Source organism: Allorhizobium sp. Av2 (assembly GCF_021462805.2).
Classification (GTDB): Bacteria; Pseudomonadota; Alphaproteobacteria; order Rhizobiales; family Rhizobiaceae; genus Allorhizobium; species Allorhizobium vitis_G.
This window is the reverse complement of the sequence record NZ_CP192696.1, coordinates 3,198,015-3,253,671: the sequence shown is the minus strand read 5'-3', so window position 1 is coordinate 3,253,671 and position 55,657 is coordinate 3,198,015. Positions and strand designations below refer to the sequence as shown.

58 protein-coding genes and 1 pseudogene (1 of these 59 running past the window's edge) are annotated in these 55,657 nt (G+C 58.5%); 26 read left to right on the top strand and 33 right to left on the bottom strand.

Going from position 1 to position 55,657, the window contains the following annotated elements; translation table 11 throughout:
- Positions 1–189: 189 nt before the first annotated feature.
- Positions 190–1,857, bottom strand: coding sequence for an O-linked N-acetylglucosamine transferase family protein (locus FS819_RS15255; protein ID WP_197434099.1), 1,668 nt, complete (start codon positions 1,855–1,857; stop codon positions 190–192).
- 240 nt (positions 1,858–2,097) lie between these two features.
- On the opposite strand from FS819_RS15255, the gene FS819_RS15250 reads away from it, so the two are divergent.
- Entirely contained in the window at positions 2,098–3,117 is a 1,020-nt protein-coding gene (locus FS819_RS15250; RefSeq protein WP_156548054.1) for a glycosyltransferase family protein, read from the top strand.
- Here FS819_RS15250 and FS819_RS15245 read toward each other — a convergent pair.
- The 7 genes from FS819_RS15245 to rplS all read right to left on the bottom strand — a co-directional run bounded on the left by FS819_RS15245 (position 3,114) and on the right by rplS (position 8,982).
- Positions 3,114–3,938, bottom strand: a complete 825-nt coding sequence (locus FS819_RS15245; RefSeq protein ID WP_156548053.1) for an amino acid ABC transporter permease — start codon at positions 3,936–3,938, stop codon at positions 3,114–3,116. The genes FS819_RS15250 and FS819_RS15245 overlap by 4 nt on opposite strands.
- Before the next feature lie 17 nt (positions 3,939–3,955).
- Positions 3,956–4,753: a transporter substrate-binding domain-containing protein gene (locus FS819_RS15240; protein WP_156548052.1), complete on the bottom strand. Its 798-nt coding sequence runs from the start codon at positions 4,751–4,753 to the stop codon at positions 3,956–3,958.
- Positions 4,754–4,838: 85 nt separating this feature from the next.
- A complete protein-coding gene (copD, locus tag FS819_RS15235; protein ID WP_156548051.1) occupies positions 4,839–5,720 on the bottom strand; it encodes a copper homeostasis membrane protein CopD in 882 nt (293 codons plus the stop codon).
- Positions 5,717–6,088 carry a copper homeostasis periplasmic binding protein CopC gene (gene copC, locus FS819_RS15230; RefSeq protein ID WP_156531760.1) on the bottom strand — a complete coding sequence of 124 codons (372 nt, stop codon included), beginning with the start codon at positions 6,086–6,088 and terminating at the stop codon, positions 5,717–5,719. Before copC ends, copD begins: the two co-directional genes overlap by 4 nt.
- 72 nt (positions 6,089–6,160) lie before the next feature.
- Positions 6,161–7,573 (bottom strand): PepSY-associated TM helix domain-containing protein, encoded by a 1,413-nt coding sequence (locus tag FS819_RS15225; RefSeq protein WP_156548050.1) that lies wholly within the window; start codon positions 7,571–7,573, stop codon positions 6,161–6,163.
- Positions 7,574–7,810: 237 nt separating this feature from the next.
- Entirely contained in the window at positions 7,811–8,188 is a 378-nt protein-coding gene (locus tag FS819_RS15220) for a hypothetical protein (RefSeq protein ID WP_234624554.1), read from the bottom strand.
- A 251-nt stretch (positions 8,189–8,439) separates the two neighbouring features.
- A complete protein-coding gene (gene rplS, locus FS819_RS15215; RefSeq protein ID WP_156548048.1) occupies positions 8,440–8,982 on the bottom strand; it encodes a 50S ribosomal protein L19 in 543 nt (180 codons plus the stop codon).
- A gap of 272 nt (positions 8,983–9,254) precedes the next feature.
- Here rplS and FS819_RS15210 point away from each other — a divergent pair, with 272 nt between their 5' ends.
- Positions 9,255–9,998 (top strand): sulfite exporter TauE/SafE family protein, encoded by a 744-nt coding sequence (locus FS819_RS15210; RefSeq protein ID WP_156548047.1) that lies wholly within the window; start codon positions 9,255–9,257, stop codon positions 9,996–9,998.
- Here FS819_RS15210 and trmD read toward each other — a convergent pair.
- From trmD to FS819_RS15180, 6 genes are all read right to left on the bottom strand, one after another.
- The gene (gene trmD / locus FS819_RS15205; protein ID WP_156548046.1) at positions 9,980–10,714 is read right to left on the bottom strand and encodes a tRNA (guanosine(37)-N1)-methyltransferase TrmD; all 735 of its coding nucleotides are present in this window, start codon (positions 10,712–10,714) and stop codon (positions 9,980–9,982) included. The genes FS819_RS15210 and trmD overlap by 19 nt on opposite strands.
- A gap of 1 nt (position 10,715) precedes the next feature.
- A complete protein-coding gene (gene rimM, locus FS819_RS15200) occupies positions 10,716–11,288 on the bottom strand; it encodes a ribosome maturation factor RimM (protein ID WP_070152795.1) in 573 nt (190 codons plus the stop codon).
- A 124-nt stretch (positions 11,289–11,412) separates the two neighbouring features.
- Entirely contained in the window at positions 11,413–11,784 is a 372-nt protein-coding gene (gene rpsP, locus FS819_RS15195; protein WP_015917458.1) for a 30S ribosomal protein S16, read from the bottom strand.
- 64 nt (positions 11,785–11,848) lie between these two features.
- A complete protein-coding gene (locus FS819_RS15190) occupies positions 11,849–12,181 on the bottom strand; it encodes a chorismate mutase (protein ID WP_156548045.1) in 333 nt (110 codons plus the stop codon).
- 12 nt (positions 12,182–12,193) lie between these two features.
- Positions 12,194–13,777 carry a signal recognition particle protein gene (ffh, locus tag FS819_RS15185; protein WP_156548044.1) on the bottom strand — a complete coding sequence of 528 codons (1,584 nt, stop codon included), beginning with the start codon at positions 13,775–13,777 and terminating at the stop codon, positions 12,194–12,196.
- Positions 13,778–14,032: 255 nt separating this feature from the next.
- Complete coding sequence (locus tag FS819_RS15180; RefSeq protein WP_156548043.1) at positions 14,033–14,626, bottom strand: DUF6620 family protein; 594 nt, start codon at positions 14,624–14,626, stop codon at positions 14,033–14,035.
- Positions 14,627–14,718: 92 nt separating this feature from the next.
- Between FS819_RS15180 and FS819_RS15175 the strand changes: the two genes are divergently transcribed.
- The 6 genes from FS819_RS15175 (at position 14,719) to FS819_RS15150 (ending at position 20,702) form a co-directional block, all read left to right on the top strand.
- A complete protein-coding gene (locus tag FS819_RS15175) occupies positions 14,719–15,714 on the top strand; it encodes an MBL fold metallo-hydrolase (RefSeq protein WP_156548042.1) in 996 nt (331 codons plus the stop codon).
- A gap of 71 nt (positions 15,715–15,785) precedes the next feature.
- Entirely contained in the window at positions 15,786–16,697 is a 912-nt protein-coding gene (gene dapF / locus FS819_RS15170; protein ID WP_156548041.1) for a diaminopimelate epimerase, read from the top strand.
- The gene (gene mtaB, locus FS819_RS15165; RefSeq protein WP_234624553.1) at positions 16,694–17,968 is read left to right on the top strand and encodes a tRNA (N(6)-L-threonylcarbamoyladenosine(37)-C(2))-methylthiotransferase MtaB; all 1,275 of its coding nucleotides are present in this window, start codon (positions 16,694–16,696) and stop codon (positions 17,966–17,968) included. The genes dapF and mtaB overlap by 4 nt, the downstream gene beginning before the upstream one ends.
- Positions 17,969–17,990: 22 nt before the next feature.
- Complete coding sequence (gene ftsY, locus FS819_RS15160; protein WP_156548040.1) at positions 17,991–19,391, top strand: signal recognition particle-docking protein FtsY; 1,401 nt, start codon at positions 17,991–17,993, stop codon at positions 19,389–19,391.
- 73 nt (positions 19,392–19,464) lie between these two features.
- On the top strand, positions 19,465–20,115 hold the full coding sequence (locus FS819_RS15155; protein WP_156548039.1) for a septation protein A: 651 nt from the start codon (positions 19,465–19,467) through the stop codon (positions 20,113–20,115).
- The gene (locus FS819_RS15150; protein ID WP_409050048.1) at positions 20,112–20,702 is read left to right on the top strand and encodes a DUF2585 domain-containing protein; all 591 of its coding nucleotides are present in this window, start codon (positions 20,112–20,114) and stop codon (positions 20,700–20,702) included. Before FS819_RS15155 ends, FS819_RS15150 begins: the two co-directional genes overlap by 4 nt.
- Here FS819_RS15150 and FS819_RS15145 read toward each other — a convergent pair.
- The 5 genes from FS819_RS15145 to ccmA all read right to left on the bottom strand — a co-directional run bounded on the left by FS819_RS15145 (position 20,677) and on the right by ccmA (position 23,642).
- Positions 20,677–21,303 carry a DsbE family thiol:disulfide interchange protein gene (locus FS819_RS15145; protein ID WP_156548038.1) on the bottom strand — a complete coding sequence of 209 codons (627 nt, stop codon included), beginning with the start codon at positions 21,301–21,303 and terminating at the stop codon, positions 20,677–20,679. The two genes, FS819_RS15150 and FS819_RS15145, sit on opposite strands and share 26 nt — an antisense overlap.
- Positions 21,303–21,473, bottom strand: coding sequence for a heme exporter protein CcmD (ccmD, locus tag FS819_RS15140; RefSeq protein ID WP_070164284.1), 171 nt, complete (start codon positions 21,471–21,473; stop codon positions 21,303–21,305). The genes FS819_RS15145 and ccmD overlap by 1 nt, the downstream gene beginning before the upstream one ends.
- Positions 21,470–22,252, bottom strand: coding sequence for a heme ABC transporter permease (locus tag FS819_RS15135; RefSeq protein ID WP_156548037.1), 783 nt, complete (start codon positions 22,250–22,252; stop codon positions 21,470–21,472). Before FS819_RS15135 ends, ccmD begins: the two co-directional genes overlap by 4 nt.
- A gap of 68 nt (positions 22,253–22,320) precedes the next feature.
- The gene (gene ccmB, locus FS819_RS15130) at positions 22,321–22,980 is read right to left on the bottom strand and encodes a heme exporter protein CcmB (protein WP_234624552.1); all 660 of its coding nucleotides are present in this window, start codon (positions 22,978–22,980) and stop codon (positions 22,321–22,323) included.
- On the bottom strand, positions 22,977–23,642 hold the full coding sequence (gene ccmA, locus FS819_RS15125; protein WP_197434098.1) for a heme ABC exporter ATP-binding protein CcmA: 666 nt from the start codon (positions 23,640–23,642) through the stop codon (positions 22,977–22,979). The genes ccmB and ccmA overlap by 4 nt, the downstream gene beginning before the upstream one ends.
- 251 nt (positions 23,643–23,893) lie before the next feature.
- Here ccmA and acnA point away from each other — a divergent pair, with 251 nt between their 5' ends.
- The 3 genes from acnA (at position 23,894) to FS819_RS15110 (ending at position 28,531) form a co-directional block, all read left to right on the top strand.
- Positions 23,894–26,587 (top strand): aconitate hydratase AcnA, encoded by a 2,694-nt coding sequence (gene acnA / locus FS819_RS15120; protein WP_234624551.1) that lies wholly within the window; start codon positions 23,894–23,896, stop codon positions 26,585–26,587.
- A 406-nt stretch (positions 26,588–26,993) separates the two neighbouring features.
- Entirely contained in the window at positions 26,994–27,782 is a 789-nt protein-coding gene (locus tag FS819_RS15115; protein WP_409050047.1) for a DUF1223 domain-containing protein, read from the top strand.
- Between the two features lie 329 nt (positions 27,783–28,111).
- A complete protein-coding gene (locus FS819_RS15110) occupies positions 28,112–28,531 on the top strand; it encodes a DUF2794 domain-containing protein (RefSeq protein ID WP_156548034.1) in 420 nt (139 codons plus the stop codon).
- A 7-nt stretch (positions 28,532–28,538) separates the two neighbouring features.
- Here FS819_RS15110 and FS819_RS15105 read toward each other — a convergent pair whose 3' ends face one another.
- The 4 genes from FS819_RS15105 to FS819_RS15090 form a co-directional block, all read right to left on the bottom strand.
- Positions 28,539–29,096: a GNAT family N-acetyltransferase gene (locus FS819_RS15105; RefSeq protein WP_156548033.1), complete on the bottom strand. Its 558-nt coding sequence runs from the start codon at positions 29,094–29,096 to the stop codon at positions 28,539–28,541.
- A 129-nt stretch (positions 29,097–29,225) separates the two neighbouring features.
- Positions 29,226–29,996, bottom strand: coding sequence for a Bax inhibitor-1/YccA family protein (locus FS819_RS15100; RefSeq protein WP_070164290.1), 771 nt, complete (start codon positions 29,994–29,996; stop codon positions 29,226–29,228).
- 188 nt (positions 29,997–30,184) lie between these two features.
- Positions 30,185–32,731 (bottom strand): ABC transporter permease, encoded by a 2,547-nt coding sequence (locus tag FS819_RS15095; protein WP_156548032.1) that lies wholly within the window; start codon positions 32,729–32,731, stop codon positions 30,185–30,187.
- Positions 32,728–33,444, bottom strand: a complete 717-nt coding sequence (locus FS819_RS15090) for an ABC transporter ATP-binding protein (RefSeq protein ID WP_234624550.1) — start codon at positions 33,442–33,444, stop codon at positions 32,728–32,730. Before FS819_RS15090 ends, FS819_RS15095 begins: the two co-directional genes overlap by 4 nt.
- A 254-nt stretch (positions 33,445–33,698) precedes the next feature.
- Between FS819_RS15090 and FS819_RS15085 the strand changes: the two genes are divergently transcribed.
- The 7 genes from FS819_RS15085 to FS819_RS15055 all read left to right on the top strand — a co-directional run bounded on the left by FS819_RS15085 (position 33,699) and on the right by FS819_RS15055 (position 38,407).
- Positions 33,699–34,307 carry an arylesterase gene (locus FS819_RS15085; protein WP_234624577.1) on the top strand — a complete coding sequence of 203 codons (609 nt, stop codon included), beginning with the start codon at positions 33,699–33,701 and terminating at the stop codon, positions 34,305–34,307.
- A gap of 66 nt (positions 34,308–34,373) precedes the next feature.
- Positions 34,374–34,961, top strand: coding sequence for an RNA 2',3'-cyclic phosphodiesterase (gene thpR / locus FS819_RS15080; protein ID WP_156548030.1), 588 nt, complete (start codon positions 34,374–34,376; stop codon positions 34,959–34,961).
- 115 nt (positions 34,962–35,076) lie between these two features.
- The gene (locus tag FS819_RS15075; RefSeq protein WP_156548029.1) at positions 35,077–35,379 is read left to right on the top strand and encodes a 4a-hydroxytetrahydrobiopterin dehydratase; all 303 of its coding nucleotides are present in this window, start codon (positions 35,077–35,079) and stop codon (positions 35,377–35,379) included.
- 94 nt (positions 35,380–35,473) lie between these two features.
- Complete coding sequence (locus FS819_RS15070) at positions 35,474–35,899, top strand: YkvA family protein (RefSeq protein ID WP_197434108.1); 426 nt, start codon at positions 35,474–35,476, stop codon at positions 35,897–35,899.
- Positions 35,900–36,180: 281 nt separating this feature from the next.
- Positions 36,181–36,690 (top strand): invasion associated locus B family protein, encoded by a 510-nt coding sequence (locus tag FS819_RS15065; protein ID WP_015917432.1) that lies wholly within the window; start codon positions 36,181–36,183, stop codon positions 36,688–36,690.
- Positions 36,691–36,988: 298 nt separating this feature from the next.
- Positions 36,989–38,167, top strand: coding sequence for a dual-specificity RNA methyltransferase RlmN (gene rlmN / locus FS819_RS15060; protein WP_409049890.1), 1,179 nt, complete (start codon positions 36,989–36,991; stop codon positions 38,165–38,167).
- 15 nt (positions 38,168–38,182) lie between these two features.
- Positions 38,183–38,407: a hypothetical protein gene (locus FS819_RS15055; protein WP_015917430.1), complete on the top strand. Its 225-nt coding sequence runs from the start codon at positions 38,183–38,185 to the stop codon at positions 38,405–38,407.
- A gap of 160 nt (positions 38,408–38,567) precedes the next feature.
- On the opposite strand, the gene FS819_RS15050 is transcribed toward FS819_RS15055, so the two are convergent.
- The 3 genes from FS819_RS15050 to FS819_RS15040 all read right to left on the bottom strand — a co-directional run bounded on the left by FS819_RS15050 (position 38,568) and on the right by FS819_RS15040 (position 41,100).
- Entirely contained in the window at positions 38,568–39,209 is a 642-nt protein-coding gene (locus FS819_RS15050; RefSeq protein WP_156548027.1) for a LysE family translocator, read from the bottom strand.
- Between the two features lie 81 nt (positions 39,210–39,290).
- Entirely contained in the window at positions 39,291–40,106 is an 816-nt protein-coding gene (locus FS819_RS15045) for a hypothetical protein (RefSeq protein WP_156548026.1), read from the bottom strand.
- A 139-nt stretch (positions 40,107–40,245) separates the two neighbouring features.
- Entirely contained in the window at positions 40,246–41,100 is an 855-nt protein-coding gene (locus tag FS819_RS15040; RefSeq protein WP_156548025.1) for an SDR family NAD(P)-dependent oxidoreductase, read from the bottom strand.
- 336 nt (positions 41,101–41,436) lie between these two features.
- Here FS819_RS15040 and FS819_RS15035 point away from each other — a divergent pair, with 336 nt between their 5' ends.
- Positions 41,437–42,660, top strand: a complete 1,224-nt coding sequence (locus FS819_RS15035; RefSeq protein WP_070164297.1) for an argininosuccinate synthase — start codon at positions 41,437–41,439, stop codon at positions 42,658–42,660.
- A gap of 52 nt (positions 42,661–42,712) precedes the next feature.
- On the opposite strand, the gene FS819_RS15030 is transcribed toward FS819_RS15035, so the two are convergent.
- Positions 42,713–43,891 (bottom strand): multidrug effflux MFS transporter, encoded by a 1,179-nt coding sequence (locus FS819_RS15030; protein WP_156548200.1) that lies wholly within the window; start codon positions 43,889–43,891, stop codon positions 42,713–42,715.
- Positions 43,892–44,069: 178 nt separating this feature from the next.
- Between FS819_RS15030 and FS819_RS15025 the strand changes: the two are divergent.
- Positions 44,070–44,426, top strand: a pseudogene (locus tag FS819_RS15025) (transposase domain-containing protein); the annotation flags it as partial.
- 12 nt (positions 44,427–44,438) lie between these two features.
- Here FS819_RS15025 and FS819_RS15020 read toward each other — a convergent pair.
- The gene (locus tag FS819_RS15020; RefSeq protein ID WP_156548024.1) at positions 44,439–44,945 is read right to left on the bottom strand and encodes a GNAT family N-acetyltransferase; all 507 of its coding nucleotides are present in this window, start codon (positions 44,943–44,945) and stop codon (positions 44,439–44,441) included.
- A gap of 172 nt (positions 44,946–45,117) precedes the next feature.
- Between FS819_RS15020 and FS819_RS15015 the strand changes: the two genes are divergently transcribed.
- The 5 genes from FS819_RS15015 to ppa all read left to right on the top strand — a co-directional run bounded on the left by FS819_RS15015 (position 45,118) and on the right by ppa (position 52,323).
- Positions 45,118–47,202, top strand: a complete 2,085-nt coding sequence (locus FS819_RS15015; protein ID WP_156548199.1) for a M3 family metallopeptidase — start codon at positions 45,118–45,120, stop codon at positions 47,200–47,202.
- A gap of 128 nt (positions 47,203–47,330) precedes the next feature.
- Positions 47,331–48,911, top strand: a complete 1,581-nt coding sequence (locus FS819_RS15010; RefSeq protein ID WP_156548023.1) for an alkaline phosphatase D family protein — start codon at positions 47,331–47,333, stop codon at positions 48,909–48,911.
- A 159-nt stretch (positions 48,912–49,070) separates the two neighbouring features.
- On the top strand, positions 49,071–50,900 hold the full coding sequence (typA, locus tag FS819_RS15005) for a translational GTPase TypA (RefSeq protein WP_070153226.1): 1,830 nt from the start codon (positions 49,071–49,073) through the stop codon (positions 50,898–50,900).
- A gap of 247 nt (positions 50,901–51,147) precedes the next feature.
- Positions 51,148–51,654 (top strand): GNAT family N-acetyltransferase, encoded by a 507-nt coding sequence (locus tag FS819_RS15000; RefSeq protein WP_156548022.1) that lies wholly within the window; start codon positions 51,148–51,150, stop codon positions 51,652–51,654.
- 135 nt (positions 51,655–51,789) lie between these two features.
- Positions 51,790–52,323: an inorganic diphosphatase gene (gene ppa, locus FS819_RS14995; RefSeq protein ID WP_070164299.1), complete on the top strand. Its 534-nt coding sequence runs from the start codon at positions 51,790–51,792 to the stop codon at positions 52,321–52,323.
- Positions 52,324–52,329: 6 nt separating this feature from the next.
- Here the strand turns inward: ppa and FS819_RS14990 are convergent, their stop codons facing one another.
- Together FS819_RS14990 and FS819_RS14985 are read right to left on the bottom strand one after the other, a co-directional pair.
- On the bottom strand, positions 52,330–52,644 hold the full coding sequence (locus tag FS819_RS14990; protein WP_234624576.1) for a DUF167 domain-containing protein: 315 nt from the start codon (positions 52,642–52,644) through the stop codon (positions 52,330–52,332).
- Entirely contained in the window at positions 52,641–52,931 is a 291-nt protein-coding gene (locus FS819_RS14985) for a YggT family protein (RefSeq protein WP_015917418.1), read from the bottom strand. Before FS819_RS14985 ends, FS819_RS14990 begins: the two co-directional genes overlap by 4 nt.
- A 140-nt stretch (positions 52,932–53,071) precedes the next feature.
- Between FS819_RS14985 and FS819_RS14980 the strand changes: the two genes are divergently transcribed.
- A complete protein-coding gene (locus FS819_RS14980; protein WP_156548020.1) occupies positions 53,072–54,310 on the top strand; it encodes an MFS transporter in 1,239 nt (412 codons plus the stop codon).
- Between the two features lie 6 nt (positions 54,311–54,316).
- Here the strand turns inward: FS819_RS14980 and FS819_RS14975 are convergent, their stop codons facing one another.
- The 3 genes in view from FS819_RS14975 to FS819_RS14965 are tightly spaced (at most 9 nt apart) and all read right to left on the bottom strand, a layout consistent with a single transcriptional unit that may run on beyond the window.
- Positions 54,317–55,081 (bottom strand): glutamine amidotransferase, encoded by a 765-nt coding sequence (locus FS819_RS14975; RefSeq protein ID WP_156548019.1) that lies wholly within the window; start codon positions 55,079–55,081, stop codon positions 54,317–54,319.
- A complete protein-coding gene (locus FS819_RS14970) occupies positions 55,074–55,583 on the bottom strand; it encodes a tellurite resistance TerB family protein (RefSeq protein WP_156548018.1) in 510 nt (169 codons plus the stop codon). The genes FS819_RS14975 and FS819_RS14970 overlap by 8 nt, the downstream gene beginning before the upstream one ends.
- A gap of 9 nt (positions 55,584–55,592) precedes the next feature.
- Positions 55,593–55,657: the 3' end of a heme biosynthesis protein HemY gene (locus FS819_RS14965; protein ID WP_156548017.1), read on the bottom strand. The gene runs 1,522 nt beyond the window's last position; only the last 65 of its 1,587 coding nucleotides appear in the window; its start codon lies off the right edge, out of view — the gene reads right to left on this strand; its stop codon occupies positions 55,593–55,595.

Below are 55,657 nucleotides of genomic sequence, written 5' to 3'. Positions count from 1 at the left end.
TGCCTAGCGCCGCACCGATACGCGCAAAAAAGCGTGCCGGCAGACGCTTGTGGTCTTGCAGGACGAATATGTCAGGCGCGAGACATCCGAATTTAGATCCCATGCCGGTCTGATACCAGTTTTCAAGCGAAACGGCAATTCAAAGATTGAAGGCTTCGCCTTGGGTTTGATCAAGGACGCCAGCAAGGTTTACAGGACTGGAACTGAAAAATCCTGCGGCTCAAGGCCTGTTGCCGCCCGCGCCGCCATGGTATGATAGGCGGTTTCCAGGTGGTGAATAAATCTGTTGACATCAAACAGCGGCGATCTTGCGCCTTGCGTACGAATTGTCTGTTTCAAGGCCTCACGGGCGCTCTTGTCGCGGGCGAGATCGATGCACAGAGTGACATAGGCATCGGCGTCTCGGACAATCAGCTTTTCTAGCCCACACGCCTGCAATAGGCTCGCCGTAACGCGGCTGGCGAAATTTCCGCCCGAAAAAGTTGGCACGGGTAGACCAGCCTGCACGGCAGCGAGTGTTGAAAATCCGTCATTGTAGGGGAAACAATCGATGGCGATGTCGGCCAATGTCATCCAGCGAACTTGCTCCATGGATCTGGCGGGGTTGCCAAAAATCAACCGGTTTTCGGCAATGCCCTGGCGTTTCATCCAGGCGCTGAAATTATTGCGGGCGTAATTACCACAGGATATCCATAGCAGGCTATTTTCCGTCTGTCGGAGAATGTCGCGCCAAAGATCGGCGGTTTGTGGAGATATCTGCTCGGTGGGGTGAAAGGCCGCGAAGATCACCCGGTCTTCCGGCAGGCCCAAGTGCTGGCGCGACAGCGAAGGTGGCTGTTGTATGGGAGAACTTACGAGAAAAGTCTCCGGCAGATGGCAGATCGCCCGGCCATGGAGGCGGAGGTCTTCCTTTGGCAGAACTGCGTTGTTTGCGAGCATATAGTCGCATATCAGCCCGGTTCTTGCCCCCGGATGACCGGCCATTGCCAGATGTAGTGGTGCGATCCGGTGCCGCAGCAGATCAGGACGGCCGCCGTCGCCATGGCCAATCGGATCGATCAGGATATCGATATCAGCCGCGCGCAGGGCAGTCAAAGCCGTATCCTCACAGAGATCCTTGAGGTTGAGAGCCGTCATCTCTGCATCCAATTCGTTTTGTCCCGGCGGCTCGTTGCAAATCAGCAATACTTCGAAAGCGGCTCGGTCGTGTCGGGCGGCAAGCGACAGGGTGAGCCTGCGAAGTGGATCGTCGCTTGGCCCATCGGCGAGCAGATAGGCGAGTTTGAGTGTCTCGCCAGCTGGTTTTCTCCAGTCGCGTGAAGCTGGTCCCGGAGCTGGCAAGCCATTGTTCCAGCGGCTGTTCAAAGTCTCGTCATCACACCAACTCAGATGAGCGGTCTGGCTGTCGAGTGAATAATAGGTCTCCTCCTGCCGGTTCAGCCGATCCCGGACCGCCTGGTCGCTCATGCGCATTTCGTCGATATTGAGCGTCTGTCGCAAAGCGGTCCGATAGGTTCGCCAGGATTGGACATCAAAGGGACCGGAGCGAATAGCCCGCCTGGACGTTTCGAGGCGCTGGATTTCCAGTGCACTCGCCTTCTCAATCCCGGATCGTTCCATTTTGTCCGCGAGTGTGGTCAGGGTGAGAGCTTGATCAGGCAAAATTCTTGCCGCTTGCCGGTACAATCCTGCGGCTTCGGTGAAATGGTCGAGCTTGGCACAGCACTGCGCCATGACCAGCAAGGCTTTCGGCCCCGGAGCCGGGTCTTTGGCCAGAGCGCTTTTCAAAGCGGCATAGGCATCCGCCAGGTTTCCGGAGGCGTAAAGCGCCAATGCTGCGGCAAGATTGTCGGACATCGCGTCTGCTGTCGCTCCTGTTGATCGCCCGGCGATATACCGTTGGTCTGGCGCAGGGCTTGTCTTTCGTTCAGGCTTGCAGCATCGGACCACAAAGGGTCTGCCAGTTTTCTGTATGATGCAGGGGCACGTCATCCAGCCTGGGGAAACACTGCCTTTCTATAGGAATACCAAGTCTCGAAGATGCTGAGGCATCCTCTCCTTTAAAAATTCTGTTGCCCTGTTTTCGGAAAACCCTGCATGTCCCAGCTTTCAATTGTTGTTCCAAGCCGCCGATCGCTGGAGAAGAGCCGATTTTCCTTGGAAAGTGCGTTGATCTATGCGGAAAAGCTGGATGCCGTGCTGATCGTGTCCGACAATTCCGGCGATCCGGCCAAGGCGGAATGGCTGCAAGGCCTGGGCGCGCGCGTTCGTTACCTGCATTCCACCGCAGAAGATGCCATAGCCAATCTGGTCAACGCGCTCAACCATGTGGAGACACCGTTCCTCATGCCATTTGCCGATGATGACGCGATTTATGTTCTCGATGGCGTGCCGGTTGGCGATCTCTTTGCTTTGCCGCCAGGTGTCATCGGTTTGCGACCGCAAACGATGATATGGCGCGACGATGCGGGTGTAGCCGACGTGGTAACAGCCAATCTGGACGCGGAGACGCCATCAGAGCGAATCCAGCAGTATATCGACTCCATTGGTGGCAATAATGCTCTTTATTACAGCATTTACCGCAGCCAGCTGTTTGCCGGTATCCTGAAGATTTTCCATGACCACCATCCGACGCGGGGTGCTTATTGCGATTGGAGCTTCGTCGTGACCTTCCTGTGCTGTGGCAAGGTCCTGCACGATCCGGCCCTGATTTACTGCTACGATCTGGGGCAGTGGCAAACTTCTGCTGTGCTGGAGGCCTCGTTCGAAGCTTTGCTGTTGCAGGTCGGCCTGCCAGCAACGGCGCGCCATTATCATGAATTTCTGTTGTTTCTGGATGTACATAGCCTACTTGGCTGGCGTGACCTGCCTTTGGCCGCCCAGGACCGTGACGATGCGATCGGCGCCAATGTCCGGTTCAATTTACGGGTATTCTGCAATCGGGTGGCCCGCCAGCCGGATCTTTATCCGCAAGAGGTCAAGGATGCGGTGGCAGCACTTGGCACTGCCGCCGATCCGGAAACGCTCTTTGCGACGATCCTGCCGGTGGCCGATAGCCTTAGACCTGGTCTTGCCGAGGAGTATCGCCGGTATCGGGCGGTGATTGGCGACGTTTAGGTTCTCTGGCCATCGCGGGACCGCATGCGCTTTTCCACGCGCCGCAGGATGAGGGACAGGCCGATGGTGAGGATCAGATAAATATAGGCGACGATGGAATAGGTCTCGAAAAACCGAAAGGACCCGGAGGCATAGATCTTTCCTGCCTGGCTGATATCGGCGACGCCCAGCACCGAGACCAGTGACGAATCCTTGACCATGGCAACGAAATCATTGGAGAGCGGCGGGAAAATCACCCGTATGGCTTGAGGCAGGACCACCAGGCGAAATCGCTGCGTCCGGTTCAGCCCCAGCGATTTGGCCGCCTCGATTTGCCCCTTGTCGATGGATTCGATGCCGGCCCTGAAGATTTCGGCGATAAAGGCCGAATAGCCGATGCAAAGCGCAAAAATCGCCCGCCACATCAGCGAGACATCGCGCACCTGAAGTGGTTCCAGCCAACCGGAGGAAACAAGCGGGGCGGTGAGGGTATTATAGAGGGCAACGAAGCCGGGTGCGCCGACGAAGGCCACGTAAAACAGCAGGACCAGAACCGGAATGCCCCTGACGATCTCGATATAAAACCGGGCGGCCTGGCGCAGCACGATGCTATCGGCCATGCCCGCCAGCGCGATCAGCAGGCCAAGTATGGAGGCGAGCGCAAAACCGCTCAGCGTGACGAAAACGGTGACGCCGATACCGCGGGAGACGGTTTCGAACACCTGGGTATAGAGATCGTTGACGGCGATGGTGATGGCCAGCGCCAGCGCCAGAAGGCCAAGCGCCACCAGCCACCAGGGAAAATCCTGCTTGCTACCGTTCGGAAGGGTCTGGAAGGCCATGGAAAACTGCCTGGCCGTCAATCACCCAGCTTGTAATCGAGGAACCATTTCTTGTTCAGGGCGTCGAACGTGCCATCGGCCTTCAGGGCCGCGATGGCGGCATTGACCGGCTTGACCAGATCCGAACCCTTTGGAAAGATGAAGCCGAAATCTTCTGTGCCCAGCGGTTCGCCGATGATTTTCAAGGCACCACCGGAGGCATCGACATAGCCCTTGCCCGCCGTGCTGTCGGTCAGAACCAGATCGACATCGCCGGTCTTCAGGGCCTGCACGGTTGCGCCAAAGGTTTCAAACAGTTTGATACGCGGGTTCTGTTCGTTACCATCAAGCACTTCGTAGACAGCGGTGTAGAACGGGCTTGTGCCGGGCTGCGCGCCGATCAAGCCTTTGTCGAGGGCCATGAAGCTCTTGGCATCGGTAAAACGGGCCTCATCGCCGCGCACCAGCATCAATTGCTGCGAGCGCATATAGGGATCGGAGAAATCGACCTTCTCCTTGCGGTCTTCCTTGATGGTGATGCCGGTCATGCCGATGTTGTATTGACCGTCGGACACCGCCTGGATCATCGCATCCCAGGAGGTGTTCTGATATTCGACCTTGAAATTCAGCCGCTTGGCGATCTCGTTCATGGCGTCATATTCCCAGCCGATGGCCTTGCCGCTCTTCGGATCGACAAATTGTATCGGCGGATAGGCGTTTTCGGTCACGACGATCACCGTCTTGCCGCCAAGATCCGGCAGATCCGCAGCAAAGGCGGCGAAGGGGGCAAGCAAAAGAGCCGAAAGACCGGCGAGAACGGTGCGGCGCAAAGACATGAAAATAACTCCTGGACCATGTGGCGAGCGAACACTGTCACACATGATCCCTCCATTTCAAGGGACTTGAGGCCCGAACAGCCCTTCATCCCGGCTGCATCGTGCCGAAGGCGGAGACCAGTGCGACAGCGGCAAGACCCAGCCCACATTCCGCCAGCGTTCCGATACGGATAGCGCGGATCGCGCCTGCCGGGCTGTGATGCATGCGCGGTACGAAGACGTAGCGGTTGATGATGGCGATCATCACCATGGCGGCAACGGTACCGATCTTGACGAGCAGCAATTTCTGATAGGGCATGCTGATATCGACAGCATGGGCCCCGATGATCAGCCAGGCGTTGAGTGCGCCACTGATCAGGGTCAGGGCGACGGCGATATGGCCTATGGTGGAAAATCGCATCAGCGCCGCCAGCGCCGGCGGCCGTGCGCGCTCATCCTGCATGGCCTGTAGCAATAGCACGACCGGCGGCAAGGCTCCGAGCCAGAGGCTGGCAGCCAGAAGATGCAGGCTGTGATTGGCGCGATGCAGAAGGCCGGTCGCACCCGTCTCGGCAATCGCATGACCACTGAGGCTGAGGCTGATCAAGACCAAGGCGCCAAACAGCGTTACGGCGATGCCGCGATGACGGCGAAAGACGCAATAGACCAGCAGGAGCGCGCCAGTGAGCCCTGCCTGTAGCCCGAGCGCCGCTCCGCTTTGCGTGGCCTGGAGCAGGTCGGCGACCAGAGCCAGCGTCACCGTTTGCCAGCCATCACCGAGCAAGGCTGCCTGGGCGGCGATCTTGCCGATGCCGGCAATCACCATGAGCGCGAGCGCGAGATGGTAAAATCTGGCCAGACGGTGCTCGATATGCTTGGCAAGATCCTTGGCGACGGCAAGCAACAGAAAGCCATGCGCGCCCCAGAGGAGGAGCGCGCAGGCGTCGAACACCAGGCGGCAGAGGATGTTGACCTGTTCGGGTGTCACGGCTTGACGGTAAAGCTGGTCGTACCGTTCGACTTATGACCATCGACCGACAGAACATGCCATTCGACGCTGTAGGCGCCGGGGGCAAGCGGCTCACTGAGCGGAACGCTCAGACCCTTGCCGTCCTTGCTGACCACGGCTGCACCGGTCTTGATTTTCTGCTGTTGCGGGCCGGTGATATCGACGCCGGAAAATTTCGGCTCAAGCCCTTCGGTAAAGCTGAGGTCGATGGTTTTCGGGGCGCTGGCAATGGTCGCCTTGTCCGTCGGGGCGACGCTGGCCAGATGAGCGTGGGCCAAGGCCTGGCCGGTCAGGGCCAGGGAGGCGAAGAGGGCAAATGTGGCCAGTGTTCTGGATGTGACAGTCATGATCGTGTCCTTTGGTTTTGGGTGAGATGGATTGCTGGCGGCTTTCGGCGAGCCGCCCTTTTGAGTGTCGGTTTAGCTCAATGCCCTTTTCAACGGCCTGATCCGGCGGATCAGCACCATGTCGAGCACCAGCACGGCAATCAGCGCCGCGCCGGTCAGGGGAAACAGCAGGGAGGTGAGCAGCATGACGATGGCCCCGGTTTTCCAGAGGCGCATGTCGGCGGGATAGGCAGGCGCCATCAGCCGTGAGGCGCCTTTCGGACGGCGTATCCACCACATGACGATGCCGCTGACGCTGAGGAAAATCACCGCCAGACAGTAAACGGTGACCAGTGCCAGATTCCACAGGCCAATCGTGCCCATGTGAAAGGAAACGCCCGCCGCCATGGCCTTGCCAGCCAGACCATAGTTTTCATATTTGATATCGGCCAGCACCTTGCCGCTATAGCGGTCGATATGCACGGTGCGGTCCAACAGCGGGTTGGTGCTGTCATTGCTCATCGTGTCGCGGGAAATGCTCCAGACGCCGCTTTCATCCTTGGGGAAATTCAGCTGGAAACGGTGGTCGAAACCGATGGCCCGGGCATAGGCAATGACATTGTCCAACGTGACGGCCTCTCCATCCGGCAGTCCGGCGTGACCGGCATGAGATCCGGACATCGGCATCGGTGCCTGTTCCAATGTCCAGGGTACATCCTTGATACTGCCATGGTTCATGGCGGCATGGGTGGCGTCGGACAGCGGGGCATCGCTCCATTTGCCAATCGGGAAGGTGCTCCAGGCCTGGGTGAATTTTTCGCCCCAGACGCCCGCCCAGCTCAAGCCTGAAACCAGAAAGACCAGAAGCAGGATCGAGGCGTAAAAGCCGATGGTGCGGTGCAGGGATTTCCACAGCTGGCGGCCTCGGTCGGTAAAACGGGGGACCAGCATCTGCGAGAATCGCTCGCCCTGACGCGGCCACCACATGTAAAGCCCGGTAATGATCAGCACCACGCCGAAACCGGCGGCGATTTCGATCAGCCGGTCGCCGAGCGTGCCGATCAGCAGGTCGCTGTGAATGTTGTCGGCCAGGTCGTAAAGTCCGCTGCGGCGGCTCCACTGGCCCAGCACCTGCGCGTCATAGGGATTGACGGCGACCATCATGGACTCCTGGCCCCGATTGACCCTGAAGGCCGCCACACTTTCAGGTGTGGCTGGCGCGATATATTGCGCGATAACCCCGCCTGGAACGGCGGATAGTGCGGCGTCTGCCTGTTGCGAGACAAGCGTCTGGGCCAAGGTGGGGGTGACTGTGAAAGCCTTTTCTCCATCGCGTCCGACCAGGGTGGCGCTCCACATCATGATCAGTCCGGTGACAGCCAGCACGATCAGGAAAGGGGCGACGTAGAGCCCGGCATAGAAATGCCAGCGCCAGGCGGCAAAGTAAAATCCTCTGGTTGAGGTTGCTACCGGCTTTTCGACCGGCAGAGAGGTAATGGTGGACATGGTTGAAACCTTGGAAGGGTGCCCGATGGCTGGATTGCTAAACATGCGACGGGCGGACATGCAAAGGCATGAGATCCGGCACGACGGCACAGGCCATGGGCGTGAAATCTGATGGATCAGAGCGTTAGCCGAAGGAAGAACCCTGTTCGACCAAATCCTGCTACCGGCGATGGCCAGGCGTTCCTCGCTCCGCTGCAAGAGAGGCAGCGCGCAAGAGCGGCATGGCCGGATCAGATATCAGCCAAGGGGTGGGGCGCGGGGCGCGCTATTGGGGGGAAAGAGCCTCGCGATGTCAGGTGCTTGAACAGGCGGACTTGCCGTTTCAAGACTGGCTCGGGCCGCCACGCCAATCGTATCAGCGGGCATTGGCAAGAGGATGGAGGCGCCGATACGGCAGGCTTCGCAGCCGCTTTGGAATAGATGTCCGTGCGTTTTGCCGTGATCCTCCGGTGTAAAGGAGGTTTGGCTGGATATGCACAGGACCGGCAGCGAACCATCCGGCAGGGTATACGCGGCAAATTCCGCTGGGATTTGCGGTGTTGCAAAAGCCTGAGGGGCTTTATGGGCAAAGCCAATGGCGACAATAGCGATCATGCACCAGACGTGCACCGCCATTTGCCATGTCATCCGCCTTGCGCGCATCCGCTTTCCCTTGATCGTGCCGGTTCTTGCCGAACCGCCACAGCCTGATCAGCAGTAAGGGGGAGAATGCAATGTTTCAAGATCAATGTCTGGCAACGGCCCTGCGTCGCGTGGCCGCAGGGTTGCCCCTGCGCTGGGACTGTGCTGCCCCTGCGCTGAATGAGCGGGTGGCAACAAAAAAGGCGGCCCGAAGACCGCCTTTTGTAAAAATAATAATGCCGGACTTACTCGGCGGTGCCTTCGGCAGCCTTTGCAGCTTCGGCTTCAGCGGCGGCAGCCTTTTCGGCGGCTTCTGCTGCGGCCTTTTCAGCGGCGAGAGCCTGTGCTGCTGCAACCTTTTCAGCTTCCAGGCGGGCCTTTTCCTCGGCAAGTGCTGCGCGCTCGGCGTCGTTCAGCTTGCGGGCGCGGGTGCCGGTGTTTTCAACGATACGAGCGGATTTGCCGCGACGGTCGCGCAGGTAGTAGAGCTTGGCGCGACGGACCTTACCGCGACGAACCACTTCGACGCTTTCGACCAGCGGCGAATAGACCGGGAAAACGCGCTCGACGCCTTCGCCGTAGGAAATCTTGCGAACGGTGAAGCTTTCGTTGATGCTGCCGCCGGAGCGGGCAATGCAAACGCCTTCATAGGCCTGTACGCGGGTACGGTTGCCTTCCGTGACACGGACGTTGACGCGCAGCGTATCGCCAGGAGAAAATTCCGGCAGGGTGCGCTTGGCTTCGATCTTGGCGGCCTGTTCGGCTTCCAGCTGCTGAATGATGTTCATCGGTTTAACCTTTTCAAGTTCTTCTGAAACAGCCAGAGCGCTCATCCCTCATCCCTGGGTCATAGCCTCGGGATGACGCCTTGCGGCGGGAGCGGTTTCGCAGTTCTTTGTTTTCGGTCTTTTCAGTCTCGTTAACGGATAACACCCGTTTCCGCGCCTGCCCTTATACCAATCGGTCCTGCTTGTCATCCCTTGGCTCCAAGAATTTTGCTCGGATGATTGACTTGCGCAGGCATCGGGCTGTTGCAATAACGGCGCGGGGAGAGCCTTTCATGTCAATCGAAATCATCAGTCTGATGTTTGTCGCCGGGTTTTTCTCGGCGGTGGTCAATGCCATTGCTGGCGGCGGGACCTTCCTGACCTTCGGGGTGCTGACTTTGGCGGGTCTGCCATCGGTCACGGCCAATGCGACCTCCTCCATCATCCAGTTTCCCGGCTATATCACCTCGACGCTCGCCTATCGGCGTGAAATTGCCGCCCATTGGAAAAGTGCTGCGCTGCTGTCGATAATCTCAGCCGTGGGTTCGCTGGTCGGTGCGTTGATCCTGATCTCCCTCTCTAATCCCACTTTCAGCCGCCTGGTGCCCTGGCTGTTGCTGATGGCAACGCTGGTATTTGCGCTTGGCCCCCGGCTGAGGCGCAAGGCTGATAAGCAGCATCCCGCCAACCTGCTCGGATTGCTGCTGCAAGGCGTCACCTCCGTCTATGGCGGATTTTTCGGAGCGGGCATGGGCATCATGATGCTGGCCTCGCTGCAATTTGCCAGCGGCGGCGATTATCACCACCTGAACGCGCTGAAAAACCTGCTGGCCATCGTCATCGCTGCCATTGCCATCCTGGTGTTTGCAACGGCTGGCGCAGTGTCGTGGCTGCACGCGGGCATCATGCTGCCAGCGGCGGCATTGGGAGGCTATGCCGGTGTGCATATGGCCAAACGCGCGCCGCAGACATTGCTGCGCTGGCTGGTGATCGCCGCTGGTCTGTCGCTGGCGATCTACTACTTTTTCAAAGGCTGATTGGTGGGGGGCTGATTGGCTGGAGCCTGGGAGAGCAAATCGGGCCGCCGCTCGCGGGTCAGTGTCTCGGATTGCTCCTGGCGCCAAGCCTCGATGGCACGGTGATTGCCCGAGGTCAGCACTGCCGGGATCTCCCGGCCCTCGAAGACTTGCGGGCGGGTATAATGCGGATGTTCCAGCAATCCGCCCTCGAAGCTTTCATGCAGGCCGGACAGGTCATTGCCCATCACGCCGGGGATGATGCGCACCACGGCATCCAGAAGCGTCAGGGCCGCAGGCTCTCCGCCTGAGAGAATATAATCGCCGATGGAGACTTCCTCCAGATTGCGGGCTTCGATGACCCGCTGGTCGATACCCTCAAACCGTCCGCAGACGATCACCACGCCGCTGCCGCCAGCGATTTCGCGGACCCGTTTCTGGGTGAGCGGCCTGCCGCGTGGGCTCATCAGCAGGCGGGGGCGCCTCTCACTGCCAAGGGTGTCGTCTCCCAGGCTGTCGATGGCTCTGGCCAGCACATCCGGTTTCAGCACCATGCCTGCACCGCCACCGGCGGGCGTGTCATCAACGCTGCGGTGCTTGTCACTGGCAAAATCGCGGATCTGCACCGCCTCCATGGCCCATTGGCCGCGTTCCAGCGCCCGGCCTGCCAGCGACACGCCGAGATGCCCCGGAAACATTTCCGGGTAGAGCGTCAGCACCGTTGCCTGAAATGTCATATCAGCGGCCGCCGCTCTTCGGCTTGCCATCGGCGCTGAACGGTTCTTCGCTCCCGTCGTCCTTCAGGCCTGCTGCCTCCGGATCGATCAACAGCTTGCCTTCCTCCAGATCGATTTGCAGCACGGCGGCCTCGGAAAATGGCACAAGAACGGGGCGTTTGCCCGGTCCTTTCACTTCCAGCAGATCGCCTGCGCCGAAATCGAATACCGCCGTCACGGTGCCGTAGCTATTGCCTTCGGCATCCACCACCGCCAGACCTTCGAGGTCGGCATAGTAGAATTCATCATCATCAAGTTCTTCATCGGGCAGGGCGCTGCGCTCGATAAACAATTCCAGCCCGTTCAGGGCTTCGGCGGCATTGCGGTCATTGATGCCGCGAAAGCGCACCACGACAACGGTTTTGGCCTCACGAATATCCAGCACCTCGAAGACCCGGCCATCTGCGGCATGCAGTTTGCCGTAGTCGCCCAGCGCCATCGGGTCGGCGGTGAAGGACTTCACCCGCACTTCGCCACGGAGGCCCTGGGCGGCACCGATAACGGCCATCAGCACGGGATTTTCAAGCTTGGTCATGGCGGATGAAGGTCCTTGGCGACAGTCGGGGGCTGTTTGAAATTGGGTAGAAGCGGAAGAAGGATAAACGACAAACGGGCGACATGAAACCATGCCGCCCGTCGGTCAAATCATTTCAAACCGATTATTCAGCGGCTTCGGCAGTAGCAGCAGCCAGGGCATCAGCCTTCTGCTTCTTTTCAGCCAGACGCTCAACAGCGCGCTTGCCTGGCTTTGCCTTTTCAGGGTTGCTGCGTGCAGCGCGTTCAGCCAGGCCAGCTTCTGCAAGGAACTTCAGAACGCGGTCGGTCGGCTGTGCGCCCTTGGCAATCCATTCCTTGATACGGTCAGCGTTCAGTTCAACGCGCTTTTCATTGTCCTTGCCGAGCATTGGGTTCCAGGAACCAACCTTTTCCAGGAAACGGCCATCGCGTGGGCTGCGGGCGTCGGCGATAACGATCTGGTAGTAAGGACGCTTCTTGGAGCCGCCGCGGGCGAGACGAATCTTGAGGGACATGGGTATACTCCTTGGTTTTTAACCGGCGCGGTCTGTTGCGTCCGGTATGTTGTTGAGGCCGCCGTCAGGCGGTCTGTTCCGTTTGACTGCTATGTTCAGCCGCAATGGCTTCATGATGCCGGATAACTTCCTTGATGATGAAATTCAGGAAAGTCTCGGCAAAATCCGGGTCGAGTTGGGCGTCCTTGGCAAGCTGCCGCAAACGTTCGATCTGATATTCCTCCCGCGCCGGATCGGCGGCCGGAAGGTCGTATTTGGCTTTCAGCACGCCCACTGCCTGTGTGCAGCGGAAGCGTTCGGCCAGCATATGCACCAGTGCCGCGTCGATATTGTCAATCGACTGGCGGTAACCGGCAAGTTGCTGTCTGATGGCGGTATCAAACACGGGAAGGGACATCGGCAGCTATCCTCACTTCTTCTTTGGGAGACCAGGAAGGCCGGGAAAGCCTCCACCAAGACCGGGCAATTTTCCACCACCCAGGCCGGGAAGTCCGCCACCCATTCCACCTGCCAAGCCACCAAGGCCCGGTGGTGGCTTGATACCGGCAGCTTCAGCCTGGCGCGCCAACGCTTCCAGCTGCTTGGGGTCCATGGAGCTGAGATCCGGCATACCGCCCATTCCACCCCCCATGCCGCCCATACCCATCTTTCCGGCCAGGCCGCCCATCAGCTGCTTCATCATGCCGCCGCCCTTCTTGCCGCCCATCATTTTCATCATGTCGGCCATCTGGCGGTGCATTTTCAAAAGCTTGTTGATCTCGGACGCATCGGTGCCTGAGCCCTTGGCAATGCGCTTCTTGCGGGAATGCTTGAGAATGTCGGGATTGGTACGCTCGGCCTTGGTCATCGAGGAGATGATGGCGATCTGGCGGCCGAACATCTTGTCGTCCATTCCTGACGCCGCCATCTTGTCCTTCATTCCGGCCATGCCGGGCATCAGGCCCATAATGCCGCCCATGCCGCCCATTTTCTGCATCTGGCGGAGCTGATCGGCGAGGTCGTCGAGGTCGAACTTGCCCTTGGCCATCTTGGCGGCCATGGCGGCTGCCTTTTCGGCGTCGATATTTTCGGCGGCCTTTTCGACCAGCGAAACGATATCGCCCATGCCGAGAATACGGTCGGCGATCCGGCGTGGATGGAATTCATCCAGCTCCGTCATCTTTTCACCGACGCCGATCAGCTTGATCGGCTTGCCGGTGACGGCACGCATGGAAAGGGCAGCACCCCCACGGCCATCGCCGTCCATACGGGTCAGCACCAGGCCGGTAATGCCGACTCGCTCATCGAAATTGCGGGCCAGATTGACGGCGTCCTGACCGGTCAGTGCATCGGCGACCAGCAGAATTTCGTGCGGCTTTGCATTCTTCTTGATGTCGGCCATTTCGACCATCAAGGGCTCATCGATATGGGTCCGGCCTGCGGTGTCGAGAATGACCACGTCATGGCCGCCGAGCTTGGCGGCCTGCACGGCACGGCTGGCAATATCGGTCGGTGACTGGCCGACAATGATCGGCAGCGTATCGACGCCGGTCTGCACGCCCAATTGCCGCAATTGTTCCTGGGCGGCGGGACGGCGGGTGTCCAGCGAGGCCATCAGCACTTTCTTGCGGTCGCGGTCGGTCAACCGCTTGGCGATTTTGCCAGTCGTCGTGGTTTTACCCGAGCCCTGAAGGCCGACCATCATGATCACGACAGGGGCCGGTGCGTGCAGGTCGATGGACACGCCCTCGGCGCCCAGCATGTCGACCAATTCGTCATGGACGATCTTGACGACCATCTGGCCGGGCTTGATGGCTTTCAAAACGGCGGCGCCAACCGCCTTTTCCCGCACCTTGTCGGTGAAGCTGCGCACCACTTCCAGAGCGACGTCGGCTTCCAGCAGGGCGCGGCGAACCTCCCGCAGGGCGGCGGAAACATCAGCTTCCGACAACGCGCCACGGCCGGTCAGTCCATTCAAGATGGAGCCAAGGCGGTCCTGCAGGTTCTCAAACATCGCATCATCCTCATGGGTTGGGTTGCCCCAAACCTCGGGTTTTCCTGTGCCAAAAACAAGACGCAAAGCCAAAAATCACCCGAGGGCGCATCGCGCTGTCGGGTGTTGACCTCCGGGAACTCTTTATACCTTTACGGGTCCCGGTCGGCGGCTCGGAGTCATGTCTCGTCGCAGATTTAGGAGGGGTAAACAGCAAAATGCCGCAGGAGTCAAGAATGCTTTGCCTTGAGCAGTGCGGGGGAGGGCCTTGGTGCCTTACTGTTTTGCATAACGCTCGCTGTACTCGGCCTCATAGAAGGCCAGCCTGTCATGCCATTGCATGATCGACTGGCCATCTCCGCCTGCATTTGCCTGGTTTGCGAGTTTCTGAACCCATTGTCCGGCCTCCTGCGAGAATTCGTAGACGGTAAGATCGTGTTCCTCGAGAACCTTTTGCGGGTCGATGCCGAATTTGACAGCCGCTTGCAGGTGGCCTTGAACTCTCGCATAGTCTTCAAAGGTCGCAAGCTTGCCTTTCTGTGCCACCTGCATCGGGGCCTTTGCAAAGCGACCGCTATTGGGATTGGCAAAGGCCTCGCCATAGAGACGGGAGAATTCGCGTTGCGGGTCGGGCGATTCTTTCCACGCCTTGGTAAAACCGGCATCGATTTCCTGAAATTGGGCATCGGTCACGCCCAGTATTTTCTCAATCTCGCTTTTGTCCATATTGTCGGCGATACGGGCGTTGGCTGCCGCCCATTCTTCAAAGGTCACGCCGTGAATAGGGGCAGGGATATTTTGCGCCCATGTCGGCAGGGCAAAAACAAAAGCCCAGGACGTAATCAGTACCGCTATTTTTATCAAATACATCCATATGTCCTATTTGCCAAAAAACGGTTGTAATCCATATCTAGGTGATCGTGACTTTCTGGGAAGTCATCGATTTAACAATTGAAGATGTCATGACAAAAAATCCCTATTATCGCGGTCCCGTTTCCGACCATTTCGATGGAACCCGTTTTTTCAATCCTGGCGGTATCGTACCCTTCGGCTTTACCGCCGTTATGCGCTGGAAGCTCAAAGGTCAGCGCGCCATCTGGCCCAAAGCTGTCGCGTTGCCGGAAGGTCAGGCTCGGCCTCTGCCGCGTGTCGAGGGCAAAGATCTGCGGGTGACGATGATCGGCCATGCCTCGATGCTGATCCAGGTTGGCGGGCTCAATATTCTGACCGATCCTGTGTGGTCCGACCGGGCCAGCCCGGTGGCATTTGCCGGACCGAAACGAGCGATTGCTCCTGGCGTCCGGCTGAATGACCTGCCGCCCATCGATGTGGTGCTGATCACCCATAATCATTACGACCATCTCGACGGAAAGACGCTGGCGCGCCTGCATCACGCATTCGCGCCGCATTTCGTCACGCCATTGGGCAATGATGTCACCATTCGCCGTGCCGTGCCTCTGGCCCATGTCAGCGTGCTGGATTGGGGGCAGCATCTGGCGGTCAGCGCCGATACCCGTGTCACAGCAGAACCCTGCCATCATTGGTCAGCGCGGGGCGCAAGAGATCGGCGCATGGCGCTATGGGCGGCCTTTGTGCTCGAAACACCTGCCGGCAAGATCTACCATATCGGCGATACCGGCTTTCACGATGGCATCAATTACCGGGCAGCGGCTCGGAAATATGGAGGATTCCGGCTGGCTAACCTGCCGATCGGCGCCTATGAGCCGCGCTGGTTCATGCGCGGCCAGCATCAAAACCCGCAGGAGGCGGTGGAGGGGTTTACGCTCTGCAATGCCTCTTTTGCTGTCGGCCATCATTTTGGAACGTTCCAGCTGACCGACGAGCCGATGACGGAGCCGGCTGACCATCTGGTCGCCGCGTTGAAAGCGGCGGGCATTGCGCCCGAACGGTTCCGGCCTTTGCGGGCTGGCCAGGTGTTTGATGTGCCTGCTGGTTGAGCCCTGCTGCCACTGGTAATTCCAGTGAAATTGCGCCATATAGCGCTCAACAACCGCAGGACAGGAAGGCTATGGGCAATCGGGTCGAATTCGCGAAAATGAACGGGCTTGGCAACAAGATCCTGGTCGTCGACATGCGTGGCCGCACCGACCGGGTCACGCCGCAGGCGGCCATTGCGCTGGCGGGTGACGCTGAAACCCATTTCGACCAGATCATGGCGATCCATGATCCGAAGCTGGCGGGTACCTTCGCCTATATCGACATTATCAATTGCGATGGCACGCTGGCGCAGGCCTGCGGCAATGGTACGCGCTGCGTGGTGCAGGCCCTGTCGGCGGAAACCGGTCTGAAGGCTTTCACCTTCCAGACGCTGGCTGGCATTCTCAATGCTGTCGAGCATGAAGACGGCTCGGTGTCCGTGGATATGGGGGTTCCGGTGTTCGACTGGAACCGCATCCCGCTGTCGGAAGAGTTTCACGATACCAGCCGGATCGAATTGCAGATCGGGCCGATTGATGCCCCGGTGCTGCATTCGCCTGCCGTGATGTCGATGGGCAATCCACATGCGGTGTTCTGGGTGGACCGCGACCCGATGTCCTATGATCTGGAACGGTTCGGGCCGCTGCTGGAAAACCATCCGCTGTTTCCCGAAAAGGCCAATATTACCCTGGCGCAAGTGACCTCCAGGACTGCGATGACGACCCGCACCTGGGAGCGCGGTGCCGGGCTGACGCTGGCTTGCGGTTCCGCCGCCTGCGCCGCCGGGGTTTCCGCTGCGCGCACCGGGCGCGCCGAGCGCAAGGTGACGATCACCGTCGCCTCCAGCCCCAACCGCCAGGCGCTCGACATCGAATGGCGCGAGCGGGACGGGCATGTGATCATGACGGGTGCGGCAGAATGGGAATGGGCTGGACAGCTCAATCCGCAGACCGGCGACTGGCAGCGCGAGCAGCAGGCGGGCCAAGAGGCCTCGGTCTCGTGAGCGACATAAACGTCATCACCTTCGGCTGCCGCCTCAATACCTACGAATCGGAAGTGATGAAGGCGGAGGCCGAAAAGGCGGGCCTTGATCAGGCCATTCTGGTCAATACCTGTGCGGTGACGGGCGAAGCGGTGCGCCAGGCTCGCCAAGCCATTCGCCGCGCCCGGCGTGAAAACCCGCAAGCGCGGATTATTGTTACCGGCTGTGCCGCCCAGACCGATGCCGCAGGCTTTGCTGCCATGCCGGAAGTGGATCTGGTGCTGGGCAATGAGGAAAAGCTGAAGGCTGAACATTACCGGGCATTGCCCGACTTCGGCGTGGCTGCGGCAGAAAAGCTGCGGGTCAACGACATCATGAGCGTGACGGAGACCGCGCCGCAGATGGTCAGCCATATCGATGGCCATGTGCGTGGTTTCCTTCAGGTGCAGAACGGTTGCGACCATCGCTGCACCTTCTGCATCATCCCCTATGGGCGCGGCAATTCGCGCTCCGTGCCGATGGGGGCCGTGGTGGAACAGGCCCGCAAGCTGGTGGAAAACGGCTACCGCGAAGTGGTGCTGACCGGCGTGGATGCCACCAGCTATGGCGCCGATCTGCCTGGCCAGCCCAGCCTGGGCCTGCTGGCCAAGACGCTGTTGAAACAGGTGCCTGACATTCTGCGTCTGCGGCTGTCCTCCATCGATAGTATCGAGGTTGACCGCCATCTGATCGACCTGATCGCCGAAGAGCCGCGTTTCATGCCGCATCTGCACCTGTCTTTGCAGCATGGTGACGACATGATCCTGAAGCGGATGAAGCGCCGCCATTCACGGGCGGATGCCTTGGGGTTTGCGACACAGGTCCGCGCCCTGCGGCCCGATTTCAGCTTCGGTGCCGACATGATTGCAGGGTTCCCGACCGAAACCGAGGAGATGGCGGCAAATTCTGCCTTGTTGGCGCAAGAGATCGGCATCGCCCATCTGCATGTCTTTCCCTATAGTCCACGGCCCGGCACACCGGCCGCCCGGATGCCGCAACTGGACCGCGCTTTGGTGAAAGCGCGTGCCGCCAGCCTTCGTGCGGTTGCCGAACAGCTGCATCATGCCCATCTTGAACACATGGTCGGCTCACAGCAAAAGCTGCTGGTGGAGCGCAACGAAATGGCGCATACGCAGGACTTCACCCTCGTGGCCGCTCCGGGCCATCTGCCGGGTGCCCTTGTGGATGCGGTGATCGGCGGTCACAATGGACGTCATCTGATTATTGAACAGTCAGCCGCCGCAGCGGCCTGAACGTCGAAAAGCAAAGAACATCATGGCGCTTGGATTCATCAAAAAAGTCTTCACCTTTGGCAGGGACAAGCCAAGCGAAACAGGTGTGCCAAGTGAAACAGGTGTGCAAAGCGAAACAGGTGTAGATGCCGGGCTTTCCACTGAGGAAAAAGCCGCCATTGCCGCCGAGAGCGAGCCGCATGACCGTGTGGAGCAATTGCCACTGGCCGAAGATCCTGTTCTGGCCGAGGAAATCGAGACGGCAGGCGGACCCTCCGATGATCTGGTCGAAGATCAGGCTGATGAAGATGATGTGACGGCGGATGACTTGAGCCTCTTGCCGCTCTCGCTGCTGGAAGCCGAAGAGGCTGCTCAAGAACACGCATCTGACGCGACGCCTTCCTTCGACGAGTTGCTCGACGAGGCGGAAGGTGCTGCGCCCGGCACCGAAATTGCGCTGCCCAAGGGGTTTTCGACTGTGGTCGAGCCTGAGCCTGAGCCGGAAACGCCTGAGGTGAAGCAGAGTTGGTTCCAACGCCTCAAAGCCGGGTTGTTTCGCACCTCTTCGCAGCTCACCGGCCAGATCTCAGCACTTTTCACCAAGCGCAAGCTGGACGAAGAGACGCTGGAAGAGCTGGAAGATCTGCTGATTCAGGCCGATCTCGGCGTCGAGACTGCCATGCGGGTGACGGCGACGCTGTCGTCCGAGCGCTATGGCAAGGATGTGACCGGCGAGGACGTGACGCGGATCATGGCGGCTGAAATCGTCAAGGTGTTGAAGCCGGTGGCAAAGCCGCTGGCACTGGATCTCAATCACAAACCGCATGTCATTCTCGTTGTCGGCGTCAACGGCACGGGCAAGACCACGACCATCGGCAAGCTTGCTGCCAAATTGTCCGGCTCCGGGCTAAAGGTCATGCTGGCGGCGGGCGATACGTTTCGGGCGGCGGCCATCGAGCAGCTGAAAATCTGGGCAGACCGCACCGGCTCCACCTTTATCGGCACCAAGCTGGGCGCCGATGCGGCGGGGCTGGCCTATGATGCTTTTGAGAAGGCCAGGGCTGAGAAATCCGACGTGCTGATTATCGATACGGCAGGTCGCTTGCAGAATAAGACAGAGTTGATGGACGAGCTGGAAAAGATCGTTCGGGTTCTCTCCAAGCTTGACCCGGATGCGCCGCATACCGTGTTGCAGACGCTGGATGCGACCACCGGCCAGAACGCCATGAACCAGGTGGAGATTTTCCGCAATGTCGCCGGTGTCAACGGCCTGATCATGACCAAGCTGGATGGTACGGCGCGCGGCGGTATTCTGGTCGCCATCGCCGCCAAGCATAAATTACCGGTCTATTTCATTGGCGTTGGCGAAGGCGTCGATGATCTCGAACCCTTCGAGGCCGAGGATTTTGCCCGTGCCATTGCCGGTTTTGGCCCCTCAAGCTAAAGCACCCACCTTTAAATTCGACGCAATTTCACGTTAATCACCGTATTGAGCCCAAAGAGCAAAGCAGGATACCATGACAGCAGGAAACGCAGGCCAGCAACCGAGTGCGGCAGAACAGCATCACCCCTTGCTGAAGCTGGCCTTGGAGCTTGGCCCTCTGCTGGTGTTCTTCTTCGGCAATCTGCGCGGCGAATGGCTGGCGGCGCATTTTCCGGCTCTGACCGCCATCGGCGGACCGCTGTTGATTGCGACAGCGCTGTTCATGGTCGCCACCGTGCTGGCGCTTGTCGTGTCCAAGATCGTCTTCAAGCACTTGCCGATCATGCCTTTTGTGTCCGGCGTGGTGGTGCTGGTCTTCGGCTCGCTGTCAATCTGGCTCCAGGACGACACATTCATCAAGATGAAGCCGACCATCGTCAATGCACTGTTCGGCCTGGTGCTGCTTGGCGGATTGCTGTTCGGGAAATCCTTGCTCGGCTATGTCTTCAACGCCGCCTTTCAGCTCGATGACGAGGGCTGGCGTAAACTGACGCTGCGCTGGGGTATTTTCTTCCTGTTCCTGTCGGTGTTGAACGAGGTGGTTTGGCGTAATTTCACCAATGCTGTCTGGGTGAATTTCAAGGTCTGGGGCACGATGCCGATCACCATTCTGTTCACGCTGGCGCAGATGCCGCTGATCATGCGCCATTCCCTTGAAAACAAGGCGGAAGAGGGCGGCAAGTGACGGCTGTGGCGGGAGCGCCGAAAACCCATCACCCCGCCTCGTTCTGGCTGGTGGTTCCCGTCATCATTCTGGCCGTGCAGATCTTGGCCGAGCATTTTATGGGCCGGATCTGGATCTGCTCCTGCGGATATGTGAAATTGTTCGAGGCGGGCGTGAATACGCCGGGCAATTCCCAACACCTGGCGGACTGGTACACGCCCTCGCATATCATCCACGGATTCCTGTTTTACGGTCTCGGCTGGCTGGTGCTGCGGCGCGGGTCGTTCGGTCAGCGGCTGACACTGGCCACCCTGATCGAGGCCGGTTGGGAATTATTGGAAAATTCGCCCATCATCATCAACCGTTACCGCGCCGCCACCATGGCGGTAGGCTATGAAGGTGACAGCATCCTGAATTCGGCGATGGATACCGTTTTCATGGCTCTCGGCTTCCTGTTTGCGGCCCGTGTGCCGGTGTGGCTGACGATTGTCGTTGCCGTGTTTTTCGAGTTGCTGACGGGGTATCTGATCCGCGACAATCTAACGCTCAATGTCATCATGCTGGTCTGGCCGGTGGATGCGATCAAGGCCTGGCAGGCGGCTCTGTAATGGCTTTGACGGCAAGCGCCCTGTCAATAGCCGGGTAAAGACCCTTTTCTATCGACTGCGCATCGAAAGGCCCGACCCGCTTGTAAACAATCGTGCCATCCGGCGCGACGAGATAGCTTTCCGGGATGCCGTAGACGCCCCAGTCAATTGCCGCCTTGCCGTTCGGGTCGATGCCGATGGCCTTATAGGGATTGCCAAGTTCGCCCAAAAACCTCAGCGCGTTGTCGCTCTTGTCCTTGTAGTTGATGGCGACGATCTGGATGCGGGGGTCATTGCTCAACTGTTTCAGCAATGGATGCTCGTCCCGGCAGGGGACACACCAGGAGGCAAACACATTGACCAGCGTCAGCTTGCCCGTGATGGCGGAAGAGGTCAGCGCCGGAAGGTTGGAGCCCTCCAGCGGTGGCAGGTTCAAGGTGGGCGCCTTGGTGCCGATCAGTGCGGAGGGAATATCGCTGACATTCTTGCCGTTGAAATCCTGATCATAGAGCATCTTGCCCGCTGTTCCCGCGATCACCGCAAAAACCGCAAGCGGAATGGCCGCCAGCAGGTAACGGGAGAACCCGCGCTTTTCAGCGGTTTCCAGCCTGTTCTCAGCCATCAGAGCGCCTTTTCTGTCGATGTGTCGGAGCGGCGGCGGATGCCTGCCGCCTCCAGCGCCTTCAGCTCTTTCTGACGGGCGCGGCCTTCCAGCCAGATCCAGACGACCATAAACAGGATGGCAGCAGCGGTCAGCCCGTAGGCGGTGCCAATATAGAAGGCATATTTCATGATGCACTCTCCTGCGAGGCGACCCGGGCGGCAAGCCGACGCTGGGCCATGATTCGCCGCCGCCAGATCTCGTTGCGCATCGCCATCAGATGCAGGGTGAAGAACAGCAGCGTGAAGGCCACGGCCATGATCAGCAGTGGCCGCAGAAACTCCGGATCGACGCTTGGGCCGCCAAGCTTCATGATGCTGGCAGGCTGGTGCAGCGTATTCCACCATTCCACGGAAAACTTGATGATCGGAATATTGACGAAGCCGACCAGGATCAGCACCGAACTGATCCGCGCCGATTTTGACGGATCGTCCATGGCCCGGTTGAGGGCGATCAGGCCCAGATACATCAGGAACAGAATGAACACCGAAGTCAGTCGGGCATCGCCCCAGGCCCACCATGTTCCCCACATGGGCCGACCCCAGAGCGAGCCGGTGACCAGCGCGATGAAGGTAAAGGCCGCTCCCAGCGGGGCTGCGGCCCGATGGCTGACATCGGCCAGCGGATGACGCCAGACCAGCGTGCCGATGGCGGAGATCGCCATCACCGAATAGCACATCATCGCCAACCAGGCGGCGGGCACGTGGATATACATGATCCGCACCGTGTCGCCCTGCTGGTAATCGCCCTCGGTGGTGAAGGCGAGCGTCAGGCCGACGGCCAGCAGAATAATGGTTATTGCCGTCATCCACGGCAGAACACGCGCCACCAGCGCCAGAAACCGGGTGGGGTTGGCCAGCGCGTTTAATCGGGCAGTAAGCTTGGTCGAAGCAAGGCTGTTGTCGGTCATGCTGCTTTCTACCCTGAGGATGGTGTTGCTGCAATTGATCGCAATCAATTGAAGATGGTCAAGAACGATCAATCCGCTGTGTTTCTAAGCGCCAACGCGGCTGCCGATGGCCCGATGACTGCGAAGAATAACGTCAGTGCCGATAGAAACAGAAAGGGCGGCAGGAAAGGCGCCGGGTCTTCCACGGCAGCATAGGAGGCGCTGACACCGAAAATCAGCACCGGAATGGCCAGTGGCAGAACCAGGATCGACACCAGCAGCCCACCACGCGGCAGGGCCACGGCGACGGCTGCCCCGGCAGCGCCGATGAAGGTGAGGGCGGGAGAGCCAACCAGTAGCGTCAGCATCACCGCCCCGATGGCCATTTCGCTCATATTCATGAAAAGGCCGAGCAGCGGCGACGCGATCACCAGCGGCAGACTGGTCGCCGTCCAATGGGCCAGGCATTTGACGAAGACGGTCAGCACCAGCGGGGTGTCCTGCATCAGCAGCAGATCCAGCGAGCCATCATCCCGGTCGGCCTGAAACAACCGGTCGAGGCCGAGCAGCGCCGACAGCAGCGCGCCGATCCAGACAATGGCCGGGCCGATGCGGGCCAGCAGGTTCATATCCGGCCCGACGCCAAAGGGAATGACGGCAACCACGGTCAGGAAAAACAGCACGCCGATCAGCGCGCCGCCGCCCGCCCTGACCGACAGTTTCAAGTCGCGCAGGAAAAGAGCGATCACGCCGCATCCTCCAGATCGGCGTAGTCGAAGCCCTTCATTTCCAACAGATTCGGGCTGTCCAACCCCAGGGGCTGGTGGGTGGCGGCCAGTACCATGCCGCCTTGGGCCAGATGGGCGCGAATCAGGCTTGAAAACATCTCATCGGCTTTGACATCCAATGCCGCCGTCGGCTCATCGAGAATCCAGATCGGGCGGTAGGACACCAGCAGCCGGGCCATGGCAAAGCGCCGCTGCTGCCCGGCAGAAAGATAGCCATAGGGCAGGTGGGTGATGCCGCCCAGGCCAACCTGATCGGCAGCCTCTTCAATGGAGATGCCCGCACCGCCTTGGGCCTGTCCGAGAAATGCTTTCCAGAACTCCAGATTTTCGGCCACCGTCAGTTCCGCCTTCATGCCGTTGCGATGGCCGAGGTAATGGCTGACCTCGCGGGGTGGTCGTGGCTCGGTGCCGGGTGATTCGAACAGGACAGAGCCGCGCTCTGGCCGGATGAAGCCAGCGATGACCCGCAACAGGGTGGATTTTCCCGATCCGTTGCGACCGGTCAGGACCAGCGCTTCGCCGCTTTGCAGCGTGAAGGAGACGTTGCGAAACAACAGATCCTCGCCGCGTTTCGCCGCCAGTTCCAGGGCATTTAGCCGGGTGATTTCCCCTTTGTTTAGCAAAGCTTATCGCCTTTAAAAAATTGTGCCATTTGGCCTTCTACACTCTGGAACAGTTCTTGGAAATTCTCTATAAGACCTGCAACCACGCCAGCGACCGGCGTGTCCATCATCCTAGCGCCGAACTTGAATGTTGCGTAAAGCGATTTTCACGGGCGGACAGCGGAAATGGTCGCACCCGCATCCTGATGTGCATGTAGTGCATAGGCGTCCGCACGTATGTGTTGGCTATCAGTATCAGCGGGGTTCTATCCGTGTCCAAATCGCTTGACAGTTTCAATTGCCGGTCGACGCTTTCCGTCGATGGCAAGGATTATGTCTATTACAGTATCCCCAAGGCCGAGGCCAATGGCCTGACCGGCGTTTCCAAGCTGCCCTATTCCATGAAGGTGCTGCTGGAAAACCTGCTGCGCAACGAAGACGGCCGCTCCGTCACCAAGGCCGACATTGAAAACGTCGCCGCCTGGCTGGTTGACAAGGGTACGGCTGAAAACGAAATCGCCTATCGTCCGGCCCGCGTGCTGATGCAGGACTTCACCGGCGTTCCCGCCGTGGTCGATCTGGCTGCCATGCGCGATGCCATGGTGTCGCTGGGCGGCGATCCGGAAAAGATCAACCCGCTGGTTCCCGTTGACCTCGTCATCGACCACTCGGTCATCGTCGATGAGTTCGGCACGCCAACCGCTTTCGCCCGCAACGTTGAGTTGGAATATGAGCGCAACGGCGAGCGTTACCGCTTCCTCAAGTGGGGCCAGCAGGCGTTCAAGAATTTCCGCGTTGTTCCTCCTGGTACCGGCATCTGTCACCAGGTCAATCTCGAATATCTCGGCCAGACCGTCTGGACCAAGGACGAAGACGGCGAAACCACCGCTTATCCCGATACCTGCGTTGGCACCGACAGCCACACGACCATGATCAATGGTCTGGGCGTTCTGGGCTGGGGCGTGGGCGGTATCGAAGCTGAAGCGGCCATGCTTGGCCAGCCGGTTTCCATGCTTCTGCCTGAAGTCATCGGCTTCAAGCTGACTGGCAAGGTCAAGGAAGGCGTCACCGCCACCGACCTCGTGCTGACTGTCGTGCAGATGCTGCGCAAGAAGGGCGTTGTCTCCAAGTTCGTTGAATTCTATGGCCCCGGCCTGGATTCTATGTCGCTGGCCGACCGTGCCACCATCGGCAATATGGGTCCGGAATATGGCGCGACCTGCGGCTTCTTCCCGGTCGATGGCGAAACCATCAACTACCTCACCATGTCTGGCCGCACCAAGGACCGGATTGCACTGGTCGAAGCCTATTCCAAGGCGCAGGGCATGTGGCGCGATGGCGACGGCTCGGATCTGGTCTTCACCGACACGCTTGAACTCGAACTCAGCGATGTTGTGCCGTCCATGGCCGGTCCAAAGCGTCCGGAAGGCCGTTTGGCGCTGGAAACCATTGCACCAAACTTCGCAACCGCTCTGGAAGGCGATTACAAGAAGCCCGGCCAGCTGACTAACCGTTACGCGGTTGAAGGCACCGACTTCGACCTCGGCCATGGCGATGTGGCGATTGCCGCCATCACCTCCTGCACCAACACCTCCAACCCGAGCGTGTTGATTGCCGCTGGCCTGCTGGCCCGCAATGCTGTTGCCAAGGGTCTGAAGTCCAAGCCTTGGGTCAAGACCTCGCTGGCACCGGGAAGCCAAGTTGTTGGCGAATACCTGTCCAAGTCCGGCTTGCAGGTTTCTCTGGATGCACTCGGCTTCAACCTCGTTGGTTTCGGCTGCACCACTTGCATCGGTAACTCTGGCCCGCTGCCAGCGCCGATCTCCAAGACCATCAACGACAAGGGCCTGATCACCGCTGGCGTATTGTCGGGCAACCGTAACTTTGAAGGCCGTATCTCGCCGGACGTTCAGGCCAACTATCTGGCATCTCCGCCGCTGGTTGTTGCTTACGCGCTGGCCGGTTCGGTTCAGAAGGACCTGACCACCGAGCCTCTGGGCGAAGATCAGGACGGCAATCCCGTGTTCCTTCGGGATATCTGGCCGACCTCCAAGGAAATCCAGGAATTCATCCTGAAATACGTCACGCGCGAGCTGTATGAAAGCAAGTATGCGGACGTGTTCAAGGGTGATGAAAACTGGCAGGCCGTGCAGATCCCTGCTGGCCAGACCTATGCCTGGGACGACAACTCGACCTATGTGCAGAACCCGCCTTACTTCGTGGGTATGGGCAAGAGCGGCTCTGGTCTCAAGAACATCACCAATGCGCGCGTCCTTGGTCTGTTTGGCGACAAGATCACCACCGACCATATCTCGCCGGCTGGCTCCATCAAGGCGGCGTCGCCGGCTGGCGCCTATCTGCTGGACCATGGCGTTGGCGTGGCGGACTTCAACCAGTACGGCACCCGTCGCGGCAATCACGAAGTGATGATGCGCGGTACCTTCGCCAATATCCGCATCCGTAACCACATGCTCGGCCCGAACGGCAAGGAAGGTGGCTACACCATCCATTATCCGTCCAAGGAAGAGATGTCGATTTACGATGCGGCCATGCAGTACAAGGCCGAGGGCGTTCCGCTGGTGATCTTTGCAGGCGTCGAATACGGCAACGGTTCCTCGCGTGACTGGGCTGCCAAGGGCACCAACCTGCTCGGCGTGCGCGCCGTGATCGCCCAGTCGTTCGAGCGTATCCACCGCTCCAACCTGGTCGGCATGGGTATCGTACCTTTCTGCTTCGAGGACGGCACCACTTGGGCCAGCCTCAACCTGAAGGGCGACGAAACCGTGACGATCGAAGGCCTCGAAGGCGAGATCAAGCCACGCGAGAAGAAGATCGCCAAGATCACCTATGCCGATGGCACAGTGAAGGATCTGCCGCTGATCTGCCGCATCGATACGCTTGACGAAGTGACCTACGTGAACAACGGTGGCATCTTGCAGACCGTTCTGCGCGATCTGGCCGCTTAATCCGGTCGATTCCTATTGAAAATAACAGCCGCCGGCGCAAATGCCGGCGGCTTTTTTGTTTTCTCTTCGCTTCAAGGTTGCTCTCACCCCAACGTGACTTGGTGTTGAAGTAGGTCCTGTTTATCCTCTCAATCCATGAGCAGACAGATCAGCGGTGTGGCGATGCTTAAGACCAGGTTCATGTGACCGGTTTAAACTGCTTTGACATGTTCATGCAGTATGGACAGCGTAAGCCGGGCCGGCTGCAAGGACTTGCTGCAAAGGGGCGGCGGAACCGAGCAGCATCGGGTTAGCGGCTCTAGACGCTTGGACTGCGATCATCGGCGCGATGCCGTGCTATTGTGGCCGGGCTTTAAGAGTTGAATAAAGGGGAGGGTTGAAAAATGGGGCAGTATCGGTGGTTTCGATGAAGGTTACGGCAATCCCTGGAAAAGGCCTCCTTATGGCCCTGATGATGTGCCTGGCAGGGGCCTCAACCGTCAAGGCTGAGGACGCGCGTTTGCCAAAGGGGGTTGTCGAGCTTTTTACGTCGCAGGGCTGCGTGTCCTGCCCACCCGCCGACCGTGCTTTTGAAGCGCTCGCCAAACAGCCTGACGTGATCGCACTGGCCTACCATGTCGATTACTGGAACTACCGCGGTTGGACCGATACGCTCGGGTCCCCTGGCAATACCGCCCGCCAATATGCTTATGCGCGAAGCTTTGGTAGGAGCGGTGTCTATACGCCCCAGGCTGTGGTCAATGGCACGATGCAGATGAAGGGCACCGATGCGACGACGCTTTCGGGAAAACTGGATGGGCTGCGGGCCAGTGGCAATGGCCTGTCGGTCAAGGTCGATGCAGCCATCCAAGGCGACGCACTGTCGGTGTCGATCGGGAGTGGGCAAGGCCGCGCCGATGTGGTCGTCGTCTATTTCAAGCGTCGAAAAGATGTCGAGGTTCTAAAGGGTGAAAACAAGGGTCAGCGCATGACCTATTGGAACAGCGTCAGCGACATCCAATCTGTTGGCATGTGGCATGGCGATAGTTTGAAACTGACCCTGCCATCCAAGGTCCTGCGCAGCAATGATTGTGATGGATTTGCAGTCTTGCTTCAGTCTTCGACGCAAAATGGAGAGCCTGGCCGTATCGTCGGGGCAGCGATGGTAATGGCTCAATCCGCAGGAAATGAGAGCGCTAAGCAACTCAATCCATGATCGGCAGACAATCCGCACGCATAGGATCACATGTGTCACATGCAATCCTGTGGCTTCAGCGGGTCCGGCCGGGAACATTGGGGGGCTGGGGGTAAGGGGTCAATGCGCCAGACCGGACCCTTGACGCTGACGCGTCAACTGAAGACGGTGCAATCTCGTCTGCAATTGGGGCGCTGTTTTGACCGAAATACGGCGAAGGAAAAAAACCTTCCGAAATGGTGCAGGTTGAGCTTTTTGGCGCAAACGGCTTACGCAGTTACGCTCTTGCAATTTGATGCCTGTCAGGCAAACTGTCACCGGCTTGTCATGAAAAGCACGAAGGAGCCCCAATGACCGATCAGCCGGATTTACCTCGTGAAGTCCCGCCCGTCACTCCTGAAACTGGCCAGCGCCCTGGCAACAGATCTTCTCCCGTGGTGGATCTTAGGGATTACAAGCAGAATCTCGATCCGCTGCCGGTCACTTTTCATCGTACGGAATTGGACGCGATCTTATGGGTCTATGGCCGAATGGTCGGGGAAGGCGAGTGGCGCGATTACGCGCTCGACCATCTGAAAGACAAGGCGGTGTTTTCCGTTTTCAAGCGCTCTGGTGAAATGCCCCTGTATCGGATCGAGAAAAATCCGAAGCTTGCGGCAAAGCAGGGGGCTTTTTCGGTGGTCAATACCCACGGAATGATTTTGAAACGTGGGCATGACCTGCGTCAGGTGCTGAAAGTGTTCGACAAAGTTTTGAAACTGGTCGAGTAGAGCGTCCTCACCCTTTGAACAGGCTGCCGGGATAGGTTTTTTCGTCGGGCAGGGTTTGGTTACCCTCGCCAAGCGCGCGTTGCATGAAAACGGTGTCGAGCCAGGTTCCGTGTTTGAAGCCGGAGCCATCGATACCTCCGGCATGGTAAAATCCCAGACTGCGGTGGACGCCGATCGAGGCGGGATTAGCGCCGCCGATCACGGCGATCATCTGCCGGAAACCCAGTGCCGTGCATTGCGCCACAAGATCGGCCAACAGCGCCTTGCCGATCCCCTTGCCCTGGGCTGCCTCTGCCAGATAAATCGAATCCTCCACCAGAAAGCGATAGGCGGGTCGAGTGCGAAAGGCCGAGGCATAGGCATAGCCGAGCAGGCTGCCGTCACCATCCTCCGCGACGATATAGGGATAGGATTGAGAGGTAATCGTTTCCATCCGGTGCGCCATCTCAGCCTCGTCGGGTGGCGTGATTTCATAGCTTGCCTTTCCGGTCAGAATGGCATGCCTGTAAATCTTGGTGATGCGGGGGATGTCGGCTGGGGTGGCTGCGCGGATTTGCACGGGCATGGGACTTTCTACGCTGAGAAACAGTGTAGATTCCCGTCTTGCATAGCCAGACGCTTCCGGCAAGACGGCGCATGAAAAAGGGCGACCCGAAGGCCGCCCTAATGTGATCCTGTTGCTGGTATCCGCCGGTTAGCGACGGTCGCCCATGAAGCGCAGCATGAACAGGAACAGGTTGATGAAGTCGAGGTAAAGGGTCAGCGCACCCAGGATAGCCTTGCGGCCAGCCGTATCGGCACCATCCTGCTCGAAATACATTTCCTTGATCTTCTGCGTGTCGTAGGCGGTCAGGCCTGCGAAGATAACGACGCCGATAGCCGAAACAGCAAAGGCGAGCGCCGAGGACTGCAGGAAGATGTTGACCAGCGAAGCGATGATCAGGCCGAACAGGCCCATGATCAGGAACGAACCCATCGCGCTCAGGCTACGCTTGGTGGTGTAGCCATACAGCGACAGGGCGCCGAACGAAGCAGCCGTGACGAAGAAGGTCTGCACCACGCTCTGGCCGGTATAGATCAGCAGGATAGACGACAGCGACAGGCCGACCAGACCGGCATAGACCAGGAAGGTGGTGCGGGCCGCCGATACGCTCATCGACTGGATCTTGAAGCTCAGGAAAAATACCAGACCGATAGGAGCCAGCATGATCACCCACTTCAGCGGGCTACCGTAAATGGCAGCGCCAAGGCTGGTGAGCAAAATGCCGTTGCCGAACTGTCCGACGGCCTGCGATGGGTCGGTCGTGGTGGCAAGCATGGCGATCACGTAAGCCGCAACGCCGGTAATCGCCAGTCCAAGACCCATCAGGTTATAGACCTTCAGCATGTAGCTGCGCAGGCCTTGGTCGATCATCTCGGCCGAACCTACCCCAGTACGCGCCTGATAATTGCGAAAATCAGACATGGTTTCCTCTCATTAAGCCCCGGATTGTTCACGGTGCGGGACAGTGTCCCAAGCGCCGCTGCGGGGCTCCAGCATGCGTAGCGTCAATATGGGAGCAATAACGCTATAGAACAAGGGCTTTTGCGTTAAACCTCGGTAATGTAGCCCATGGTCATCCAGTTCGGTTAACGGCCAAGGCCCCATCCCTGTCAGAGTTCTCGCAGAACCGGCGCTGCCTTCTGCCCCAGAACCCGCCATGTTCCGGCAAGGCCGATGCCGATCGTCGTCACCAGCGCCAGCGCGACTGTGGAAACGGCGACCCCGGGCAGGAAGCTGGCGGGCAGTTTCATGATCTGGCTGACCACATACCAACCGGCAACGCTTCCGGCCAGCAGCGCGAAAATCGCCGTGGCAAGGCCAAGCAGCAGATATTCGTAGGTAAAGGCGCGGATCAGCATTGGCCGCGTTGCTCCCAGCGTTTTCAGCACCACCGCATCATGGGTACGGCCCCGATTGCCTGCTGCAAGCGCACCCGACAGCACCAGAACGGAGGAAATGAGGGCGATGGCGGCGGCGGCCCGGATGGCAACGGCCAACTGGCCGACCAGCGAATTCACCATATCCAGCGCATCCTTGACCCGCACGCTGGTAATGGTGGGATAGGCCTTGGTGACGGCACGCAGGATGCTTGCCTCCTGCTGCGGGGTGGCGGATGGTTCGGTCAGGGTGGCGATCCAGGCATGGGGTGCGCCAGCAAAGGTATTGGGCGAAAACACCATGACGAAATTGATCGACAGGGATTGCCAATCCACCTTGCGGAAATTGGCGATTTTCGCGGTGATGGTGCGCCCAAGCACATTGACGGTTACCGTATCGCCCAGTTTCAGGCCCAGTTCGCCTGCTTCCTGGGCGGAGAATGACACCAGCGGTTCTCCCTTGTAATCTGGTGTCCACCATTGGCCCTCGGTCACCGTGGCATTTTTCGGCAGGTCGGTGGCATAGGTAATGCCCCGGTCGCCGCGCAGGACCCAACGGCCCTGCGGCGGCACGTTCATCTTGGCCACGTCCTGGCCATTGAAGGCGGTGATTCGTCCACGCAACATCGGCACTTCAACGACCTGCCCCTGCGGCGCCTCACGGGCAATGATCTGACGGAAATCATCGAGCTGGTCGCGCTGGATATCGACGAAAAAGAAATTCGGGGCTTTTTCAGACAGCGTTCCAGTGAGATTACGCCGCAGATTGCCGTCGATCATCGACAGCGTCACCAAAAGTGCAAGGCCAAGGCCAAGCGACAGAATGACCGAGGGCGTCAGCGCGCCGGGCCGATGGATATTGCCGACCGCCAGGCGAAGCGCAGGCGAGGGAAGCCGAGGGCTTTTCCGGGCAAGCGCTGAGACGCCATAAGCGACCAGCCGCAGCACTACGAAGCTGGCGGCCATGGCAATCAGGAAGAATATCGCCAGCCGTCGATCATAGGCGGTCAGGATCGCCAATGCGGCAAGGGCGAGGATGGCCAGCCCCGCCACCAGTACATATGGCCAGGAGGGCAGGCGGCGGGTCTCGAAACCCTGCTCGCGAAACAGCGCCGTGGCCGGCACTTGCCGCGCATGACCGAGCGGCATGACGGCGAAGGCCAGCGTGGTCAGCCCGCCAAACAGCAGGGCCAGCAGCAGGGAGCGTGGGTAAATGGCGAAATCCGCCTGGATCGGCAGGAATTGCGCCAGATAATAGCTGGCGATCCATGGCGCGATGGCACCGATGGCAAGCCCCAGCGCAATGCCGATACTGGCGACCATCAGGATCTGGAACAGATAGACCATGACGACGACGCTAGCCGGTGCGCCAAGGCATTTCAGCGTGGCGATGACGCTACGCTTGCTGTCGAGAAAGGCGCGCACCGCATTGGCGACGCCGACACCGCCGACAATCAACGCCGTCAGCCCGACAAGTGTCAGGAATTGCGAAAACCGGGTGATATTTTCGGTCAGGTTGGGTGCTGCCCGGTCGCTGGTGCGGATCGACCAGCCTGCATCGGGAAATTGCTGCTTTGCCTGATCCTGAATGACAGGCAGCGAGGGGCTGCCGGGTTTCAGCCTGATTTTGTAGACATGTTCGACCAGGCTGCCGGTCTGGATCAGGCCGGAGGCGGCGAGCGCTTCGCCGCTGGTAATGACACGCGGCGCAAAGCCGAAGCCTTCCGAAATGGCATCTGGCTCAGTGGTGATGGTGCCGGTAATCACCAGCCGGGCGGAGCCGACCAGCAGGCTATCGCCGATCTTTATTCCCAGGCGGTCGAGCAGCAAAGGGGCTGCGACCGCACCATAAGCGTCGCCGGTTTTTGTCAGCAGCCCCGCCAAAGGCTGATCGGGTGTGGCGACGAATGTGCCGTAGAGCGGATAGGCGCTATCAACCGCCTTGATTTCCGCCAAAGACTGATCGGAGCCATCCGGCAACCGGGCCATGGAGCGCAGGCCGGTGGACGCAGAGATGGTGCCGAGCCCTTGGAGGAAGGCGCTCTCCGCCGCATTGGCCTCCCGGTTGTTCAACTCGAACCTGATGTCGCCGCCCAAGAGCGACTGCCCCTGGCTGGCGATGGACCGGGTAATTGAAGTGGAGACGGAATTGACTGCGGCAATCGCCGCTGTGCCAAGTGCGATACAGGCGAGGAAAATATAAAATCCGCCAAACCCGCCGCGCATTTCGCGGGCGCTGAGACGCAAGGCGGTTCTGAGACGTTGCAAAAATCCGCTCATGCCGAAACGGTCTCGTCGGCAAGCGACTTGCCCGCTTCATCGCCCGGCTCGATCTGGCCGGAGCGAACGCGGACCTGCCTTGAGCAGCGACCGGCCAAGGCCGTGTCGTGGGTAACCAGAACCAGCGTTGTCTTGCGCTCGGCCTGTTTGGCAAATAGCAGATCGGCAATCTGCCGTCCGGTTGCGCCATCCAGATTGCCGGTCGGCTCATCGGCAATCACCACGGCGGGCGAGGGGGCAAGGGCGCGGGCAATAGCCACTCGTTGCTGTTCGCCGCCAGACAATTGGCCGGGATAATGGGTGAGCCGCTCGCCAAGGCCGACGGCGCGCAACTCGCGGGTGGCAATGTCGAAAGGATTTTTGACATTGGCCAGTTCCAGCGGCACAGCGACATTTTCCAGCGCCGTCATATTGGCGATCAGGTGGAAGGACTGGAAGACGATGCCGATATTGCGGCCGCGAAAATCGGCGAGCGCATCTTCGCTCAAGCCATGCAGCGCAGTGCCGTTGATGTGGATTTCGCCGCTGTCCAGCCGTTCCAGCCCGGCCAGCACCATCAGCAGCGTCGATTTTCCCGAACCGGAGGGCCCGACAATGCCAATCGATTCGCCTTCTGAAATATCCAGGTCCATGCCTTTGAGGACGTGGACCGAGGCTGCGGCATTGCCAAGGGTGAGATCGGCTTTTCTGAGCTGAATGATGGTTTGTCTCACGCGGTTTTCGTCCTATATGAGGTTCAAGGTCTTTAACGCCTTGGCGATGTCCGGTCGGGCATCATGATCGTCTACGCGAATTTAGGAAAGCCATCATGGGTTTTAAACCTGTCCCCCTTCAATTCGCCGTCATAGGGCTGGTTGGTCTGCTGACAACTGGCTCTTTTGCCGTACCCAGTCTGGCGCAGGAACAGGCTCCGCAAGGCCAGCCAGCGGAACAGTCCATGCCTGACCAGCCTTTACAGGACCAGTCCATGCCAGAGGATGCGACGGGGGATACACCGGTGGCGGAAGCGCAAGTGCAATTGATCGGGCTAGGCGACAGCCTGATGGCCGGCTATCAGCTTCAGGGCGATGAGGCCCTGACGAGCCAGCTGGAAAAAGCCCTGCATGACAAGGGCATGAATGTCAGCATCGGCAATGCCGGTGTGTCCGGCGATACCACGGAAGGCGGGCTGGCGCGGGTCGACTGGTCGGTGCCTGACGGTACGCAGGGCGTTATTCTGGAGCTTGGCGCCAATGATGCGCTGCGCGGTATCGCGCCGGAAGAAAGTGAAAAGAACTTATCTGCGATTATCGAAAAATTGCAGGCCCGCAAGATCGGCGTGCTGTTGGTGGGCATGATCGCGCCGCCCAATATGGGCGCGGATTATGCCAAAAGGTTCAATCCGCTCTATCAGCGTCTGGCTGAAAAATATAAAATTCCGCTCTATCCGTTTATCCTCGATGGTGTCGTAACCGACTCCACGTTGAAACTGGGCGATGGCATGCATCCCAATGCCAAAGGCGTGGGGGTGATGGTCGAGCGTATGCTGCCCGCCGTCCAGAGTTTCGCGAAAGGTTTGGAGGATAAGGTCAATTAACGACTTGCTTACACTTTGCAAGCATGATTCGTTGTTAGCATCTGCAAAAGATTCGGGGAGCTCTCCATGCCGAGATTGTTCACTGCCCTCGAAATTCCGCGCAACGTGGCCTTGAGCCTGTCTTTGCTGCGCGGCGGGCTTCCGGGAGCCCGATGGATCGATGTGGAAAATTACCATATCACCCTTCGGTTCATAGGCGATATCGACGGGCGAACCGCCGATGAGATCGTCGATAGGCTGGATCGCATCGACCGGCCGGAATTCCAGCTCAGCCTGAACGGTATCGGTTCCTTCGGGTCGAAGAAACCGCATTCCATCTGGGCAGGCGTCACGCCACATCCGCAAATGACGGCGCTCCAGGGCGAAATTGAGCGAATCTGCCAGAGAGTGGGGCTGCCGCCCGACCCCCGAAAGTTCACGCCGCATGTGACGCTGGCGCGGCTGAAGTCATCAAGACTGGATGACGTTGTACATTATCTGTCAGGGCGCGGTAATTTCCAGACCGCGCCCTTTTTCGTTCCAAGATTCGTGCTGATGTCCTCCAAGGAATCGGTGGGGGGTGGCCCTTATCTGAAGGAGGAAATCTTCCCCCTCTATGAAGAGCGCTCAGAGGTCAGTTTTTCAGACCATGCCGAGCATTCGCTGAACGGATAAGCCCAATCTGAAAGCGGACGTCGAAGGAACTTTTTGGGCTCGAATGGCTTGTCTGATGAGCGCTTCTCGCCATGTCGGCGAGTGATATGCTGCGGCGGCCAGATTGGAATTGATCATGCGATATGAACGACTTGCGCCGGAGGCGGTTCCGGGCGCTCTGCGCGACCTGGATGGATGGAGCCTGTCTGAACAGGGCGACGCGATCACCAAGGAATTTTCCTTCGACGATTTTGCCCAGGCCTTCGGCTTCATGACGGAATGCGCCATCATTGCCGAAAAAATGGGCCATCATCCGGAATGGTTCAATGTCTACCGGCGGGTGGACGTAAAGTTGACCACCCATGATGTCGGCGGATTGACCGGGCATGATCTGAAGCTGGCAGCTGCCATGGACCAGGTCGCAAAGCGGCGCGTTTGACAGAAACACTCATCATTCCCATATCAGGGTCCATAACCGGATTCACATCCCAAGGTGGAGAGTGAGAAAGAGGCAGGTCATGGTCGAAGCGAAACTGGACGATGTGAAGATTGGTGAAATTCTTCTGCCGGGCGATGAAGCCCAACAGCAAAAGCAGCAGCAGAAGCTGAACCGGACCTTCTGGCCGAAGATGCGCAAAGCCATTCGCCACATTCCGTTTAGCCGGGATGTGATTGCCGCCTTCTATTGTGCGACGGATCGCCAGACCCCACTTCGGGTGCGTGGTATCCTGCTTGCAGCCCTTGGCTATTTCGTCCTGCCCTTTGATGCCATTCCCGATATGCTGGCCTTTGTTGGCTTTACCGACGACATTGCCGTGCTGACGACAGCGCTGGCGATGATCAACGGTCATATCAAGGAACGTCATTACGATGCAGCCGATGCCGTCTTGGCCGATGATGGCGATCTGGTGCACGGCGAAAAAAAAAGCGCACCACAAGGGCAGGCTGAACGGGGCTGAATGCGACATTTTCAACTCTGGCGCCAGTCTCTTGTGCCATAGTCCAATTCCTGCCTGATTCCTTGTGTTCTACCAGAGGGCCGGTTGATCTGCCGGTGCCTTCAATCTGTACCATTTTCGGAAAAGGACTGACTGGAAGCATGGATTTGTCGGCTATAAGCTGTGCATTTCATGTCTCGTTGACGGTTTGGTAACCAAAATTAAGTCAAATTGAATGAGGTTTCGAGGCTGGACACGAGACTGGTTGTCTTGGCGTCCGACGAAAAAGCGGCAGGAAGAAAATGTTTGTAAAAAGAATCGCAACCGCAGTCGCAATCATGCTGGCATTCGCAGATGTGGCCGCGGCGCAATCGCCAAGCCCGACGCGGATCGAGCAGTTCAAGGCTTGGGGGGCTTATTCCTACAAGTCCGGCAACAGCACGGTCTGCTATGTGCTATCGGTGCCGACCACGAAGGAGCCGCCTTCCGTCAATCACGGCGATATTTTCTTCATCGTCTCGCAGCGTCCCGGCCAGAACATTTCCTACGAGCCGCAGGCGATGATGGGCTACACGCTGAAGACCGGTTCCAAGGTGACGGTGAAAATCGACGCCAAGAGCTTTACGATGTTTACCAAGGATAGTGCCGCCTGGGTGGAAAATGCTGCCGAAGAGCCGGCTTTGGTGGCCGCGATGAAGGTCGGCAAGACCATGAGCGTTCAGGCCGTTTCCGGTCGTGGCACGCCAACCAATTACGCTTATTCGCTCCAGGGTATTTCCGATGCCTTGAAACGCATTGAAAAGTGCAAATAACATTTTCTTCATGATGCGACGAAGGCCGGGTTTTCCGGCCTTTTTGCGTTTTGGGATGACGTCGCGGCATTTTGATGATAAAGGCCCGGCGAATGCGGTCTTGAAGGCCGCCGCGCCGTTGTCTGCTGATGATGGGGCGTTATCGATTTCTTGCACACAGCAAAGTTGAAAAATAGAGTGCGAAGGCCCGCGTCATTCTATGGCTGCGAGGCTGTCGATCACTCGGTTTTGATGAGGTTAAGTGATGGCTGCCACGGAAATTATCATCGAGCGGACGCCCCAGGCGCGGCCCGCCGCCATGGCTGGTGCCACCAAGCCGACCCTGATCGGTCAGACCCGCGAGGAAATGGGCGACATGCTGCGCGAGATCGGCGTCGCCGACAAGCAGGTGCGGATGCGTGTTGCCCAGCTGTGGAACTGGATCTATGTGCGCGGCGTCTCCGATTTCGACCAGATGACCAATGTCGCCAAGGACATGCGCGAGAAGCTCAAGGCGCATTTCACCATTGCCCGACCTGAAATTGTCGAGGAACAGGTGTCTAATGATGGCACCCGCAAGTGGTTGCTGCGCTATCCGCCGCGTGGTGCCGGGCGTCCGGTCGAAGTGGAATGCGTCTATATTCCGGAAGAGGGCCGGGGAACGCTCTGCGTTTCCAGTCAGGTCGGCTGCACGCTGACCTGCACCTTCTGTCACACCGGCACGCAGAAGCTTGTGCGCAACCTGACAGCGGAAGAAGTTCTGTCGCAACTGTTGTTGGCCCGCGACCGGCTGGGCGATTTTCCCGACCGCGATGCGCCCGTTGGCGCGATGGTGCCGAATGAGGGCCGCAAGATCACCAATATGGTGATGATGGGCATGGGCGAGCCGCTTTATAATTTCGAAGAAGTGAAAAAGGCGCTGCTGATCGCCTCGGATGGCGATGGATTGTCGCTGTCCAAGCGCCGCATCACGCTTTCGACCTCCGGCGTGGTGCCGGAAATCTACCGCACCGGCGATGAAATCGGCGTGATGCTGGCGATTTCGCTGCATGCGGTGCGCGACGAATTGCGCGACCTGCTGGTGCCAATCAACAAGAAATATCCGCTGAAGGACCTGATCGAAGCCTGTCGCAATTATCCGGGCCTGTCCAACGCCCGGCGCATTACCTTCGAATATGTGATGCTGAAGGATGTGAACGACAGTCTTGAGGATGCCAAGGGCCTGATTCAGCTATTGAAGGGCATTCCGTCCAAGATCAATCTCATTCCCTTCAATCCGTGGCCCGGCACCAATTACCAGTGTTCCGACTGGGACCAGATCATGAAATTTGCCGATTTCATCAATTCGGCAGGCTATGCCTCACCGATCCGCACGCCGCGCGGCCGTGATATTCTGGCCGCTTGCGGGCAGTTAAAGTCTGAATCGGAACGGATGCGCAAGACCGAACGTCTGGCCTATGAGGCGATGATGATCGTTGGCCATGGTGAAGACGACTAAGAGCGAGGACGATTGATGGAAATTGCCGTTCGCAATGAACGAACCAAGTTGACGGCAACCTATATCAATGGCGTTGCCATCGCGATTTTTGCCGTTGGAGGTTTTGCGCCGGTGATTTCTACGGTCAATAGTGGCCATGGGCCGAACGGAAATCTTGCGCTTGTGTGTTCCATTTGCATTTTAGCGTCTGTGGCATTACATTTGTTAGCGCGGAAGATATTGAAAGGTCTGAAGCCATGAGCACAGAGCAATTTCTGACAATGTTGATCATGCCTGTCGGCGGATTGATGATTGGCTTTTTCATGCTCTTCATCACCCGCAAAGACCGCATTGACGCTGAGAAATCGCGCAAACACGTTCATTGATCTTCGGTATCGCGCCTTTTTAGACGCATCCTCTGTCATCGCGCCTCGGTCATCAGGATCTTGGCGGCAAAGACTGAAAAGACACCTGCAAAGGTGTAATCCATTCCCCTCAGCACTTTCGGATTGCGTTGCAGCCAGCCAGCCAGCTTGTCGGCGGCCAGCACGATGGCGACCGTGATGGGGAGCGACACCAGCATGAACCAGAAACCGAGGAACAGCAGCTTGCCCGTGACATGAGGGTCATGGGCGGTGACGAATTGCGGCAGGAAGGTCATGAAGAAAATGATGACTTTCGGGTTGAGCAGATTGACCCAGATGCCATTGAGAAACGCCGCCTTCACGCTGCCCTTTGCGCCCGCTTCAGGCGTGGCAACGAATTTCGAGCCGTGACGGATCGCCTGGAAAGCGAGCCAGGCCAGATAAGCAGCCCCACCGCTTTTCAGGATCAGAAAGGCGGTGGGCGAAGCGACAATCAGGGCAGAGACCCCGAAAGCCACCAGCATCGTATGGACTGCAATCCCGAGATTGGTGCCGATCAGCACGGCAAGACCCGCCGCCTTGCCATCGCGCAATGCACGGCTGATGGAGAGTGTCATGTCCGGCCCGGGTGTGGTCGCCAGCAATAGGCAGGCGGCGGTAAAGGCTAGAAGGGTCGGCAGGCCCGGAATGAAGGTCATGACTATCTCGCATGGCATAAGAAGAGGGTTCGCGGGCCATGTTACGATCCGCGATCCCTTTTCAGCAAGCCGATGCGAGGCTTATTTTTGCTCTCTGGTGGTTTCCAACTGTGACGGATGGACCAGTTTCACCCGTTTTTGGGGATGAATGCCGAAGACCTTTTCAAAATCGGCTGCCCCGAGAAGGTCCGCGGCCTGATCCAGCATGTGCTGGTTACGCGCGTTGATCAGGTCTATGGAAGGTGCTGCCGTGCCTGGCAGGTCCATTGCCATGTAGGATGCAACAGCCTCTCGCAAGTCCAGCAGTTTTTGCAGCTTTTCGGGCTGGTCGCCCAGTGTCTGGCGGGCATGGTCGAGAAAATCGTCTGGCAGGTCGCTCATCGCATCCTCTTCCCGGATCGCTCCGCTGGTCTCTCCCGCTGTGCAGGTGGTGATATTCTTTGCCCATGCTGCCTTGCGGGTGCCATAGGTACCATAGAGAAAGGTACTCAAGGCATATCCGGCTGCGCCCTTGACGGTCAAAGGTGCTGTGGTTGCCGTTTTCGTCGCATATAGCACTTGGTTGGCAATCTGATGGCACACGCCATTCACACCATAGACCAGAATGGTTCCGTTCGGCGGTGAATTGGAAAGCGATCCCTCGACATTGGGTTCGACAAGGCAGCTGGCGATGGCGGTGTTGCCGTCCTGCTGGGCAAGCAGGCCGGTTGGATAATCATCCGTGGAGCCGGTGGCGTGAAAATCACCCCAGCAATACCAATAGGTTTGCCCGGCCTGTGTCACCGCATCGATTGTCGCATAGGTGTCAACCCTGTTGTTATAGGTCGTGACCCAGGTGTGATCGAGAGGATTGCCTTCGAAAAATGCGGGATTAACCCAGGCGTAAAAAACAGTCATTGAAACACCTCCATAAGAATGAAGATATCGATACACGCATAACGCGAAACTTTAAATAGAATTATTGTAAATGCAGTAGGGCCGTGACAGATTTCGGGAGCCACCTGTCACGGCCTGACGCTTAAGACATAAAGGCCATTCAGCCTTTCAGATGCGCCTTGAAGGCCTCTTCATAATCCGGGTGCCAACGTGACAGCGGCGGACGGTTTTCAATGATGTCGCCAGCGGCCCAGGCAATGCGCTTTTCATCGACGGCCCGTTGCACATCGTTGTCGGGGCAGAGAATGTAGAAATCGCCGCGTTTGAGGCTTTCCAGCATGAAATCCACCGTCTGTTCCGGGGTCCAGGCCGTGTCGGGTTTTGTCACCCGCTCACCGGCTGTCAGACCGGTGAAGACGAAGCCGGGAATCAGCAGATGGGCGCTGACATTGCAGTCCGGTGTGTTGCGCAGTTCATGCTGCAAGGCCTCGGTGAAGGCTTTGACGCCGGCTTTGGCAACATTGTAGGCGGGGTCGCCGGGCGGGGTGGTGATGCCCTGCTTGGAGCCGGTATTGATGATGATGGCCGGGTCCTTGTGGGCGATCATATCCGGCCCGAACACCCTCGTGCCATGGATGACGCCCATCAGGTTGACGGCAAACACATTGTCCCAGTTGACCTGTGGTCCGAACAGGCTGCTGCCCGGCTGGATGCCGGCATTGTTCATCAACAGGTGGACACGCCCGAAGCGTTGAAGCACGGCGCGCTCCAATGCTTCCAGCTCATCCAGCTTGCTGACATCTGTCTCGATGGCGACGATATCGCTCTCCGGATTTTCCGAGACTGTTGCGACTTCGCTGCGCGCATGGGCAAGCGCGTCCCCACCGAGATCGGCGAGCACGACGCACATGCCCTGGCTGGCGAAAGCCTTGGCGGCGGCAAGGCCGATGCCTGAGGCTGCCCCGGTGACGACCGCGACCTTGCCCTTGGCAATTACCGATTGAATGTCGGTCATGTCTTGCTCCTTTGATCGTTTGAACGCGGTCCTTGATCGAGAATGACGAACCGCTCCAATTCTACCGTTTCTATGCAATTCCTGGCTGAAATACTTGATATTACCCGTGGAATTGTCGCAATGCTGACCATCGGCATATGGGACTTGCTGCGTCCAAGTCAAATTTCAAGTCAAATCCGGGTCGGTGTTTTCAGACCGGCTTTGCCTGTCCGGGCTCGCCTTGTGCGATTGTGCGAGGGCTTCACCCTTGCATGACGCGCCAATCCAGCTAAAAGTGCCTCCAACCCGAGGAGGCCCGGTTCAGTGGCCTCGCCCAGACACACGGACTTCGCACTCATGGTACTTCCGAAAGACGTCAAAAAGGTCGTTCTCGCCTATTCCGGCGGTCTCGATACCTCGATCATCCTGAAATGGCTCCAGACCGAACTCGGTGCTGAAGTCGTGACCTTCACCGCCGATCTCGGCCAGGGTGAAGAGCTGGAACCAGCCCGCAAGAAGGCGGAAATGCTGGGCATCAAGGAAATCTTCATCGAGGATGTCCGCGAGGAATTCGTCCGCGATTTCGTCTTTCCGATGTTCCGCGCCAATGCCGTCTATGAAGGCGTCTACCTGCTCGGCACCTCGATTGCCCGGCCGCTGATTTCCAAGCATCTGATCGAGATTGCCAAAAAGACCGGCGCTGACGCCATTGCCCATGGCGCGACCGGCAAGGGCAATGACCAGGTCCGCTTCGAGCTTTCGGCTTATGCCTTGAACCCTGATATCAAGATCATCGCGCCCTGGCGTGACTGGGCCTTCAAGAGCCGCACCGATTTGCTGGCCTTTGCCGAACAGAACCAGATCCCGGTCGCCAAGGACAAGAAGGGAGAAGCGCCGTTCTCCGTCGATGCCAACCTGTTGCATTCCTCTTCCGAGGGCAAGGTTCTGGAAGATCCTTCCCAGGAAGCACCGGAATATGTGCATATGCGCACGATTTCGCCGGAAGCCGCTCCCGATAAGGCGACCGTCATCAAGGTCGGCTTTGAAAAGGGCGATGCCGTGTCGATCAACGGCGTGCGGATGAGCCCGGCGACGCTGCTGGCGGAACTCAACACCTATGGCCGTGACAACGGCATTGGCCGTCTGGATCTGGTTGAAAACCGCTTCGTCGGCATGAAGAGCCGTGGCGTTTACGAGACCCCCGGCGGCACCATCCTGTTGACGGCGCACCGCGCCATCGAATCGATCACGCTGGATCGTGGCGCTGCTCATCTCAAGGATGAGCTGATGCCGCGCTATGCCGAGCTGATCTATTACGGCTTCTGGTTCTCGCCGGAGCGTGAAATGTTGCAGGCGATGATCGATAAGAGCCAGGAACATGTCGAAGGCGAAGTGACGCTGAAGCTCTACAAGGGCAATGTCATGGTCATCGGCCGCGAATCGCCAAAGTCGCTTTATTCCGACCAGCTCGTCACTTTTGAAGACGATCAGGGCGCCTATGACCAGAAGGATGCGGCAGGCTTCATCAAGCTCAATGCACTTCGCCTGCGCACGCTGGCCAAGCGCAATCTCGGCAAGTAATCATAGGATTTGAAAGATTTGAAACCGTCGCCGGGAGACTGGCGGCGGTTTTTTATTGGACCTGTTTCCAGGCACGAAGGAAGCCGAGATAGGCGACAATCGCCATCAATTCCATCAGGGGAATGATGGTCCCGAAGGCGGTCAGCGGATCGCCAAGCCAGGAAGCGGCAAGCCCGCCCAGAAAACCGCAGCTCATCTGCACGAAGCCCATCAGGGCCGCAGCCGAGCCCGCCAGTTTTGGATGCGGCAACAGACCTGCGGTGGAAATGTCGGGAATGACGAAGGCCATGCCGAAGGCGCAGACGGCGACCGGTCCCATGATGGTGAGATAGGTTGGCGTCAAAAGATGGGTGGACAAAAAGATCAGCAATCCACCGCAGCCAGCCAGCGCCAGCCCGAAGCGCAGCGCCTGACCGGGCCGCAAATGGCTTGATATCAGCCGCAGCGCCACTGAACCGGCGAAATAGGAGCCAGTCTGCATCAACATGCCAAGACCGAATTGCGCGGGCGACAGCCCGACCTTGTTGATCAAAACGAAGGGCAACATTGTCGATTGCGCATAGAGCGCGCCGACACAGCCGCCCAGAACCAGGGCGGAGAACAGCACCCGCCGGTCGGCCATCAAGGTCGCGTAAGAGGCGATAAGCCGGGCCGGGCGAATCATCTGCCGGTCTGGCACTGCCGTTTCCGTCATCAGAATGGCGACCGTGATAATGCTGACCACGCCGAACCCGACCATCAGCAGAAACACCGATTGCCAGCCGAAGGCGACAAGGCCCAATCCGCCGACGGTCGGCCCCATGGCCGGTCCGATGGCCAGCATAATGCCGATCATATTGATGATCCGAGACGCCTGCTCCCCGACGAACTGGTCGCGGACCATGGCGCGCGACACCGTGACCCCGACGGATGCGCCGATCCCCTGAATGATGCGCCCGGCCAGCAGCAATTCCACCGTCGGCGCAAAGGCGGCGGCCAGGCTGCCGATAAGGTAGATGCCAAGAAAGCCCAGCGTCGCATTGCGTCGTCCGAACGCATCCGAACAAGGGCCGGACAGCAGTTGCGCGCAGGCAAAGCCCGCGAAATACAGTGACAGGCTAAGTTTGATGGCCGCATCCGTGGTGGAAAAGGCATGGACCAATTGCGGCATGGCGGGGGTGTAAATCGCCATGGACAGCGGACCGATCATCGTCAACAGCGCACCAAGCAGGGAGGTGCGGTTCTCGCTCATCCGGGACGGCGGCGTGGCGGATTTCGTCATGGGGCGGGGACATATTCAACGGGCATGGATCACTGGTAAGCCAGCCTGGGCGCAATTGAAATGAAAAATCCTTCGGGCGGTGGCCGGTCATTGCTATCGGAGATCCCACTGAGACCCAAGGGTGACAGAGGAATGTAGTGCTATCTGCGTAGCAACCAATTCCCCGCTTGGCGAGGCTCTGGCTTACATCGCCAAATACTGGGACAGTCTGAAGCTCTCCCTGACTGGTGGGCGCATCGAGATAGAAAACAACAGCGTCGAGCGCACCATCCTACCGATTGTGCTGAACCGGAAGAACACGCTCTTTGCAGGACGGGATGCGTGAGCCGAGAGTTGGGTGACCATCGCCTCCCCCATTGAGACCTGCAAACTCAACTCCGTTGACCTACAGGCCTATCTGACCAGCACACTCAAGGCCATCGCCAACTGCCACAGGCAGAGTCGGATCGATGAACTACTCCCCTGGAACTTTGGCCCCAATCGCAATAGCGAAGCCGCGGCTTGAGATCCGAAAACGCTAACCGAGCAGGCGACGCACCATCATGACGTCATCAATCTCTTTGCCATCATGTAGAAAGCCACCAGGAATCCGACCAACCTCAGAGAAGCCTTCCCGCAGGTAGAAACGTATTGCCGCCGGGTTCTCCGCACTCACAGCCAGTTCCAACTGCAAAATCCCGATGTCACGGGCATAATCTGCAACCGTATCCAGGAGATTCCGGGCAAGGCCCGTTCCACGTAGGTTCTTACGCACATAAACCATGATAATAGTGGCACGATGAGCCATTTTGCTCGCACGTTGGCGTAGCAACCCGATTATGCCCACAGGCTCATCACCCCGAAACGCAATAAAAACCGGATCATGCAGACGCTGCTGCCATTCGTTGACAGACAGTGAAACCCAGTCCTCATAGCTGCTTGCATAGAAGGATGGTTCAGAGCGAAGCGCTTCCAGGCGAATGCGTCGAAATGTGTCCACTTGGTCTGCCTGAATACGCCTGATCGCTATTGAGCTTCCGTCCATCAGTGGCCTCCTAGAATATACAGGCAAAGCCAATACACGCGATTCAATTCGATGCAATAAAGACTGGCCGATAATATCAGAGCATGGCCCAGTAACAGCGCCTGCCGCAGGGGTGACAATGACGGGAGTGATCGCCTATATCTTTGTCATTGATGAGAAGGATTGCTTCGTGATGACATCTCCAGACCGTAATCTTGGCCCCAACGGCGCCTTTGCCACCGTCACCGACTGGAATGGGCCGCATGGCCTGCCGAATTTCACCGCCATCGCCGATGAGGATTTCGCCCCGGCCTTCGATATGGCGCTGGCCGAACACGACGCTGATATCGACACCATCGCCAATTATCCGTCGGAGCCGACATTCGACAACACCATCGTCGCACTGGAGATCGCCGGTGACGGGCTGTCGCGGGTCTCGGCGCTGTTCTGGAACAAGGCCGGTGCCGATACCAACCAGGTCATCCAGGCGCTGGAGCGCGAGATCGCGCCGAAAATGTCGCGTCACTATTCGAAGATCAGCATGAATGCCGCGCTGTTTGCCCGCGTCGATGCCCTGTGGGAAAAGCGCCACAGCCTGGGCCTGACGCTGGAGCAGACCCGGGTGCTGGAACGCCACTGGAAAGGTTTCGTCAAGGCAGGCGCCAAGCTCGCCAAGCCCGAGCAGGAGCGGTTGGCAGCGATCAATGAGCGGCTGGCCAGCCTTGGCGCCAATTTCGGCCAGAACGTGCTGGGCGATGAGACCGATTGGGCATTGCCGCTGACCAGCGATGACGAGCTGGTGGGCATTCCTGATTTTCTGAAGGATGCGATGGCCTCTGCCGCGCAAGCCCGTGGCAAGGGGGAAGCCTATGCCGTGACGCTGTCGCGCTCGGTCATCGTCCCCTTCCTGACCTTTTCCGAGCGGCGGGACCTGCGCGAGACCGCCTTCAAGGCCTGGGTGGCGCGTGGTGAAAACGGCGGTGAGCGTGACAACCGCGCCATCGTTACCGAAACCCTGGCGCTTCGGGCTGAAAAGGCCAAGCTGTTGGGCTACAAGAATTTCGCGGCCCTGAAGCTCGACAATACCATGGCGAAGACCCCGGAAGCAGTGAATGGCCTGCTGATGCAGGTCTGGGAACGCGCTGTCGCCCAGGCGGCGATCGAAGAGCAGGAATTGGCGGACCTGATTGCCAAGGACGGCAAGAATCACGCGGTTGCGCCCTGGGATTGGCGTTTCTATGCCGAGAAGCTGCGCTCCGAGCGGTTCAATTTTTCGGAAGCCGAACTGAAGCCCTATCTGCAACTGGAAAAAATCATCGAAGCCTGCTTTGCCGTGGCGCAAAAGCTGTTCGGCATCACTGCCGTGCCGCTGAACGATGTGAAGGGCTATCACCCCGATGTGCGGGTGTTTGAAATCCGTGAGGCGGATGGCACGCTGAAGGCGCTGTTCCTCGGCGATTATTTCGCCCGGTCCTCGAAGCGCTCCGGAGCCTGGATGAGTTCTTTCCAGTCGCAGCACAAACTGGCCTTGAAGAACGGCATGCAGGGCGAATTGCCCATCATCTACAATGTCTGCAATTTCGCCAAGCCTGCCGAAGGCAAGCCAGCTCTTCTGTCGCTGGACGATGCCCGCACGCTGTTTCACGAATTCGGCCATGCCCTGCATGGGATGCTGTCTGACGTCACTTACCCGTCGGTATCAGGCACGGCGGTGTCGCGTGACTTTGTGGAACTGCCCTCGCAGCTCTATGAACATTGGTTGACGGTGCCGGATATCCTGAAAACCTATGCCGTGCATTACCAGACCGGCGAGGCCATGCCGCAGGCCTTGCTCGACAAGGTTCTGGCAGCCCAGACCTTCGATGCCGGGTTCGATACGGTCGAATTCACCTCATCGGCGCTGGTCGATATGGCGTTTCACACCCGGGAAGATCAGGTGGCCGATCCGATGGCGGTGCAGGCCGAGATTCTCCAAAACATTGGCATGCCAGCTTCCATCGTCATGCGTCATGCGACGCCGCATTTCCAGCATGTGTTTTCCGGCGACGGCTATTCGGCTGGCTATTATTCCTACATGTGGTCGGAAGTGCTGGATGCTGATGCTTTCGAGGCTTTCGAGGAAACCGGCAATGCCTTCAATGCTGATATGGCTGCACGCTTGAAGGACAATATTTATGCCATCGGCGGTGCAGTCGATCCGGAAGAAACCTACAAGGCCTTCCGTGGTCGCTTGCCGAGCCCGGAAGCGATGTTGAAGAAGCGCGGGCTTGCGGCATAAGCTCTTCGGCTGCTGCGGCAGGAAATTTAACGAAATTGTCACGCTGCGGTTAAGCGCCTGACATGTCTCTCTGTTTGGCTCCGACGTCGGTTCTGTTGAACCGGCGTCGTTTTCCAGGGAGAGGTTTGATGTCCACATCCTTCAAGGCGCTGAGCCGCCGTTCGTTTCTTCTCGGCACCAGTGCTGCCGGGCTTGCTGCCGGGTCCGGTCTGGCGCTGCCGTTTTATGCACGCGCGGCGGACCGTCCTGTTTTCACCCACGGCGTCCAATCCGGCGATGTCGATCTGAATTCCGGGATGATCTGGACACGGGTAGACCGCCCTTCGCGGATCATGATGGAATATTCGACCACTGAAAGCTTTGCCAATCCTGTGCGTTTGCCCGCCCTCAATGCGCTGCCGGACAGTGACTATGCCGTGAAGTGGCTTTTGGCCGACCTGCCTGCCGACCAGGAGATTTTCTATCGGTTCACGGCTGCTGATCTGTCTCATATCAACAGTGTTTCCGAGCCAATCACCGGTCGGTTCCGCACTGCACCCGCCTCCAGGCGCGATGTCCGCTTTGTCTGGTCGGGTGACACGGTGGGCCAGGGCTGGGGCATCGATGAAACCGGCATGAAGACCTATGCCACCATGGCCAAGCATCAGCCAGATTTCTTCCTGCATTCCGGCGACACCATTTATGCGGACGGTCCCCTCAAGGAAGAGGTTGATCTGAAGAATGGTGCCAAGTGGAAGAATGTCATCGTCACCGAAGAAAAGCGCAAGGTGGCCGAAACACTGGACGAATATCGCGGCCAGTGGAAATACAATATGATGGACAAGAACGTGCTGGAACTGTCGGCAATCTGTCCAACCCATTACCAGTGGGACGACCATGAAGTGCTGAACAACTGGTCGTCGGGCAAGGATTTGACCGCCGACAATCGCTATACCGAGAAGTCCATTGCTCTGCTGTCGGCGCGTGCTGCCCGTGCCTTCCATGAAATGACACCGATCCGCTATACGCCTGCCGAGCCGGGCCGGGTTTACCGCAAGATTTCTCATGGTCCGCTGGTCGATGTGTTTTTCCTCGACATGCGCAGCTATCGAGGTTCCAATCACGACGGCATGGAAACGGTGCAGACGCCGGAATCGCGCATCCTCGGGGCCGAGCAGGTGGCCTGGCTGAAGCGGGAACTGACCAATTCCAGGGCGACCTGGAAAATCATTGCCGCCGACATGCCTTTGGGGTTGGTCGTCTGGGACGACTTTCTCAACAAGAAAGGCACGGAAGCCGTGGCGCAGGGCCATAATGGCGAGCCGCGTGGCCGCGAGCTGGAGATTGCCGAACTGCTGCGGCATATGAAGACGACAGGCATTCGCAATACCGTCTGGCTGACGGCGGATGTGCATTACACCGCCGCCCATTATTACAATCCCGACAAGGCGGCTTTTCAGGATTTTGACCCGTTCTGGGAGTTTGTCTCCGGTCCCCTGCATGCGGGCACGTTCGGGCCGGGCGACCTCGATATGACATTCGGGCCGGAGTTGAAATTCGTCAAGGCGCCGACCGCCGAGCAGGGCCAGAACCTGCCGCCATCAGCGGGTCTTCAGTTCTTCGGCATCGTTGATGTCGATGGCCAAAGCGAACAGCTCTCCGTGCGCCTGATGGACCGGGACGACAACGAGCTCTATAAGGTCGTGCTTGACCCGGTGCGCAGCGCCTGATTCTGCGGTGAAAATGCGGCAGAGCGTCATCAAGACGCTTTGCCTCTTTCGCAAATGCAAAAAACAGGGTATGAGCGCCCCAAAGTAACAGGCGCGGTCTTTGGTTTCATCATCGGCACCGGCATGGACTTCGCGCCAGAGCCATCAGAGATCCTAATCATGAAGATTCGCAATATCGCGATCATCGCGCACGTTGACCATGGGAAAACCACCCTTGTTGACGAACTTCTGAAACAGTCCGGTTCGTTCCGCGAAAACCAGCGCGTTGCAGAGCGCGTCATGGACAGCAACGATCTGGAAAAAGAGCGCGGCATCACCATTCTCGCCAAGGCAACCTCGGTTGAGTGGAAGGGCGTTCGCGTCAACATCGTCGACACCCCCGGCCACGCCGACTTCGGCGGCGAAGTCGAGCGTATCCTGTCGATGGTGGACGGCGCTATCGTTCTCGTCGACTCCTCGGAAGGCCCGATGCCGCAGACCAAATTCGTGGTCGGCAAGGCTCTTAAGGTTGGTCTTCGCCCAATCGTTGCGATCAACAAGATCGACCGTCCCGATGGCCGCCATGAAGAAGTCATCAACGAAGTGTTCGACCTGTTCGCCAGCCTCGACGCCACCGACGAGCAGCTCGATTTCCCGATCCTCTACGGTTCCGGTCGTGATGGCTGGATGAATATCGCGCCTGAAGGCCCGAAGGATCAGGGCCTGGCCCCGTTGCTGGACCTGGTATTGCAGCACGTTCCTGAGCCGAGCGTTGGCGACGAAGACGGCGCGTTCCGCATGATCGGCACGCTGCTGGAAGCCAACCCCTTCCTTGGCCGCGTCATCACCGGTCGTATCCATTCCGGCTCGATCAAGCCGAACCAGTCCGTCAAGGTTCTGAGCCAGGACGGCAAGGTCATCGAAACCGGCCGTATTTCCAAGATTCTCGCGTTCCGCGGCATCGAGCGCACTGCGATTGAAGAAGCCCATGCCGGTGACATCGTGGCGATTGCCGGTCTGTCCAAGGGCACGGTTGCCGACACATTCTGCGATCCGTCCGTCACCGAAGCGCTGGAAGCCCAGCCGATCGATCCGCCGACCGTTACCATGTCCTTCCTGGTCAATGACAGCCCGCTGGCTGGCACCGAAGGCGACAAGGTCACGAGCCGCGTCATCCGCGATCGCCTGTTCAAGGAAGCCGAAGGCAATGTTGCCCTGAAGATTGAAGAATCGGAAGGCAAGGATTCGTTCTTCGTGTCTGGCCGTGGCGAATTGCAGCTGGCCGTTCTGATCGAAACCATGCGCCGCGAAGGCTTCGAGCTGGCTGTGTCGCGTCCGCGCGTCGTGATGCACAAGGACGAGAACGGCACTCTGATGGAGCCGATCGAAGAAGTCGTCATCGACGTTGATGAAGAGCATTCCGGCGTTGTCGTGCAGAAAATGTCCGAGCGTAAGGCTGAAATGACCGAGCTGCGGCCTTCCGGCGGCAATCGCGTTCGTCTGGTGTTCTATGCGCCCACTCGTGGCCTGATCGGCTACCAGTCGGAACTGCTGACGGATACCCGTGGTACGGCGATCATGAACCGTCTGTTCCATAACTACCAGCCGTTCAAGGGTGAAATCAGCGGTCGTAACAACGGCGTTCTGTTGTCCAACCAGTCCGGTGAAGCCGTGGCCTATGCCATGTTCAACCTGGAAGATCGCGGCCCGATGATTATCGAACCGGGTGAAAAGGTCTATGCGGGCATGATCGTCGGCATTCACTCGCGCGACAACGATCTGGAAGTCAACGTTCTCAAGGGCAAGCAGCTGACCAACATCCGCTCTGCCGGCAAGGACGAAGCTGTCAAGCTGACCCCGCCGATCCGCATGACGCTGGACCGCGCGCTTTCCTGGATTCAGGACGACGAGCTGATGGAAGTGACGCCGAAGTCCATCCGTCTGCGCAAGTTCTACCTGGACGCCAACGATCGCAAGCGCTTCGGCAAGGCCCGCGTCGCCCAGGCTTGATTGCCGTTTCTGCTTTTTCGTTTCTGAGAGATCATCAACCCCGGCCTGTTGGCCGGGGTTTTTTTGTGCATAGGCCTTTAAGACAATTCTGATCCTCGGAATTTTACAAGGACCACTCTTGCTTGATTGTTTAAGAAAGCGTTAATCTGGGACGTGGTTATGGGGCAAGCACGAGGAGGGGGCGGACTTGCCAGCGGGAATGATCCCGCACTGATTGTCATCACCCCAGTCGGATGAGAGTGACGTTATGAAGACGTTATCGATTGATGTACGTCCGGCTGCGCCGGATGATGGGAGAGCGCTTTCCGAGGCACATCGGGAAGCCTGGCAGTCCACCTATAGCGGCCTTATCCCGCATCAGGCCTTGATCCGGATGATGGAACGCCGTGGCGAGACCTGGTGGCGCAAGGCCACCAATGGTCCGGCGACGGTGCTGGTGGTCGATATCGGCGGGGTGATTGCCGGTTATGCGACGCTCGGCCTCAACCGGGCGCGGGGACTTCCCTATGACGGCGAAATCTACGAGATCTATATGCGTCCTGAATATCAGGGCGTTGGCCTTGGTCATACGCTGTTTGCCGAATGCCGCCGTCTGCTCAAGTCGCTGGGCTGCCGGGGACTTGTCGTCTGGTGCCTTGAGGATTGCGCCGGCGCCGTCAATTTCTTCCGCTCGAATGGCGGTACGGACAGCGTGGAGGGCATGGAGGATTTCGACGCCGTCAGCCTGAAAAAGCTGGGGTTCGTCTGGGCCTGATTGGTTCTGGTACGCGGCCCCGCAAGTCTTTACCTTGATTGCGTCCTTTATTGGGGCCGCCTGTTGCAAATGGTTGCTTTGGTTTAAGAAACCCTTTACGACACCGGGGATTTCAACCATCCCATGGGGTTAGACATGCGTATTGATGCGATTGCGATCGGCAAGAATCCGCCGGAAGATATCAACGTCATCGTTGAGGTGCCGGTCGGTGGCCAGCCGATCAAGTATGAGATGGACAAGGAAGCCGGTACGCTGATCGTTGACCGCTTTCTCTATACGCCGATGCATTATCCCGGTAATTACGGCTTCGTGCCGCATACGCTGTGCCTGGACGGTGACCCGCTGGACGTGCTGATCTGCAATACCCGCCCGTTGGTGCCCGGCTGCGTCATCAATGTCCGCCCGATCGGCGTGATGATGATGGAAGACGATGGCGGTATGGACGAAAAGATCCTGGCTGTGCCGGTTCCCAAGCTGACCCGTCGCTATGACAAGGTGCAGAATTACACTGACCTGCCGGAAATCACGCTGGCTCAGATCAAGCATTTCTTCGAGCATTACAAGGATCTGGAACCCGGCAAATGGGTGAAGATCGGCGATTGGGGCGATGTCAATGTGGCCAAGAAGCTGATCCTCGAATCGATCGAGCGCGCCAAGAAAGAAGCCTGATTTGCCTCACGCGGCAATGATCGCTTCCAGCCTACCAATCAAATCCTCCGGGTCGCCATCGATCCGGAGGATTTTTTGTCTCGCGGTATCGCCGGAGATCAAGCTGACGGCGGATTTGGCGATGCCGAGCCGCTTGGCTATAAGGGCGATCAATGCCTTGTTGGCCCGGCCCTTTTCCGGCACGTCGCTGACCCGCACTTTCAAGTGGGCTTCACCATTCGCATTGACGTCGACACCATCAATCCCATCACGCCCGCCATTCGGCGTCAGTCGGACGGCAAGGCGGATGTGATCATCGAAACGCCGATAGCAATGGCTCACAGCAGCATGGGGGCGATCGTGTTCCACATCAGCGAGCGGATGAAGAAGATGATCAGCAGCAGAATGATCGGCGAAATGTCGATGCCGCCGAGATTGGGCATGATGCGGCGGATGGGACGCAGCGCCGGTTCGGTGACGTTGAACAGAAACAGGCCGATCTGGTTGACGAATCGGTTGCTGGAATTGATCACGTTGAAAGCGTAGAGCCAGGAAAAAATCGCGCTGGCGATCAGGATCCAGGTATAAAGATTGAGGGCGAGATCAATCGTCTGCAACAGGGCAAGCATGTCTGTCTCCATTTGTCAGTTGACAGACATGTAGACATTGAGGCCGAAACGGGCAAGTGTCGCCTTGCCAGCTATCGCCATTCATGTTTAACGCAAGTTATGCCGCCATTGCCGGACCTATCCGGCCAGGAAAATAGCTGATGTCCATTTCCCAGTCCGAAGATCGTTTCGCCGCCTTTCGCCATTCCGCCTATACGAAATTCTTCTTCGCACGGTTTCTCGCTGCCTTTGCCATGCAAATCGTCAGCGTCGCGGTTGGCTGGCAGATGTATGAGGTTACCGGCAATGCCCTCTACCTCGGCCTGATCGGGTTGGTGCAGTTTCTACCGGCGCTGGTGCTGGTGCTGGTGACGGGGACAGTCGCGGACCATTTTAATCGACGGATGATCGTCGCAATTTGTCTGGGTGTGAGCGCGGCCTGTGTCGCCCTGTTGCTGGTTATGACGATCAACAGTGCTTTTGCGCCCCTTCCCGTTTTGATCATCATGACGATTTTTGGCATTGAGCGGGCTTTTATGGGCCCTGCAGTGCAATCCCTGGCGGCCAATATGGTGCCTGAAAAGGACCTCGCCAATTCCTTTGCCTGGAATGCATCTTCCTGGCAGATCGCGTCCATCCTCGGGCCGGTCGCGGGCGGTTTGCTTTATGGTTTTGGGGCAAATGTTGCTTATGGTGTGTCACTTGCGTTCATGGCAGCAGGTCTGCTGTTTATTATATTGGTGCCAAAGTCTGCGAAAAAAACATCCAATGAACCAAAGACCCTGACGTATCTGCTGGCTGGATTTAAGTTCATCCGCCATGAGAAAGTGGTTTTGGGGGCAATTTCACTGGATCTTTTCGCAGTCCTGTTGGGTGGCGCGCTGGCGCTTATGCCGATCTATGCATCTGACATCCTGACCATGGGACCTCTCGGGCTTGGAATTTTGCGCTCTGCTCCCGGCATCGGTGGGATCTTGATGGCGACTTTCCTCGCGACCTTTCCTATTCGCCACAAGGCTGGACTGTTGATGTTTGTCGGTGTTGCGATTTTCGGCATTGCAACGATCGTTTTTGGTGTTTCCAAAGTCTGGTGGATTTCAGCCATCGCCCTTGCCGTGCTTGGCGCGGGTGACATGATCTCGGTCTATGTTCGCGAAACGCTGCTGGCGCTCTGGACGCCGGATCAGGTGCGTGGCCGGGTCAATGCCGTCAATTCGGTGTTTATCGGCGCCTCCAACGAGCTGGGGGAGTTCCGGGCCGGTACCATGGCGCATTTGATCGGACCGGTCGCAGCGGTGGTTGTCGGTGGCGTCGGAACGCTGGCGGTCTCGATCATCTGGGCGCTGACCTTTCCGAAACTGCGCACCATCGACACGCTGGAAGCCCCGGACAAGACCTGATTGCGATCAGGCTGGCTGTTTATCGGTGTTTTGACGCAGGTTGGCAGGCTGGTGTTCCTCGGCAAACACCAGATCGAGAAAATCCGATAGCCAGGCTTTGAGCGGCGCATCGAACAGCATGCGTCCTTCCAGATGGTCGCGGCCAGCCTGTGCATTGGGCATGGAAAAGCGTGAGGCGCCATGCACCACCCAGCGCTGCATCATCGCGCGCGTCAGTTCTGCATGAAATTGGATACCGAAGGCTTTTTCGCCGTAGCGGATCGCCTGATTGGGATAGATATCGCCGGTGGCCAGCAGCGTCGCGCCATGCGGCAGGTCGAACCCTTCGCGGTGAAAATGATAGACCATTTTCGGCCATTTCATCAACAGCCGGCCATGATTGGTCGGCTGGATCGGATACCAGCCGATCTCGACCAATTCCCGGTCATGGCCCCTGACCTTGGCACCCAGATGCCGGGCCAGCATTTGCGCACCGAGACAAATGCCGAGATAGGGCCGGTTCTCCTTCAGAGGCACGGACAGCCAGTCGATCTCATCATGCACGAAACGCTCAGGGTCGTTGGCGCTCATCGGCCCGCCGAATACCACGGCACCGCTGTGACCGCTCAGTGTGCTGGGCAGTGGATCACCGAGCACCGGGCGGCGGATGTCGAGGGGGAAGCCTTGTTCCACCAGCAATTGGCCGACACGACCGGCGCTGGATCGCTCCTGATGCAGGATAACCAGGACCGGACGGCGCGCGGGCCGTATTCGCGCGGGATCATCAAGCATCCGCATCTCCGGCGACTGCTTCGTCTCCGGCCTGGCCATCCGCTTGTTGTCCGGCCCGCTCCGCCGCCTTTTGCCGAGCGAGAATCCGATCCCGGTCCGAGACGCCAAGCAGGTCTGCGACTCGCCAAAGGATATGATCTTCCATTTCGTTGCGCATGCCATCGGCATAGACGATGTCCCAGAGCACGCTGACCAGTTCCAGCCGCTGGTTTTCATCGAGACGGCGCTTCAATTCCGAGGTGAAGCGGTAATAGTCAACCGCCTCGCTTTCAGCCTGCTGGCCGGCCTCCAGCAAGGCGTCGATCTTGCTGCGGTCCAGATCGTAATGAGCCTTGATGCTTTTCTTCAAGCTTTTCCGTTCGGCGGCACTGATGGTTCCGTCGGCTTCCATCACCTGGAAACACAGGGCGACAATCAGCACCCTTGTGTCGTTGCCGTCGAATTCATTGTCCTGTTCGCCAGCGATAAAGCTTTGGAAAAAGGTATTGAGGCGCTCCAGCATGAATGGTCCTTAAAACAGGTTGAGCCGGGTTTTCTCGTCCGAACTGCGGCTGGCATCGCGCACGCCCGGATCAT

Excerpts from the sequence above, each read along its gene's own strand:
- FS819_RS15255 (WP_197434099.1), bottom strand. The coding sequence starts at position 1,857 with ATGTCCGACAATCTTGCCGCAGCATTGGCGCTTTACGCCTCCGGAAAC.
- FS819_RS15250 (WP_156548054.1), top strand. The coding sequence starts at position 2,098 with ATGTCCCAGCTTTCAATTGTTGTTCCAAGCCGCCGATCGCTGGAGAAG.
- FS819_RS15245 (WP_156548053.1), bottom strand. The coding sequence starts at position 3,938 with ATGGCCTTCCAGACCCTTCCGAACGGTAGCAAGCAGGATTTTCCCTGG.
- FS819_RS15240 (WP_156548052.1), bottom strand. The coding sequence starts at position 4,753 with ATGTCTTTGCGCCGCACCGTTCTCGCCGGTCTTTCGGCTCTTTTGCTT.
- copC (WP_156531760.1), bottom strand. The coding sequence starts at position 6,088 with ATGACTGTCACATCCAGAACACTGGCCACATTTGCCCTCTTCGCCTCC.
- FS819_RS15225 (WP_156548050.1), bottom strand. The coding sequence starts at position 7,573 with ATGTCCACCATTACCTCTCTGCCGGTCGAAAAGCCGGTAGCAACCTCA.
- FS819_RS15220 (WP_234624554.1), bottom strand. The coding sequence starts at position 8,188 with ATGGCGGTGCACGTCTGGTGCATGATCGCTATTGTCGCCATTGGCTTT.
- rplS (WP_156548048.1), bottom strand. The coding sequence starts at position 8,982 with ATGAACATCATTCAGCAGCTGGAAGCCGAACAGGCCGCCAAGATCGAA.
- FS819_RS15210 (WP_156548047.1), top strand. The coding sequence starts at position 9,255 with ATGTCAATCGAAATCATCAGTCTGATGTTTGTCGCCGGGTTTTTCTCG.
- trmD (WP_156548046.1), bottom strand. The coding sequence starts at position 10,714 with ATGACATTTCAGGCAACGGTGCTGACGCTCTACCCGGAAATGTTTCCG.
- rimM (WP_070152795.1), bottom strand. The coding sequence starts at position 11,288 with ATGACCAAGCTTGAAAATCCCGTGCTGATGGCCGTTATCGGTGCCGCC.
- rpsP (WP_015917458.1), bottom strand. The coding sequence starts at position 11,784 with ATGTCCCTCAAGATTCGTCTCGCCCGCGGCGGCTCCAAGAAGCGTCCT.
- FS819_RS15190 (WP_156548045.1), bottom strand. The coding sequence starts at position 12,181 with ATGTCCCTTCCCGTGTTTGATACCGCCATCAGACAGCAACTTGCCGGT.
- ffh (WP_156548044.1), bottom strand. The coding sequence starts at position 13,777 with ATGTTTGAGAACCTGCAGGACCGCCTTGGCTCCATCTTGAATGGACTG.
- FS819_RS15180 (WP_156548043.1), bottom strand. The coding sequence starts at position 14,626 with ATGTATTTGATAAAAATAGCGGTACTGATTACGTCCTGGGCTTTTGTT.
- FS819_RS15175 (WP_156548042.1), top strand. The coding sequence starts at position 14,719 with ATGACAAAAAATCCCTATTATCGCGGTCCCGTTTCCGACCATTTCGAT.
- dapF (WP_156548041.1), top strand. The coding sequence starts at position 15,786 with ATGGGCAATCGGGTCGAATTCGCGAAAATGAACGGGCTTGGCAACAAG.
- ftsY (WP_156548040.1), top strand. The coding sequence starts at position 17,991 with ATGGCGCTTGGATTCATCAAAAAAGTCTTCACCTTTGGCAGGGACAAG.
- FS819_RS15155 (WP_156548039.1), top strand. The coding sequence starts at position 19,465 with ATGACAGCAGGAAACGCAGGCCAGCAACCGAGTGCGGCAGAACAGCAT.
- FS819_RS15145 (WP_156548038.1), bottom strand. The coding sequence starts at position 21,303 with ATGGCTGAGAACAGGCTGGAAACCGCTGAAAAGCGCGGGTTCTCCCGT.
- ccmD (WP_070164284.1), bottom strand. The coding sequence starts at position 21,473 with ATGAAATATGCCTTCTATATTGGCACCGCCTACGGGCTGACCGCTGCT.
- FS819_RS15135 (WP_156548037.1), bottom strand. The coding sequence starts at position 22,252 with ATGACCGACAACAGCCTTGCTTCGACCAAGCTTACTGCCCGATTAAAC.
- FS819_RS15115 (WP_409050047.1), top strand. The coding sequence starts at position 26,994 with ATGAAGGTTACGGCAATCCCTGGAAAAGGCCTCCTTATGGCCCTGATG.
- FS819_RS15110 (WP_156548034.1), top strand. The coding sequence starts at position 28,112 with ATGACCGATCAGCCGGATTTACCTCGTGAAGTCCCGCCCGTCACTCCT.
- FS819_RS15105 (WP_156548033.1), bottom strand. The coding sequence starts at position 29,096 with ATGCCCGTGCAAATCCGCGCAGCCACCCCAGCCGACATCCCCCGCATC.
- FS819_RS15100 (WP_070164290.1), bottom strand. The coding sequence starts at position 29,996 with ATGTCTGATTTTCGCAATTATCAGGCGCGTACTGGGGTAGGTTCGGCC.
- FS819_RS15095 (WP_156548032.1), bottom strand. The coding sequence starts at position 32,731 with ATGAGCGGATTTTTGCAACGTCTCAGAACCGCCTTGCGTCTCAGCGCC.
- FS819_RS15085 (WP_234624577.1), top strand. The coding sequence starts at position 33,699 with ATGCCAGAGGATGCGACGGGGGATACACCGGTGGCGGAAGCGCAAGTG.
- thpR (WP_156548030.1), top strand. The coding sequence starts at position 34,374 with ATGCCGAGATTGTTCACTGCCCTCGAAATTCCGCGCAACGTGGCCTTG.
- FS819_RS15075 (WP_156548029.1), top strand. The coding sequence starts at position 35,077 with ATGCGATATGAACGACTTGCGCCGGAGGCGGTTCCGGGCGCTCTGCGC.
- FS819_RS15065 (WP_015917432.1), top strand. The coding sequence starts at position 36,181 with ATGTTTGTAAAAAGAATCGCAACCGCAGTCGCAATCATGCTGGCATTC.
- rlmN (WP_409049890.1), top strand. The coding sequence starts at position 36,989 with ATGGCTGGTGCCACCAAGCCGACCCTGATCGGTCAGACCCGCGAGGAA.
- FS819_RS15055 (WP_015917430.1), top strand. The coding sequence starts at position 38,183 with ATGGAAATTGCCGTTCGCAATGAACGAACCAAGTTGACGGCAACCTAT.
- FS819_RS15050 (WP_156548027.1), bottom strand. The coding sequence starts at position 39,209 with ATGACCTTCATTCCGGGCCTGCCGACCCTTCTAGCCTTTACCGCCGCC.
- FS819_RS15045 (WP_156548026.1), bottom strand. The coding sequence starts at position 40,106 with ATGACTGTTTTTTACGCCTGGGTTAATCCCGCATTTTTCGAAGGCAAT.
- FS819_RS15040 (WP_156548025.1), bottom strand. The coding sequence starts at position 41,100 with ATGACCGACATTCAATCGGTAATTGCCAAGGGCAAGGTCGCGGTCGTC.
- FS819_RS15035 (WP_070164297.1), top strand. The coding sequence starts at position 41,437 with ATGGTACTTCCGAAAGACGTCAAAAAGGTCGTTCTCGCCTATTCCGGC.
- FS819_RS15030 (WP_156548200.1), bottom strand. The coding sequence starts at position 43,891 with ATGAGCGAGAACCGCACCTCCCTGCTTGGTGCGCTGTTGACGATGATC.
- FS819_RS15020 (WP_156548024.1), bottom strand. The coding sequence starts at position 44,945 with ATGGACGGAAGCTCAATAGCGATCAGGCGTATTCAGGCAGACCAAGTG.
- FS819_RS15015 (WP_156548199.1), top strand. The coding sequence starts at position 45,118 with ATGACATCTCCAGACCGTAATCTTGGCCCCAACGGCGCCTTTGCCACC.
- FS819_RS15010 (WP_156548023.1), top strand. The coding sequence starts at position 47,331 with ATGTCCACATCCTTCAAGGCGCTGAGCCGCCGTTCGTTTCTTCTCGGC.
- typA (WP_070153226.1), top strand. The coding sequence starts at position 49,071 with ATGAAGATTCGCAATATCGCGATCATCGCGCACGTTGACCATGGGAAA.
- FS819_RS15000 (WP_156548022.1), top strand. The coding sequence starts at position 51,148 with ATGAAGACGTTATCGATTGATGTACGTCCGGCTGCGCCGGATGATGGG.
- ppa (WP_070164299.1), top strand. The coding sequence starts at position 51,790 with ATGCGTATTGATGCGATTGCGATCGGCAAGAATCCGCCGGAAGATATC.
- FS819_RS14985 (WP_015917418.1), bottom strand. The coding sequence starts at position 52,931 with ATGCTTGCCCTGTTGCAGACGATTGATCTCGCCCTCAATCTTTATACC.
- FS819_RS14980 (WP_156548020.1), top strand. The coding sequence starts at position 53,072 with ATGTCCATTTCCCAGTCCGAAGATCGTTTCGCCGCCTTTCGCCATTCC.
- FS819_RS14975 (WP_156548019.1), bottom strand. The coding sequence starts at position 55,081 with ATGCTTGATGATCCCGCGCGAATACGGCCCGCGCGCCGTCCGGTCCTG.
- FS819_RS14970 (WP_156548018.1), bottom strand. The coding sequence starts at position 55,583 with ATGCTGGAGCGCCTCAATACCTTTTTCCAAAGCTTTATCGCTGGCGAA.